The sequence below is a fragment of the Arthrobacter sp. Br18 genome (assembly GCF_000520555.1).
GTDB lineage: Bacteria > Actinomycetota > Actinomycetes > Actinomycetales > Micrococcaceae > Arthrobacter_D.
Genome location: NZ_KI914857.1, coordinates 102,432 through 146,341, shown reverse-complemented (window position 1 = coordinate 146,341; position 43,910 = coordinate 102,432). Strand labels below are relative to the sequence as shown.

37 protein-coding genes, 1 tRNA gene, 1 other RNA gene and 1 pseudogene are annotated in these 43,910 nt (G+C 66.0%); 29 read left to right on the top strand and 11 right to left on the bottom strand.

Translation table 11 applies throughout. The features are described 5' to 3' along the window. The 5 genes and pseudogenes from Y704_RS24445 to Y704_RS24830 all read left to right on the top strand — a co-directional run. Positions 1-1,359, top strand: a pseudogene (locus Y704_RS24445) (ATP-dependent helicase); the annotation flags it as partial. Then, a complete protein-coding gene (locus tag Y704_RS0108260; protein ID WP_026549780.1) occupies positions 1,352-2,161 on the top strand; it encodes an Fpg/Nei family DNA glycosylase in 810 nt (269 codons plus the stop codon). The pseudogene Y704_RS24445 and the gene Y704_RS0108260, both read left to right, overlap by 8 nt. Before the next feature lie 28 nt (positions 2,162-2,189). Continuing rightward, positions 2,190-3,110: a pseudouridine synthase gene (locus Y704_RS0108255; protein WP_026549779.1), complete on the top strand. Its 921-nt coding sequence runs from the start codon at positions 2,190-2,192 to the stop codon at positions 3,108-3,110. Positions 3,111-3,135: 25 nt separating this feature from the next. Further along, positions 3,136-3,762 carry a DedA family protein gene (locus Y704_RS19835; protein ID WP_253904262.1) on the top strand — a complete coding sequence of 209 codons (627 nt, stop codon included), beginning with the start codon at positions 3,136-3,138 and terminating at the stop codon, positions 3,760-3,762. Beyond that, positions 3,734-5,161: a tryptophan-rich sensory protein gene (locus Y704_RS24830; protein WP_051476825.1), complete on the top strand. Its 1,428-nt coding sequence runs from the start codon at positions 3,734-3,736 to the stop codon at positions 5,159-5,161. The genes Y704_RS19835 and Y704_RS24830 overlap by 29 nt, the downstream gene beginning before the upstream one ends. A 60-nt stretch (positions 5,162-5,221) precedes the next feature. Here Y704_RS24830 and Y704_RS0108240 read toward each other — a convergent pair whose 3' ends face one another. Then, positions 5,222-6,427 (bottom strand): acyl-CoA dehydrogenase family protein, encoded by a 1,206-nt coding sequence (locus tag Y704_RS0108240; protein WP_026549778.1) that lies wholly within the window; start codon positions 6,425-6,427, stop codon positions 5,222-5,224. After that, positions 6,427-7,203 carry a 3-hydroxyacyl-CoA dehydrogenase gene (locus Y704_RS0108235; RefSeq protein ID WP_026549777.1) on the bottom strand — a complete coding sequence of 259 codons (777 nt, stop codon included), beginning with the start codon at positions 7,201-7,203 and terminating at the stop codon, positions 6,427-6,429. Before Y704_RS0108235 ends, Y704_RS0108240 begins: the two co-directional genes overlap by 1 nt. A 153-nt stretch (positions 7,204-7,356) precedes the next feature. Between Y704_RS0108235 and Y704_RS0108230 the strand changes: the two genes are divergently transcribed. From Y704_RS0108230 to Y704_RS0108215, 4 genes are all read left to right on the top strand, one after another. Next, complete coding sequence (locus Y704_RS0108230) at positions 7,357-8,472, top strand: glycoside hydrolase family 76 protein (RefSeq protein ID WP_026549776.1); 1,116 nt, start codon at positions 7,357-7,359, stop codon at positions 8,470-8,472. 143 nt (positions 8,473-8,615) lie between these two features. Continuing rightward, positions 8,616-9,689, top strand: a complete 1,074-nt coding sequence (locus Y704_RS0108225; protein ID WP_026549775.1) for an iron ABC transporter substrate-binding protein — start codon at positions 8,616-8,618, stop codon at positions 9,687-9,689. 34 nt (positions 9,690-9,723) lie between these two features. Then, positions 9,724-11,289 carry an ABC transporter permease gene (locus tag Y704_RS0108220; protein ID WP_026549774.1) on the top strand — a complete coding sequence of 522 codons (1,566 nt, stop codon included), beginning with the start codon at positions 9,724-9,726 and terminating at the stop codon, positions 11,287-11,289. A 17-nt stretch (positions 11,290-11,306) separates the two neighbouring features. Beyond that, entirely contained in the window at positions 11,307-12,413 is a 1,107-nt protein-coding gene (locus Y704_RS0108215) for an ABC transporter ATP-binding protein (RefSeq protein ID WP_026549773.1), read from the top strand. Here the strand turns inward: Y704_RS0108215 and Y704_RS0108210 are convergent. Further along, complete coding sequence (locus Y704_RS0108210) at positions 12,397-13,002, bottom strand: YdeI/OmpD-associated family protein (protein WP_026549772.1); 606 nt, start codon at positions 13,000-13,002, stop codon at positions 12,397-12,399. The two genes, Y704_RS0108215 and Y704_RS0108210, sit on opposite strands and share 17 nt — an antisense overlap. Positions 13,003-13,126: 124 nt before the next feature. Between Y704_RS0108210 and Y704_RS0108205 the strand changes: the two genes are divergently transcribed. The 6 genes from Y704_RS0108205 to Y704_RS0108180 all read left to right on the top strand — a co-directional run bounded on the left by Y704_RS0108205 (position 13,127) and on the right by Y704_RS0108180 (position 19,473). Beyond that, on the top strand, positions 13,127-13,666 hold the full coding sequence (locus Y704_RS0108205; RefSeq protein ID WP_026549771.1) for an NUDIX hydrolase family protein: 540 nt from the start codon (positions 13,127-13,129) through the stop codon (positions 13,664-13,666). A gap of 74 nt (positions 13,667-13,740) precedes the next feature. Then, a complete protein-coding gene (locus Y704_RS0108200) occupies positions 13,741-14,610 on the top strand; it encodes a DUF6707 family protein (RefSeq protein ID WP_026549770.1) in 870 nt (289 codons plus the stop codon). A gap of 66 nt (positions 14,611-14,676) precedes the next feature. Continuing rightward, positions 14,677-15,939, top strand: a complete 1,263-nt coding sequence (tgt, locus tag Y704_RS0108195; RefSeq protein ID WP_155850276.1) for a tRNA guanosine(34) transglycosylase Tgt — start codon at positions 14,677-14,679, stop codon at positions 15,937-15,939. A 428-nt stretch (positions 15,940-16,367) separates the two neighbouring features. Next, positions 16,368-16,649: a hypothetical protein gene (locus tag Y704_RS0108190; RefSeq protein ID WP_216698964.1), complete on the top strand. Its 282-nt coding sequence runs from the start codon at positions 16,368-16,370 to the stop codon at positions 16,647-16,649. Continuing rightward, the gene (locus Y704_RS22700) at positions 16,646-18,886 is read left to right on the top strand and encodes a L,D-transpeptidase family protein (RefSeq protein WP_051476824.1); all 2,241 of its coding nucleotides are present in this window, start codon (positions 16,646-16,648) and stop codon (positions 18,884-18,886) included. The genes Y704_RS0108190 and Y704_RS22700 overlap by 4 nt, the downstream gene beginning before the upstream one ends. Positions 18,887-19,050: 164 nt before the next feature. Further along, a complete protein-coding gene (locus Y704_RS0108180) occupies positions 19,051-19,473 on the top strand; it encodes a hypothetical protein (protein WP_026549767.1) in 423 nt (140 codons plus the stop codon). 12 nt (positions 19,474-19,485) lie between these two features. Here Y704_RS0108180 and Y704_RS0108175 read toward each other — a convergent pair whose 3' ends face one another. Further along, the gene (locus Y704_RS0108175) at positions 19,486-21,012 is read right to left on the bottom strand and encodes a helix-turn-helix transcriptional regulator (protein ID WP_026549766.1); all 1,527 of its coding nucleotides are present in this window, start codon (positions 21,010-21,012) and stop codon (positions 19,486-19,488) included. A 98-nt stretch (positions 21,013-21,110) separates the two neighbouring features. Between Y704_RS0108175 and aceA the strand changes: the two genes are divergently transcribed. The 3 genes from aceA (at position 21,111) to Y704_RS0108160 (ending at position 24,911) form a co-directional block, all read left to right on the top strand. After that, on the top strand, positions 21,111-22,454 hold the full coding sequence (gene aceA / locus Y704_RS0108170; RefSeq protein ID WP_253904260.1) for an isocitrate lyase: 1,344 nt from the start codon (positions 21,111-21,113) through the stop codon (positions 22,452-22,454). Positions 22,455-22,509: 55 nt separating this feature from the next. Continuing rightward, a complete protein-coding gene (gene aceB / locus Y704_RS0108165; RefSeq protein ID WP_026549764.1) occupies positions 22,510-24,138 on the top strand; it encodes a malate synthase A in 1,629 nt (542 codons plus the stop codon). Between the two features lie 74 nt (positions 24,139-24,212). Beyond that, complete coding sequence (locus tag Y704_RS0108160) at positions 24,213-24,911, top strand: DsbA family oxidoreductase (RefSeq protein WP_026549763.1); 699 nt, start codon at positions 24,213-24,215, stop codon at positions 24,909-24,911. 27 nt (positions 24,912-24,938) lie between these two features. Here Y704_RS0108160 and Y704_RS0108155 read toward each other — a convergent pair whose 3' ends face one another. Both Y704_RS0108155 and Y704_RS0108150 read right to left on the bottom strand, forming a co-directional pair. Beyond that, complete coding sequence (locus tag Y704_RS0108155) at positions 24,939-25,619, bottom strand: LytR C-terminal domain-containing protein (protein ID WP_051476823.1); 681 nt, start codon at positions 25,617-25,619, stop codon at positions 24,939-24,941. Further along, positions 25,612-25,911 carry a type II toxin-antitoxin system VapB family antitoxin gene (locus Y704_RS0108150; protein WP_026549761.1) on the bottom strand — a complete coding sequence of 100 codons (300 nt, stop codon included), beginning with the start codon at positions 25,909-25,911 and terminating at the stop codon, positions 25,612-25,614. The genes Y704_RS0108155 and Y704_RS0108150 overlap by 8 nt, the downstream gene beginning before the upstream one ends. A gap of 230 nt (positions 25,912-26,141) precedes the next feature. Here Y704_RS0108150 and Y704_RS0108145 point away from each other — a divergent pair, with 230 nt between their 5' ends. Then, positions 26,142-27,029, top strand: a complete 888-nt coding sequence (locus Y704_RS0108145) for a Cof-type HAD-IIB family hydrolase (protein WP_026549760.1) — start codon at positions 26,142-26,144, stop codon at positions 27,027-27,029. 23 nt (positions 27,030-27,052) lie between these two features. Continuing rightward, the gene (locus Y704_RS0108140; protein ID WP_035772003.1) at positions 27,053-27,970 is read left to right on the top strand and encodes an oxygenase MpaB family protein; all 918 of its coding nucleotides are present in this window, start codon (positions 27,053-27,055) and stop codon (positions 27,968-27,970) included. 68 nt (positions 27,971-28,038) lie between these two features. Here Y704_RS0108140 and Y704_RS0108135 read toward each other — a convergent pair. Further along, positions 28,039-28,123, bottom strand: a tRNA-Ser gene (locus tag Y704_RS0108135). 95 nt (positions 28,124-28,218) lie between these two features. On the opposite strand from Y704_RS0108135, the gene Y704_RS22695 reads away from it, so the two are divergent. The 5 genes from Y704_RS22695 (at position 28,219) to recR (ending at position 34,582) form a co-directional block, all read left to right on the top strand. Further along, positions 28,219-29,808: an HNH endonuclease signature motif containing protein gene (locus tag Y704_RS22695; protein WP_051476822.1), complete on the top strand. Its 1,590-nt coding sequence runs from the start codon at positions 28,219-28,221 to the stop codon at positions 29,806-29,808. A gap of 102 nt (positions 29,809-29,910) precedes the next feature. Further along, positions 29,911-30,006, top strand: an RNA gene (gene ffs, locus Y704_RS23340) — signal recognition particle sRNA small type. Positions 30,007-30,133: 127 nt separating this feature from the next. Next, positions 30,134-31,066, top strand: coding sequence for a tRNA glutamyl-Q(34) synthetase GluQRS (gene gluQRS / locus Y704_RS0108125; RefSeq protein ID WP_026549758.1), 933 nt, complete (start codon positions 30,134-30,136; stop codon positions 31,064-31,066). A gap of 10 nt (positions 31,067-31,076) precedes the next feature. After that, positions 31,077-33,911: a DNA polymerase III subunit gamma and tau gene (locus Y704_RS0108120; RefSeq protein ID WP_081747482.1), complete on the top strand. Its 2,835-nt coding sequence runs from the start codon at positions 31,077-31,079 to the stop codon at positions 33,909-33,911. A 74-nt stretch (positions 33,912-33,985) separates the two neighbouring features. Further along, positions 33,986-34,582, top strand: coding sequence for a recombination mediator RecR (gene recR / locus Y704_RS0108115; protein WP_026549756.1), 597 nt, complete (start codon positions 33,986-33,988; stop codon positions 34,580-34,582). Between the two features lie 61 nt (positions 34,583-34,643). Here the strand turns inward: recR and Y704_RS0108110 are convergent, their stop codons facing one another. Together Y704_RS0108110 and Y704_RS0108105 are read right to left on the bottom strand one after the other, a co-directional pair. Then, a complete protein-coding gene (locus Y704_RS0108110; protein WP_026549755.1) occupies positions 34,644-35,759 on the bottom strand; it encodes an ABC transporter permease in 1,116 nt (371 codons plus the stop codon). Further along, the gene (locus Y704_RS0108105; protein WP_026549754.1) at positions 35,756-36,688 is read right to left on the bottom strand and encodes an ABC transporter ATP-binding protein; all 933 of its coding nucleotides are present in this window, start codon (positions 36,686-36,688) and stop codon (positions 35,756-35,758) included. The genes Y704_RS0108110 and Y704_RS0108105 overlap by 4 nt, the downstream gene beginning before the upstream one ends. A gap of 225 nt (positions 36,689-36,913) precedes the next feature. Here Y704_RS0108105 and Y704_RS0108100 point away from each other — a divergent pair, with 225 nt between their 5' ends. Beyond that, complete coding sequence (locus Y704_RS0108100) at positions 36,914-38,200, top strand: aspartate kinase (RefSeq protein WP_026549753.1); 1,287 nt, start codon at positions 36,914-36,916, stop codon at positions 38,198-38,200. 26 nt (positions 38,201-38,226) lie between these two features. Here the strand turns inward: Y704_RS0108100 and Y704_RS0108095 are convergent, their stop codons facing one another. Both Y704_RS0108095 and Y704_RS19815 read right to left on the bottom strand, forming a co-directional pair. Then, the gene (locus Y704_RS0108095) at positions 38,227-38,463 is read right to left on the bottom strand and encodes a hypothetical protein (RefSeq protein ID WP_173401129.1); all 237 of its coding nucleotides are present in this window, start codon (positions 38,461-38,463) and stop codon (positions 38,227-38,229) included. 134 nt (positions 38,464-38,597) lie between these two features. Beyond that, positions 38,598-41,711: a S8 family serine peptidase gene (locus Y704_RS19815; RefSeq protein ID WP_081747481.1), complete on the bottom strand. Its 3,114-nt coding sequence runs from the start codon at positions 41,709-41,711 to the stop codon at positions 38,598-38,600. A gap of 210 nt (positions 41,712-41,921) precedes the next feature. Here Y704_RS19815 and Y704_RS0108085 point away from each other — a divergent pair, with 210 nt between their 5' ends. The 3 genes from Y704_RS0108085 to purS all read left to right on the top strand — a co-directional run bounded on the left by Y704_RS0108085 (position 41,922) and on the right by purS (position 43,876). Then, on the top strand, positions 41,922-42,812 hold the full coding sequence (locus Y704_RS0108085; protein WP_026549751.1) for a hypothetical protein: 891 nt from the start codon (positions 41,922-41,924) through the stop codon (positions 42,810-42,812). A gap of 48 nt (positions 42,813-42,860) precedes the next feature. Then, the gene (locus Y704_RS19810; RefSeq protein WP_051476821.1) at positions 42,861-43,418 is read left to right on the top strand and encodes a subtilase-type protease inhibitor; all 558 of its coding nucleotides are present in this window, start codon (positions 42,861-42,863) and stop codon (positions 43,416-43,418) included. A gap of 197 nt (positions 43,419-43,615) precedes the next feature. Then, entirely contained in the window at positions 43,616-43,876 is a 261-nt protein-coding gene (gene purS / locus Y704_RS0108075) for a phosphoribosylformylglycinamidine synthase subunit PurS (protein WP_026549750.1), read from the top strand. Positions 43,877-43,910: the final 34 nt, after the last annotated feature.

Below are 43,910 nucleotides of genomic sequence, written 5' to 3'. Positions count from 1 at the left end.
GAGCCGGTGGATCCGGCGGCATACGGCAGGTTCCTGCCCGCCTGGCAGCACGTGGGTTCCGGGCTGCGCGGGCTCGACGGCGTGGCGACGGTGGTCGACCAGCTGTCAGGGGTGCCCATCCCCGCCTCGGCGTGGGAGCCACTGGTCCTCGGCCAGCGGGTGGCGAACTATTCGCCCGCGATGCTCGATGAACTCACCGCGACGGGTGAAGTGGTGTGGTCCGGCGCGGGATCGCTGGCGGGAAACGACGGCTGGATCGCGCTGCACCTCGCCGAGAACGCTCCACTGACGCTCCGGCCCGACACGGCCTTCGAGCCCACCGCCCTGCACACCTCACTGCTCGAGCTCCTGGGAGGCGGTGGCGGTTTCTTCCTGCGCCAGCTGGCAAACCTCCTGCCCGTCCAGGATGGGCCGTCGGACCCCGAGGTGGTGACCGCCCTCTGGGACCTGGTCTGGGCAGGGCGGATCAGCAACGACACGTTCACGCCCGTGCGCGCGCTGCTGGCCAATGGAAAGACTGCGCACAAACAGCGTCCGGCCCCGCCACGTGCCCGGTCATCGCGCGCAGGGCGCCTCGGCCGCGCTCCCGGCAAGTCCCTCACCGGTGCATCGATGCGCCTGCAGTCCGGGTCCGACGGCGGCGGCGGGTTCCAGCGCAGCACGCCCCCGCTGGCCGCGGGCAGGTGGAACCTCCTGCCGCCCCTTGAGGAGGAGACGACGCTGCACGCCCATGCAACGGCTGAGCTGCTGCTCGACCGGTACGGGGTGGTCACGCGTGGCGCGGTAGGCAATGAGGGCATCCCGGGCGGCTTCGGCCTCATGTACAAGGTGCTGGCCCGCCTCGAGGAGATGGGACGCTGCCGCCGGGGCTACTTCATCGAGCACCTCGGCGCCGCACAGTTCGCTGTTCCTTCCACTGTGGACCGGCTGCGCTCCTTCAGCGCCGACAACCAGCCGGCAACGTCGTCGGACATCCTCGGCGCAACCCGTGCCCCGTTGCAGGCCACTGCCCTGGCCGCCACCGATCCGGCCAACCCCTACGGCGCCGCACTCCCCTGGCCCTCCGCGGACGGCGGGCACCGTGCAGGGCGCAAGGCCGGCGCCCTGGTGGTTCTGGTGGACGGGGCGCTGGCGCTGTATGTTGAACGCGGCGGCAAGACCCTCCTGGCGTTCACGGAGGATACCGCGACGCTTGAGGCAGCAGCCTCCGCCCTGGTCTCGATCATCCGGCGGGGTGCTGCCGAGAAGATGGCGCTGGAGAAGGTGAACGGCGGGGAGATCCTTGGAACCACTGCCGGTACGGCGTTGGGTGCGGCCGGTTTCTATACGACTCCGAGGGGATTGAGGATCCGTGCCTGAGGGTGACACAGTATGGCGCGCGGCCCGCGAGCTCAACAAGGCCCTCGCCGGCAGAAAGCTCACCCGGTGCGATATCCGGGTACCCCGGTTCGCGACGGTCGATTTCACCGGGGATACCGTCGAGGACGCCGTGGCACGCGGCAAGCATCTTCTCATCCGCGGCGGCGGCAGCGATGGGTGGGACATCCATTCCCACCTGAAGATGGAGGGCCTCTGGCATGTCTATGCCCGCGGGGAGAAGTGGCGGCGGCCGGCCTTCAAGGCCCGCTGCATCCTCGAGACCAGCGACTCCGTGGTCGTCGGCTTCGAACTCGGTTTCCTGCGCGTGATCGCCCGCGCCGACGAGGAGGAAGCCCTCGGCTACCTGGGTCCGGACCTGCTGGGACCTGGCTGGGACCCCGGGGAAGCGCTGCGCCGCCTGTCCAGCCAGCCCGACCGGCCGATCGGGCTCGCACTGCTCGACCAGCGGAACCTCGCCGGCATCGGCAACGTGTACCGCTGCGAGCTCTGCTTCCTGGCAGGGGTTCATCCGCTGACTCCCGTATCCCGGGTCCCCAATCTTCCGCGAATGGTGGAGCTTGCCAAGAAGCTGCTCGAGGCGAACAAACTGCGCAGCACCCGGGCGACCACGGGACAGCTGAGGGGCAACAACCTGTGGGTCTATGGACGCTCCCATCGCGGTTGCCTGCGCTGCGGCACGCCCGTCACCCTGGAACAGCTCGGCGACAATGACACGGAACTGCGCGACCTCTATTACTGCCCCCATTGCCAGCCCGCCCCCCTGCAGCCCGGCGGCCCATAGGCCCGTGGGCCCGTAGGCTTGACGGGTGATGAAATCTCCGCTGCCCGTGCGAAACGGCGTCAACGCCACGCGTCTTCGCCTCCCTGCCGAGGGGCCCTGGGGCACGGCGCTCGAGTACATCCTCGACCGCTTCGATCATGTGAATCCGCAGGGAATCGGTGAGCGCTTCGACCGCGGCGAGGTGGTCGCACTCGGCGGGACCGTCCTGACGCGGGAGACTCCGCTGACGGATCACACCTTTGTCTGGTACTACCGGGAACTTCCCGTCGAGCAACGGCTCCCTGTCGACGTCACCATCCTTCACCAGGACGACAACCTGCTCGTCGTGGACAAACCACATTTCCTGCCGACCACCCCGGGCGGCATGTACGTTGCGGAGTCCGCGCTCGTGCGCCTGCGCGTCCAACTGCAGCTTCCCGACCTCATCCCGATGCACCGGCTGGATCGGATGACCGCCGGCATTCTCCTGTTCTCGGTCAACCCGGCAACCCGCGGCAACTACCAGCTGCTCTTCGAGAACCGCCGGATCAGCAAGGAATACGAGGCGATTGCCCCCGTCCGGCCGGAGCTGGACCTCGGAATCGAGCCGCTGACCGTGCGCAGCAGGATCATCAAGTCACGCACCTACCTGCTGGCCCAGGAGGTGGAGGGCGAACCGAACACGGAAACGACGATTCGCCTGACCGAGCAGCGCATCACCCCGCAAGGGGTGCTGGGGCGCTACCGCCTGCAGCCCCGCACCGGCAAGACCCACCAGTTGCGGCTGCATATGGCCGGCCTCGGCCTCGGCCTGATGAACGACCCGTTCTACCCGGTACTCCAACCCCAGCAGCCGGACGACTACGACAAGCCGCTCCAGCTTCTCGCGAAAAGCATTGCCTTCACCGATCCCCTGAGCGGCGCCGAGTCCTTCTTCGAGTCTTCCCTGGAGCTTTCCGGATTCGCCTGAAGTACCCTGGCGGTACATTGGAGCTGTGGAACTGCCCGGTGCCGACATTCCAGTCCTGCTCTACTTCCTCACCATGTTCGCCGTCATCTTCGTGGATGTAGTGTTCCCGATCGTGCCCTCGGAACTCATGGTGATCGCGGCAGGCACCATGGCTTCCCACGGTGCACTGTTCCTCCCCTGGGCCGTTCTGACAGCGGTGACGGCAAGTTGGCTGGGCGACCTCGCCCTGTTCCTGATCTTCCGCCGCCGCCTCACCCACTGGCTGGACCGCTTCCGCTGGGGGCGCTCGGTGCACCGCGGTTTGCGGAGCGCCGTGGAGAAGGCGGGGAAGTCACCCACCTACGCCGGGCTGGTTGCCGTCCGGTTCCTTCCCGGCGGCCGCACGGCGAGTGTCGCCGCCGCAGGCATTGCCGAGGTTTCACTGAAACCCTTCCTCGTCGCCACGGCCATCGGGGCAGTGCTGTGGACCGCCTGGCTGCTGGGTCTGGGGTACGTCACCGGAGCCACGACGGGCCTGCCGCTGTGGGTGAGCGCCCTCCTCGGGATGCTGGTCGGTACGCTGGTGGGGGGAATGACCGCTGCTGTCCTCGCGGTCAAACAACATCGGAAGGTCAGAAGAACCAATGAACACCCCGCAGAACCAGGGACTTAGGCTGCCGCACGCGCCGTCCTCGCCGCCCTCGGACGCAGCGGCTGCTACCGCTGCACAGGCTGCGGCCGACGTGCGGAGTACCGAAGCGGAAAAGCCGGTCGCCGGCGGCGCGCACAGCGGCAAGCCGGGAGTGCTGGAGCGGCTCAAGGCAGCCAGGCCCGGCATGGCGGCTCTTGACACGTCGTCGGTCGCCCCTCCTGCTGGGCTGGACGACGGCGGGAAAGCGGGCAACGGGGAACCGGAGCACCGCGCCGCCACCGACAGTGCCGACAGTGCCGTTCGCCTACAGGAGCCATCGACGCCTGCCGCTACCCGCGCCGCCACCGACAGTGCCGACAGTGCCGTTCGCCCACAGGAGCCAGCGACGCCTGCCGCTACCCGCGCCGCTGCCCGGGCTGCGGCAGCAGGGGCCGCAACCGCCCGGACGGCGGCACGAGGGGCCGCAACCGCCTCGCGGGCGGTCCGGGACGCGGGAAACACGTCGGGAAAATTTGTTCGACGGGGTGCATCCGCCACAACGGCGAATGTCCGCTCGTGGGACCCCGACAGAGTCCGCCAGGTTGCGGTGAGCCTGGCGGCCATCGCCTGCATCGGAGGATCGGCCGCCGGAGTCGGAGCGTTCGGTGGCGCGTCGATCAGCGATGCCGCCGGCGGCATCCTGGCGCCGGACGCAACCCTGCTGGCGCCTGCATCCAGGGCGTTCACCATCTGGAGCGTCATCTACGCCGGGCTGATTCTCTTCACCCTTTATCAGTGGCTTCCCTCCCAGCGCGCCGGCAAGCGGCAGCGTCGGCTCGGCTGGGTGGTTGCGTCGTCGATGCTGCTCAATGTCGCCTGGATCCTGAGTGTGCAGGCTTCGATGCTTTCCCTCAGCCTCGGCGTGATCCTGCTCCTGCTCGGCGTGCTCCTGTACGCGCTGCGGATCCTGAACCGCACGCGCCCGCGCTCGCGCTGGGAAGGCCTGCTCGTGGACGTACCCCTCGGCCTGTACCTGGGATGGGTCATCGTGGCGGCAGCGGCGAACATCGCCTCGGTTGCCACCGCCGGGCGGGCCGACCTCTTCGGCTGGGGCGGGCTGGTCTGGGCGCTGGTGGGCCTTGCTGCAGTGACCCTCGGCACCATGATGGTGTGCATGACGGATCGTGGACGGCTCTCCGTCGCCTTCGCTGCCTGCTGGGGACTGACGTGGATCGCCGTCGAACGGTTCTTCGGCGAACCTACGGCACCGGTGGTGGCGTTTGCCGCAGCCTTTGCCGTCTTCCTGGTCCTCGTCTCAGCAGGATCGCGCCGGCATCAGGTGGACCACAACTACCGGCGGTGGACCCGCGCTCAGCAGGACGCCACGCGCGAACCCCTCGACCTCCTCGCCACGCGCGAGCCCGACGACGCCGACCGCTAGTGGCTGATCCTTCGCCCGTACGCCTGCGGTCCCCGCGGGCGCGCCAGCGGGCTGCACACGTCAGGCGAAGGCTGAGATCCCGGTGATTGCACGGCCCACGATCAACGAGTTGATCTCGTAGGAACCCTCATAGGTATAGACGGCCTCCGCATCGGCAAAGACCTTGGCCATACCGTAGTCGGTCACAATGCCGTTGCCGCCGAGGATATTGCGGCCCAGTGCCACCGTCTCACGCATGCGCGCGGTGGTGTACGCCTTGGCGAGCGCGGCCTGCGGCATACCCGCTCCGGGGTGTTCCGCCTGGGCCTTTTCGACCCCACTTACCCTCGACTGCTGCTCGTCCTGCATCTGCGCCACCCGCACCATCATGGCCAGGCTTGCCGTGGCGTTGCCGAGCATCGTGACCAACTGGTCCTGCACCAGCTGGAAACTCCCGATCGGGCGCCCGAACTGGTGACGTTCCAGCGCATACTGACGGGCGATGTCGAACGCGGCGAGCTGCTGGCCCACCGCCTGCCAGCCCACGAGGATGCGTGAGCCGCGCAGCAGTTCCCGCGTATCGGAGAAGCTCGAGATCCCGGCGAACCTGTCGGCCTCGGAAACCCGAACGGCGTCGAGCGTGATATCAGCGTTCTGGACTGTACGCAGCGCCGTCTTGTTGTCGATGCGGGTGCGTGTCACCCCGGGAAGGGTCGCGTCGAGGATGAACCCCCGGATACCCTGCGTCTGCGCGTCCCGCGCCCACAGCAGCATGTAATCGCAGAAGGTGCCGTTGCCGATCCAGCGCTTCGCCCCGTTGATGACCCACTCGTTCCCCACCCGCGTAGCGGTGGTGGCCATGCCTCCGGCGACGTCGGACCCGTGCTGCGGCTCGGTGAGCGCGAAGGCCCCCGTGATGCGCAGGTCCATCGCGTCCTGCAGGAGACGCGTTTTCTGGTCCTCGGACCCGAACGCATGCAGGGCTTCGACGAACAGGTCATGGTGAACCATGAAGAAGGTGGCAAGCGAGGTGTCGGCCCGTGTCATTTCCGCGATCACCATTCCGCCGAAAAGGTGGCTGTAGCCCTGGTGAACCGGGGTACTGAGCTGCAGTGCAGCGAGTTTGGGAAGGATCTCGTGCGGGAACTCGGCGCGGTTCCACCATTCGACGGCCTGCGGGGCAACCTCTTTGGCAAGGAAGTCGCGAACGTCCTGCAGCTTGTCGCGCTCCGGCTTGGTGAGGAGGGATTCAAAGCCGAGGAAATCCGCGGAGGGAAGATCGTCCATCATTTCGGCGCCATCCGGATGGCGCCGTCGAGCCGGATGGTCTCGCCGTTGAGCATCTGGTTCTGGACGATGTGCGCGACGAGCGCCGCATACTCTCCGGGTTTCCCGAGCCTCGAGGGGTGCGGCACCTGGCGGCCGAGGGAGTCCTGCGCCTCCTGTGGCAGTCCCGCCATCATGGGGGTTTCGAAAATGCCCGGCGCAATGGTGACCACACGGATCAGGTACCTCGCGAGCTCCCGGGCGATCGGTAGCGTCATCGCAGCGACGGCACCCTTCGACGCCGAGTAGGCGGGCTGGCCGACCTGCCCGTCGAATGCTGCCACGGAGGCGGTGTTGATGATGACGCCGCGCTCGTCGGAGCCGCCTGCGGGACGCACGGGCTCGATGGCGGCCATCGCCTCGCTCGCGAGCCGGATGACGTTGAAGGTTCCGATGAGGTTGACGTTGATGACGCGGGCGAAGTCGGCGAGGGGCAGGACGCCGTCCCGGCCAAGAACCTTTCCCGGAGTGGCGATGCCGGCACAGTTCACGAGCACCCGCAGCGGTCCCAGTTCGCCGGCGGCCCGGATCGCCGCCTGCACCTGGGCTTCGTCGGTCACATCGGCCCCGATGAAGCGGGCACGCGCGCCCAGCCCTGCCGCCAGGTCAGCACCCGCCGAGTGCGGCAGGTCCACCAGAACCACGGAAGCACCGTCGTCGAGCAATCTTTCCGCGGTCGCCCGTCCGAGACCCGACGCACCCCCTGTCACCAGTGCCACTGAGCCTGCGATGTCCATGGAAGGCCGTCCTTTATGCGAATGATGCTGCGCTCCGGGAATTCCGGATGCCAACGCCAGAGTACTGTGACGTACGGCATAGCGCATCCAGCGGCCATGGGATTGAGCAATCTGCTCAAGACCGGCCGCACCACCCTTCGCTAGGGTGGTTTTATGCTCACTGTGCCTCCCGCCCGGCCCGATCCCGCATCGAGGGCGCGCTTTGCCGCCGCAAGCGTGGAGGCGATTTTCGGCGGGCGTTCCCTCGGGCTACCGGGAACGCGGCTCGCAGCGGTTGCCTTCCCGCACCCCGTCGGCCTGCGCGGCCATTGGCATTACTGGTGGCAGGCACACTATATGGACTGCCTGATCGACCAGTACGAACGCCTGGCGGAAAGTGACCCGGGAGAGGCCGCCGTGGCCCTGCGGCGGGCATCCCGGCTCGCGCGCGGAATCTGGGTGCGGAACGGCCTGCACTGGACGAACTCCTACTACGACGACATGGCCTGGCTCGCGCTCGCTCTCCAGCGCCTCGAGGCAGCATCCACAGCAGCCGGACGACGATGGCGCGGCACCGGTATCACACCCCTCGAAAACGCGCTTCGCTCGGCGCACACCGCCGAGCTCGGCGGTGGGGTTTTCTGGAATACGACACGGGACTACAAGAACACGGCGACGACGGCGCCCGCCGCGCTGTACTTCGCGCGTTCCGGCGAACAGGAGCGGGCTACCGACCTGATGACCTGGTTGAGGGAGAACCTCCGGGACGGCGCGACCGGACTGTATTTCGACGGCGTTCGGGCCGACCCTGATACGCCGGCTTCCGGCACGATTGTCCACGCTATCCACACCTACAACCAGGGGACGGTCCTCGGCGCGCTCGTGACCCTGGGAGGCCGGGAGCACCTGGCCGAAGCCGCCGGCCTGATCCACGCGGTCAAGGCTCACCTGGCCGACAGTGCTGGCGTACTGCGCATGACCGCCGGGGGCGACGCCGGGCTCTTCACCGGCATCCTGGCTCGGTACCTCGCGCTGGCGGCGCACACCCCGGGCCTGGCCGGTGACGCCGTCCGGGCGGCCGTCGAACTCCTCGACGCAACCTCCGATGCACTCTGGAGGCGCCGCTCCCCCGGCAGCGCGCGGAATTCCTCGGTGTTCCCGCCAGGGAGCAACGGGCAGGGCTCCAAGCCCGTCAGCCTGTCGACCCAGCTCCAGGCCTGGATGATCTTCGAGGCCGCCGCACGGGTCCAAGCGGCAGGCCCCGCGCATAATAACGACACAGGAATGTGACTAATTTCCGGAGACGTGCGACACTTTCGGTATTGCCGAGAACTTCTTAGGCAAGGCTTACCTGGCGCACCGTTCCCCGGGCACCAGCACCCGTTCCGCCGTCAGGCCCCACCCTGCCCGGTAATGTCCTTTGAAAGGCTCCAATGAAGCTCCGTTCCACGTCGGCCCGCTCAGCAGTGCTGGCAACTGCCCTCCTCCTCACCACCACCGCATGCGGTGGTGGCACCGAGCCGGCCGCCGAAACCGCTCCGTCAACCGGCCCCGCGTCAGCGGAGCCGGCCGGGATCAGCGGCGAGATCACCGTGTACAACGCACAGCATGAGTCGATGACCCAGGCGTGGGTCGATGAATTCACGGAGCAGACCGGCGTCGAGGTCACACTCCGCCAGGGCAGCGATACGGAAATGAGCAACCAGATCCTCCAGGAAGGCGAGCGCTCGCCCGCGGACGTGTTCATCACCGAGAACTCACCAGCCATGACGCAGGTGGAGAACGCGGGCCTCTTTTCCGACCTCACGGAGGAAACGGAGCAGAACGTTCCCGAGGAATACCGCCCGTCCACCAACAAGTGGGCCGGCGTTGCGGCACGGTCCACCCTCTTCGTGTACAACCCGGAGAAGGTTCCCGAGGCCGACCTTCCGGAGTCGCTGCTGGACCTGGCGGACCCGGAGTGGTCGGGCCGATGGGGCGCTGCGGCAGGGGGCGCCGACTTCCAGGCGATCGTCTCGGCGATGCTCGACGTCGAGGGCGAGGAAGCCACCGCCGACTGGCTCGGCGCCATGAAGGACAGCGCGAAGATCTACCCCAAGAACGGTGCCGCGATGAAGGCAGTGAACTCCGGTGAGGTCGATGCGGCAGTGATCTACCACTACTACTACACCGCGGACCAGGCAGGCACCGGCGAGAACAGCAGCAATGTGGCTCCCTACTACTTCAAGGGTGAGGACGCAGGAGCCTTCGTCTCGGTTTCCGGTGCGGGAGTGCTGGAGTCCTCCGACAACCCGGCTGCCGCGAACGCGTTCCTTGAATTCATCACCAGCAAGGAGGGCCAGGAAACCCTGAGCACGGGCAGCGACTACGAATACCCCATCAGTGCTGACGTGGCGCCGCGCGAAGGGCTTGTACCGCTCGAGGAACTTGAGGCACCGGCCATCGATCCAGCCGACCTCAACGGTGAGAAAGTCGTGGAGCTCATGACCTCGGCCGGACTGCTCTGAGGCAGACTGCAGCGTCGGAACTGCAGCGTCGCCCATGACCTGGGCCGGGAAGATCCGCACGACGGCGGGCAGGAACACCGGTTCCCGCCCGCCGGCCGGCGTGGTGGCGGCGGTGGTGTTGGTGACCCTTGCAACCTTGGTGCCCCTCGGCTTCGTCGTCTCGATGACACTTGCGACGGGATGGGAAGCCGCGGCAGAACTCGTGTTCCGCCCGCGGGTCGGCGAACTGCTCTTCAACACGATCGCCCTGCTGATCCTCACCATCCCCGTCTGCCTCCTCCTTGGTGTGGGTGCTGCGTGGCTGGTGGAGCGCACCGACCTTCCGTGGGCGCGGCCCCTCTCCTTCCTTCTCGCAGCCCCGCTCGCCGTGCCCGCATTCGTCAACAGCTACGCGTGGGCCGGCACCATCCCGTCCCTGTCCGGCATCAGCGGCGGAGTCCTCATTTCAGTGCTGAGCTACTACCCGCTGGTCTACATTCCCGCAGCAGCGACGCTCCGGCGCCTCGACCCCGGCCTGGAACAATCGGCTGCATCGCTGGGGCTCGGGCCCTGGCAGGCCTTCTTCCGGGTCGTGCTTCCGCAACTCCGCCTGGCCATGGGGGGAGGCTCGCTCCTGGTGGGCCTCCACCTGCTCGCCGAATTCGGCGCGTTCTCCATGATCCGCTTCGACACGTTCACGACGGCGATCCTGCAGCAGTTCCAGTCCACGTTCAACAGCGCGGCGGCGAACATGCTCGCGAGCGTTCTCGTCCTTCTCTGCCTGGTGCTCCTGCTGGCCGAAACCTCGACGCGCGGCCGCGCCCGCTACGCCCGGCTCGGCTCCGGTGTGGCGTCCTCGCCTGGGATTTACGTCCTGGGAGGCTGGAGGCCGCTGGGGGTGGCCGCCACCCTGGCGCTGGTCGGCCTCGCACTGGGGGTGCCGCTCTGGAACGTCGCCCGCTGGCTCATCGCCGGCGGGCTGGAGGTCTGGGAAGCAGCCGAACTCTCCACGGCCCTCCTCCAGACGCTGAGCTACGGCCTCATCGGCGCAGTCGTCACTGTGGTGGCCGCCTTCCCGATCGCCTGGCTTGCAGTGCGCCACAACGGGAAGTTCAGCCGGCTGCTGGAGAGCAGCAACTACATCACGAGCTCGATGCCCGGAATCGTGGTGGCGCTCGCCTTCGTGACCGTGACCATCAACATCGCGTACCCGTTCTATCAGACGGCACCCGTGGTCATCACGGCCTACGCCCTGCTCTTTCTGCCCCGCGCGCTCGTCAGCCTCCGCGCGGGGATCGCCCAGGCTCCCCGCGAACTCGAAGAGGCCTCGCGCGCGCTGGGCAAGCCGCCCCTTGCCTCCTTCCTGAGGGTGACGCTCCGCCTGTGCGCCCCGGCGGCCGCTGGTGGTGCAGCCCTGGTTTTCCTCGGCATCTCCAACGAGCTCACCGCCACCCTCGTGCTGGCGCCGTCGGGCGTGTCCACCCTCGCCACGCGCTTCTGGTCGCTGAGTTCTGAAATAGACTATGCCGGGGCCGCACCCTATGCGCTGCTGCTGATTCTGTTGTCCCTGCCCATGACATACCTCCTGTACCGGCAATCGCGAAAAGCCGTCGGCCAGTAGCTCCCGGAGGATTTTCCATGACAACCCACCCGGCAACCCCGGACGGAAATCACCTCGACCTGGTCGACGTGGCACGGTCCTTCAACGGCGTCGAAGTCCTCAAGGGGCTCACGCTTTCGGTGCAGGGCGGAATCACCACAGCCATCGTCGGACCGTCAGGGTCGGGGAAGACGACGCTGTTGCGGATCATTGCCGGATTCGATTCCCCGGACTCGGGAACCGTCTCGCTGCAGGGGAACCTCGTTGCCGGTCCTGGGGTGCTGGTTCCCGCACATCGGCGCAACATCGGCTACGTGGCCCAGGACGGCGCCCTGTTCCCCCACCTGTCCGTCGGGGAGAATGTCGCTTTCGGCCTCGACCGCCGGGCCTACCCGCGCCGATCTGCCCGGGCACGGGTCGTCAGGCTTCTGGGGATGGTGTCCCTGGACTCCAGCTACGCCGACCGCCGGCCGGATGAACTGTCCGGCGGCCAGCAGCAGCGGGTGGCCCTGGCCAGGGCGCTCGCCCGCGGTCCGTCACTCATGCTGCTTGATGAGCCCTTCTCTGCGCTGGACGCCGGTCTTCGCGTCGCAACACGCAAGGCTGTCGCGGCAACGCTCGCCGAAACGGGAGTCACCACCATCCTGGTGACCCACGACCAGTCGGAGGCACTGTCCTTCTCCGACCAGGTCGCGGTGCTGCGGGAAGGAGTCCTCGCACAGGTCGGCAATCCCTTCGTCGTCTACACGCGGCCGGTCGACCGGCAGACCGCCGAATTCCTGGGTGACGCGGTCATTCTTGAGGCCGATCTCCAGGGTTCACTGGCGTACTGCGCGCTCGGCGCGATTCCTGTCCGCCGGCCCAGCTGCCAGGGCGCCGTGCAGTTGATGCTTCGGCCGGAGCAGATCCGCATCACCGAGCATGGCACGATTGCCGGAACCGTTTTGGAGACGGACTTCTTCGGCCCCGAGGTGACGGTCACCATCCGGTTGGAGGGTCCCGGCCCGGCTGGAGCGGGCGGGGAGGTCATCACGATCCGGCACTGGAATGCGGCGATGGCCCGGATCGGCACCCGCTTGAGGCTCAGTGTCGTGGGGGAAGGGGTTGCCTTTCCCGGCGCCCCTGCCGCTACACGTTCGGTGTAGGCGGATGTGCCCGCTGCGGATACGGGGTTTCGCCGCGCCCGAGCATGCTGGTGAACGCGGCGATGTTCCGCTGCCGCGCCGCCTCGGTCTTCAGCTGGCTCAGCCGGAAGATGAGCGCATACCTGTTCTGCGCCGACAGTACGTCGAACATAGCCTGCGCCGCCGGGTTCCCGGCGATGGCGGCGAGCAGGTCCGCGGGCACCTCAGCAGTTGCGGAACCGGCGTAGGCGCGTTCCCAGCGGCCATCGTCCACTGCCGCCTGCACCGCGACGCGGCCGGCAGGCTGCATGCGGCCCGCCCCCTCCAACCGCTCCACATGCCCGCGGTTCCGGACGGACCAGATACTTCGCGCCGCGCGCCGCGTGAAGCGCTGCCCGAAGCTCATTGCGTCCCGGGGGCGGATCTGCCCGTCGATCCATCCGAAGCACAGGGCCTCGTCAAGCGCCTGCGCATACGTGAGGGTCGTCAGGGAGCCGCCTTTTTTCGAGAGGACGAGCCAGACGCCGGGCGATGCCGCGTGGTTCTCCTCGAGCCAGCGGCGCCACTCGGCGGCGTCCTGCAGCAGCAGTTCGGGAACCTCGGGCTTCATGAAGCCACGCTAGGCCACCGATGCTCGAAGGACCAGCCGGTTTCCCCCCCCGCCCGATTCAGCCGGCGGCCGAAGAAGCGCGTGCCGCTCCCCCCGCTTGGCCAGTCTGCGCTAGAACTGAGGTATGAACGTTCGCACCCCCGACCCCAATCCGGGCTGGCTCTCCGAAGACGATCTTTACGAAGCCCGCCGCCGCCTGCCCATGGTCTATGTCGAAGCGATTCCCGTGCGCTGCGACTCCCTCGGGTATGTCAACGAGGTGGGTCTGCTCCTGCAGGCCAGTGAGCAGGGGGAGATGGTGCGCACCTTCGTGTCGGGCCGGGTGATGTACCGCGAGACCATCCGTGCAGCGCTGCTGCGCCACCTGGAGAAGGATCTCGGCCCCTTCGCGCTTCCGCAGCTGCCGCCGTCGCCCGTTCCCTTCACCATTGCCGAATACTTCCCTTCGCCATCGGAAACCGGGCTGACCGACGACCGCCAGCACGCCGTCGCGCTGGCTTACCTCATTCCGGTCTCGGGGGAATGCGATCCCCGGCAGGATGCACTCGAGCTGTCCTGGCTCACGCCGTCGGAAGCCCTGAGTCCATCGATCCAGGAGGAGTTCTCCGGCGGCCGGGCGGACCTCCTGCGGCAGGCCCTCGCCCACGCCGGCTGGGGCCGATGAACGGCTTACCCTATCGTGGAGATGTGCCGGCATCCGGCGGACACAGCAGTGCAGGGGGCGAAAACGGAGTCGACGTGGAAGAGAGCGAACGGAATCGGCAGGAGCTCCGGTCTGTGACCGCTGAGTCACTCAGGGCCGGCGACTCGTTGGTCCCGCCGGGCGGCGGCGCGGCAGTCGAGGTGAAGGACGTTTCAACCCGGAACGACGACTTCGGCGCCCCGGCGTTGATCGTTGCCGAGCTCGCCACCGGGACCACCGTCACGATGGCCAGCGGCTCCAGCGTGTCCATCGAGGCAACCGGCGCAGCAGAGGTCTCAGCCGTCGCGGCCGACCACGGTTCACCCGAAGCTGTGGTGGCACGGATTGCCGGCACGTACCCGGCGAGCACCGGAGTGCAGGAGCTCTCGAGCCGGCTGCTCCGTGGGATCAACCTGAAGTCGGGCAGCAACCTGCAGGACCTGCACCACCTCGCTGTCTCGCTTCTCGTCGACCACGCTGACCCCGCCAACGCCCTCACTGTCGCGGACCTCCTGACCGTACTGCCGTTCGACGGGAACTTCGGCCGCTGGAAGTGGATCGAAGGCGCGTTGGCCATGACCGCCTACCTTTCACGGCACGACGACACACGTTCAGCTGCGTACTCGGCAGCGCTGCGTTCCGCGGACGACGCCGAGACGGACCCCCTGCGCGCGAAGCTGGCGGCAACCGTCCGGCAGCGCCAGCTCAATGATCCGAACGTGTACGATCCGGAGATCGTCCGGGCCACCGTGTCCGGAAACAAGTCGGCCGAGAAGGACTGGCGGGTGCTGCGTCTGGGGGTTCTTCTTTACCTGCGGGCCCACGGGGGGTCGGAGACGCTGACCCGGGAGGTGCTGGAGCGGCGGATCGAATCCGAGATTGTTGCCCTTTCGGCCCTGAACCGGGCGCTCGACACCCTGGCCTGAGAGGCAGCAGGCGCCGCGCGCCGGCCGGCGGGTCGCCGAGGAGCCCGGTTCTGGCAAAATGGGTTGGTGCATCCCGAGTCCCAGCAGTCCTCCTTTTCCTTCACCGTCGATTCCCGGCTGGAGGAAAGCGCCGTCGCCCCCGGCCCCACCGGTCCCCGGCATGGGCGCACCGGCACCATCTCGACACCACACGGGGACATCCGGACGCCCGCGTTCATCGCCGTCGGAACCAAGGCAACGGTCAAGGCGGTGCTGCCCGAGGCGATGTCGGACCTAGGTGCGCAGGCGCTCCTGGCCAACGCCTATCACCTGTACCTCCAGCCCGGCCCGGACGTGCTGGATGAGGCGGGTGGTCTCGGCGCGTTCATGAACTGGCGGGGGCCCACCTTCACCGACTCGGGCGGATTCCAGGTGATGAGCCTCGGGTCAGGTTTCAAGAAGGTCATCACCATGGACGTCCCGGTCGATTCGGAGGCCGTCGGCGCCGATGACCGCGTGGCGGTCGGCAAGGAGCGCCTGGCACACATCGACGATGACGGCGTGTGGTTCAAGTCCCACCTCAACGGCGACCGCCACCGCTTCACACCGGAGATATCCATGCAGGTGCAGCACCAGTTGGGTGCAGACATCATGTTCGCGTTCGACGAACTCACCACGCTGATGAATTCACGCGCCTACCAGGAGGAATCCCTCGAGCGGACCCGACTGTGGGCACTTCGGTGTCTCAGTGAGCACGAACGGCTGTCGACGGAGCGCAGCGATAAACCGTATCAGGCATTGTTCGGCGTTATTCAGGGCGCCCAGTACGAAGACCTGCGGCGAAAGGCGTCGCGTGATCTGGGCGCCCTCGACTTCGACGGCTTCGGAATCGGCGGGGCACTTGAAAAGGAGAACCTCGGAACAATTCTCGGGTGGTGCAGCGACGAACTGCCGGAGAACAAGCCACGGCACCTTCTGGGCATTTCGGAACCTGACGATCTCTTCACGGCAATCGAGAATGGCGCCGACACCTTCGACTGCGTCTCGCCTACCCGGGTGGCGCGTAATTCCGCGTTCTACACACCCGACGGACGCTGGAATCTCTCCAATGCGCGCTTCAAAAGGGACTTCACTCCCCTCGTTGAAGGCTGTGACTGCTACACCTGCGGGAACTATACGCGTGCGTATATCCACCATCTGTTCAAGGCGAAGGAAATGGTGTCCGCTACCCTAATCTCGATCCACAACGAGAGATTCGTGATCCGCATGGTCGACGACGCCCGCGCGGCCATTGACGACGGTACGTTCTACGAGCTGAAAGCCGACGTGCTGGGTCGCTACTACCGATAAACCTAGTTCCTCAGAAGATGGGTGGAATTGTTATCGGATGATCGACCGGGGCGCGGGAATTCGCTGATAATCTCCGTCTGTACAATCTTCCCGGTCAAAAAGCCCCTGGTTCCCGAACGGTAAGTTCACAGCAAAAAAATAGGGGAACAATGCGGAGTCTCAGACCGCTCTTTTTGTGGGCGGCGGTGGGCGTCGCTGCCCTTTCCGGCTGCACTTCGCCACCTACCGATGCGCCGGACGCACCGGCAGTATCAGGACCGGCGACGGTCCCCGGCGCAGAAAGCACTGGAGAAAACACGATGCCGGCGTCCCCGGACACAGGATCAGCACCATCAGGGGCTGCAGCGACCGGGACTGACCTGCCGGCAACGGTCCCCCCCGATCCGGGACCGAGCGTCGAGGCGACACTGGAAACCAGCATGGAGTCCGTGCCCGCGAATCCCACCGCCATCGCCAACGAGGCGCTGGGCAATGTGGTGTGTACGGCGGACGCAGCGGGTGTCTGGTCCTTTTCCGGGACCCTGACCAACACTGCTGACACCACCGTGACCTTCTCCGTTGTCGTCGCTGTCGGCAGCACCAGCAGCGTGGCCGGCCGCGCAAACATCCAACAGGCAGTACCAGCCGGCGGCACGGCTGAAGTTCGCGCTGACGCCTTCGCCGATGGGGCCCCAGCATCATCTACATGTCAGGCGGTTGTCTTCCGGTGAACCATCCATCCACCTTCCTTCCGGGGCGCACGCTAGCTGTTATCTCGCTGGCCGCACTCCTTCTGTCCGGGCTCGCTCCGGGCGCCGTCGCGGCACCCGCCGCACCCTCAGCTCCGGCCACGGAGCAGGCCCCGGCAACAACGCCTTCCCCCGGGCAGGCCGCGACGTATCCGGATTCAGGCACGACGACGACTCCCCCGACTGCCGGGCTGCTGGATCCCGAGCCGGGAACTTCGGGATCAGCTCCGGACGCGACGACCCCCGAGGCGCTCCCGACGGAGCTTCCCGCCCTGCCGGAGCAGGGAACAACGGCTCCAACCGATCCTGGGACTGACGTTCCAGCGGAGGAAGCCGCACCTGAACCACCCTCCCCGGAGGTGCCCGCAGCGCAGGAGCCGACGGCCTCGGCGGAAGCACCGGGCCCCGAGGCCGGCGCTGCTGCCGCCGGTCCCTTCACTCCCATCGGAGGCATTGCGGCCAAGTGGAGGGAACTCGGAGGAGCCGCGGGCCCGCTGGGCGAACCGACCTCGAATGAATCCTGCAATGCAGCAGGACACTGCGTGGAGACCTTCGTCGGTGGGGAAATCCATTTCACCCCCTCCACCGGAGCGCACGCAGTGCTGTTCACCTCCGGCAACACCGGTCCCCGGTGGGCAGCCACAGGCGCCCTGGGCGCCTTCGGTTACCCGGTCACCGATGAGCAGTGCACGCCAGGCGGATGCTCCCAGCGGTTCTCGGATGGGATCGACCTCACCTGGAGCACGACGGCGGGGCACCAGCAGGTATGGACCCGTGGCGCTATCGGCGGGGCACTGTACAACCTGTACGGCGGCTACGCTGCTGTCGGCTACCCGTCGTCCGCCGAGGTCTGCGGCAAGCGTGACAACGGATGCGTCCAGGAATTCGGCGGCTTCCGGATCGTCTGGTCCGCGTCGTCGGGCGCCTACGGCGTCTGGGGCCCGGGTGCTATGGGCGGGGCCTACTCACGCACCGGAGCAGAAGCCGGATGGCTGGGGTATCCCATTACTCGGGAGAACTGCGGGCTGCGATCGTCCGGCTGCCAGCAGACCTACCAGCGCGGAGTAATTTCCTGGTCACCGGCAACAGGTGCCCAGATTGTCCGCGGCGGCATGCGGGACGCGTGGGCAGCACGCGGCGCCGAGAACGGCGTCCTGGGCTATCCCCTCGAGAACGAGGTGTGCGGCCAGTCGGGAGGCGGGTGTTTCCAGAAGTTCCAGGGAGGCACAACCTACTGGTCTCCCACAACAGGCGGACAGTCAGTGAATGGCGACATCAAGGGCCGCTACGAAAGCCTGGGCGCGCACAACGGTTACCTGGGATACCCGCTGACGGCTGAAATCTGTGGTCAACGCAACGGCGGCTGCTACCAGTGGTTCCAGGGCGGCCTGATTTTCTGGTCCCCTGCCACCGGCTCCCAACCCGTCCGCGGTGGAGTGAAGGCGAAGTACGAGTCGATGGCCATGCACCAGAGCTACCTCGGCTACCCCCAGACGCCGGAGCGCTGTGAGGGAGGCGAGTGTGTCCAGCCGTTCCAGGGCGGTTTCATCACCTGGAACGCGGCCGGCAACAGGGACCACCGGCACACCGAGTGCACCACGCTGAATGACGGCCGCTCCAAATACTCGACAGGCGGGGCGCAGCGGGTCCTCCTCACCATCGCCGGCGGGTATGGCCAGAGTTACGCCAGCGCGGTGTACTGCCAGAAGGTGGCGGGAACCTACGTCACCGACTGGAAGACCGACGCGACGGTGGGAGCCAGCGGCTTCAAGAGGCCGGGAGTCCCGTCCGGGCCGACACGCTTCAACTTCTCTCCCACCGGCTCCTACTCGGTGACCGAGGCCTTCGGCCTGGGTAACCCCGGCACCGCACTGCCCTACCGGACGCTCAACCCCCGTTCACGCTGGGGCGGCAACCCCTACACGGACACCTACAACAAGTACTTCGAGTCCTCCACCTGGGTGGGCTATGACGAGGACATGTGGTACTTCGCTACACGTGCTACCCACGATTACCGGCAGGGCGCTGTGATCAACTACAACCGCCCACCGGATTCGCCCATCGTGCAGGATGCGGGCTTCGCGATCTTCCTGCACCAGAACAAGGTTCCGACAGCCGGTTGCATTGCACTCGACGACTGGGCCGTGGAGGACTACCTGAGGAAGTCCACTCCCGGAGACCGCATCATCATGGGCGTGGCCGCTGACCTGTTCCACTAGCGGCTGTTCCATCTGCACTGAGCCCGAAGAACCCCCGGCGGGGAACCGCCGGGGGTTCTCCCGTCCCATCGGCGTTCCTGTTCCGGACAGGCGGGAGCACCACGCACTACGATGAGCGGACCACGTTCGAAGGAGCATCATGGGCGCAATTCCGTTGTGCGGCAGTGGATGAGCTGGACACGCGGGAGCCGGACGGGCCCGAACCCCGTGTGACGCTCGGCTTCGGCGCCCTGCTTGTCGGACTCGTGGTCGCCGTGGCAATCCTCGCTGCGGCGATGGGATTGAGCTGGGCCCTCTCCGGAAACGACTTCCTCGGAACGTTCACCCTGGCGCTGGTCTACGGGTTGCCCATCGGAATCGTCACCGGCTTTCCGCTCGGTGCAGGCCTCAGCCTCACCCTCCGCCGGGTACGGAACCAGTGGCTCCACGTTCTGGCCTTCTTCGTCGTGTTCACTGCAGCCGGGTTCGTCGGAATCGCCCTCGTCAGTGTTTCCGGAACAGCCCAGAACCTGCCCCTCGCCGTAGTCGTCGGAGGAGCCGCTGCCATCGCTCGGTGGAGCGTGTGGAGAATGGCGAGGATTCAGTAGCCGTTCCCTGCCCTAGTGGGAATGCGCAGCGAGGAACGAATACACCTCTGTCTCGTCCACCCCGGGAAACACGCCGGGCGGCATGGCCGCGAGAAGGTGCGAGTGCGCCCGGGCACTGGGCCACGCGTTGCCCGCCCATTCCGCTGCCAACGACGACGGCGGACGCCTGCAGCACGCTTCATCGGGGCAGAAGGACTTTTCCCGGATGTCGGTGTCCCTGCCGCGGAACCATTTCACCTGCGCGTAGGGTACGCCGACACTGAGGGAGAACTCGCCGTTCGGTCCGCGTTCGGTTCGCGCCGTGCACCAGTACGTCCCGCTGGGGGTGTCGGTGTACTGGTTGTAGGCGCGGAACTTGTCCTGGACGTCGAACACTACCCGCGAGGTCCACCGCCGGCACGAGGGCTGGCCCTCGATCGCCCCGGTGTGATCCTGGGGGAACGTCACGCCGTCGTTCTCATAGGCCTTGTAGATGATGCCGCTCTTGTGGGTCTTCTGGAAGTGCGTGAGGATGTCGAGGTGCTCGGTCGCAAGGTTGGTGAACCGGTGCGCCGCCGTCTCGTAGGACACGGCGAAGGTGTCGCGGATGTCCTCGACGGCTATCTCCTTCGCGGCCTTCGCCCGGCGCAGGTACTCGACCGCCGGCTTCTCGGGCAGCAGCAGGGCTGCCGCAAAGTAGTTGGTGGCCACGCGCTGGCGGAGGAACTCGCCGTAGTTCTCCGGTGGACGGTGCTCGAGCACGTAGTGCCCGAGTGCCTGGAGGAGCACCGACCGCGGATCGTGGTCCGAGTGCCGGGACTGCGTGAGGTAGATCCGGGAGTTCTTGAGGTCCGTCACGGACCGCGTCGAGTGCGGCAGGTCGCTGACATGGTGCAGGGTGAAGCCGAGGTGCACGGCGATGTCGGCGATCAGGTGCTCCGACATCGGGCCGCCCGAATACCCCACGGCATCGAGCACCTGCTGTGCCTCGGCCTCGATCTCCGGGAAGTAGTTGTTCTTCCGGCGCATGATGGCGCGCAATTCAGCATTGGCACGCCGCGCCTCCTCCGGCGTCGCCACCTGTTCGTTGAGGCGCCGTTCCAGCTCAGCCTGCAGGCCGACGAGGGATTCCAGCACCTCCATGGGCAGACGGGAGGAGATGCGGACCCGGGGAAGACCGAGGGACCCGTACAGGGGCCCGCGCTGCGCCCGCTCGAGTTCGATCTCAAGGGCGGCCCTGCGGGTCGGCGGCTCCGCACCGAGCAGTTCATCGATACTGACCCCCAGGGCGGCAGCGAGTCCCTGCAGCATCCCCAACTTCGGCTCGCGTTTGCCGTTCTCGATCAATGACAGCTGCGAGCCGACAGTGCCCACCTTTCGGCCGAGGTCATCGAGGGTCATCCCCCTGCCCTTGCGCAGGTGCCGGACGCGCCTGCCGAGGCTGATGAGGTCGAGGGTGTCCGCGGTGCCGGGGAGACCAGAGGTACCGGGCAGGGGAGGCATACTGTCGCGGGACCACGGGGAAGTCGTCATTTCTTGACGATACGCGAAGAAATGCATTTCTTGCCAGAGCTGAAGCCTAGGCGCAACGGGAAAAATACCGAATCGTTGGTCCTACAGCAATCGAGAAACCCTCGATCCATCCGAAGGAGATCACCATGACGCAGGATTCGACCCAGCCGGACAGCACCAGCCCCGCCGCTGGCCGCCAGCATGCCCTGGACGCCGCTGCGCACGAACTCGAGCACGAGTGGTCCGCTGATCCCCGCTGGGAAGGGGTCAGCCGCGATTACACAGCCGCCGACGTCGTGCGCCTCCGCGGCAGCGTGCAGGAGGAGCACACGCTGGCGCGCCGCGGGTCGGAGAAGCTGTGGGAGCAGCTGGCCACCGAGGCGAAAACCGGCGGCTACACCAACGCCCTCGGCGCCCTGACCGGCAATCAGGCCGTCCAGCAGGTCAAGGCGGGCCTGCGGGCCATCTACCTGTCGGGCTGGCAGGTCGCGGCCGACGCCAACAACTCGGGCCACACCTACCCTGACCAGTCGCTGTACCCGGCAAACTCGGTTCCCACCGTGGTGCGACGCATCAACAACGCCCTGCTGCGGGCGGACCAGATCGAATGGGCCGAGGGCATCTCCAGCGTCGAGGACTGGATGGTACCCATCATCGCCGACGCCGAGGCCGGCTTCGGCGGCCCGCTCAACGCCTATGAGCTGATGAAGTCCATGATCCAGGCGGGAGCCGCGGGCGTTCACTGGGAGGACCAGCTCGCATCGGAAAAGAAGTGCGGCCACCTCGGCGGCAAGGTCCTGATCCCCACGCAGCAGCACGTGCGCACCCTGAACGCCGCGCGCCTGGCAGCCGACGTGGCCGGCACCCCGTCCGTGGTGATCGCCCGCACCGACGCCGAGGCAGCAACGCTCATCACCTCCGACGTCGATCCCCGCGACCAGGAATTCGTCACCGGCGAGCGCACCCCGGAAGGTTTCTACAAGGTCCGCAACGGCATCGAACCCTGCATCGCCCGCGCCAAGGCCTACGCCCCGTACTCAGACCTCATCTGGATGGAGACCGGAACCCCCGACCTGGAGCTCGCCCGCACGTTCGCAGAAGCCGTCAAGTCCGAGTTCCCCGACCAGATGCTGTCCTACAACTGCTCGCCGTCGTTCAACTGGCGCAAACACCTCGACGACGCCACGATCGCGAAGTTCCAGCGTGAACTCGGCGCCATGGGCTTCACCTTCCAGTTCATCACCCTGGCCGGCTTCCATGCGCTGAACTACTCGATGTTCGACCTTGCCCACGGCTACGCCCGCGACGGTATGAGCGCCTACGTCGAACTTCAGGAGAAGGAATTTGCCTCTGAGGCCCGCGGCTACACCGCCACTCGGCACCAGCGCGAAGTGGGAACGGGCTACTTCGACCAGGTGGCCACCGCGCTGAATCCGACCGGGAGCACCCTCGCGCTGGCCGGCTCCACCGAGACCCAGCAGTTCCACTGAGGCATCCTTCCTTTTCCTCAGCCGCATCTTCGTTCCGCCGGACCCAGGAGCCACCATGAACCACACGTATACCCTCAACGGCATCACCCTGACCGCTCCGAGTGTGAAGCGCCAGGGCGAGATCCTCACGCGGGAGGCCCTGGACTTCGTCAAGGAACTCCACAAGGCCACCTCTGCGCGGCAGGCGGAGCTGATTCGGTTCCGCAGCCTGCAGCGCCAGCGCATTGCCGACGGGGCTGATCCCCGGTTCCTGCCGGAGACGCGCCACGTCCGTGAGGACGCCTCCTGGCAGGTGGCACCGGTGTCCCCGGGCCTTGAGGACCGCCGCGTGGAAATCACCGGACCGGCGGAGCGGAAGATGACCATCAACGCGCTGAATTCGGGGGCGAAGGTGTGGCTCGCCGATCTGGAGGATTCCTCGACGCCGTCGTGGGCCAACGTGATCAACGGACAACTGAACCTGAAGGATGCGCTCCGGAACCGGATCGACTTCACCTCGCCCGAGGGAAAGGAATACAGGCTCACGGACCCGCCGGGGAGTCGTCCCACGATCGTGGTGCGCCCTCGCGGCTGGCACCTGCCGGAAAAGCACGTGCTGATCCATAACGTGCCGGTAGCGGGAGGGCTCCTGGATTTCGGCCTGTACTTCTTCCACAATGCCCGGACACTCATCGAGCAGGGGCGCGGCCCCTACTTCTACCTGCCGAAGCTCGAGAACCACCTCGAAGCACGGCTGTGGAACGACATTTTCATCCAGGCCCAGCAGCTGCTCGGGATTCCGCAGGGCACCATCCGGGCGACGGTGCTGATCGAGACGATTACTGCGGCCTTCGAGATGGAGGAGATTCTTTACGAATTGCGGGACCACTCCTCCGGCCTCAACGCGGGCCGCTGGGACTACATCTTCTCCGTCATCAAGAACTTCCGGACCCGCGGCCCGCGCTTCGTCCTCCCGGACCGCAGTTCGGTGACCATGACGGCACCCTTCATGCGCTCCTACACCGAGCAGCTCGTCCGGGCCTGCCACCGCCGGGGCGCCCACGCGATCGGTGGGATGGCGGCCTTCATCCCCAACCGACGGGACGGGGAAGCCAATGCGGCGGCCTTCGACAGGGTCCGCGTCGACAAGACGCGGGAGGCCGAGGACTGCTTCGACGGATCGTGGGTGGCCCATCCGGACCTTGTGCCGGTGGCGATGGAGGTCTTCGATGCCCGGCTCGGCACGCGGCCGAACCAGCTGGACCGACTGCGGGACGACGTCGTGCCCGATGACAGGGCACTCCTGGATATCGCCGCCACTCCCGGCTCCATCACCGAGCAGGGAATCCGCGACAATCTCGAGGTAGGCGTCCGCTACATCGAGTCCTGGCTGCGGGGCAGCGGAGCGGCGGCCATCAACAACCTGATGGAGGATGCCGCTACTGCCGAGATTTCGCGATCCCAGATCTGGCAGTGGATCTACACGAACGCAGTGACGAACGACGGCGAGATCATCACCCGCGGATGGGTCGAAACCCTCCTCGACGAGGAGTTCTCGGCCCTGGAGCGCTTCGACGGCGACCGGTTCGACGACGCGCGGGAACTCTTCGAGGAGGTTGCACTCGGCGAGGAGTTCCCCGCGTTCCTGACCACTCCGGCCTACGACCGCTACCTCCAGGAAAGCCGCGAGTTCTCCGCGGCCTGACAGTCCCGGTCCGCTGACGAAGCACGTAGGCGCACTGGGGAATAGGAGCCGCAGCCGGACACGTTGCGCGAAGTATGGACATCGAAATTTTCTCCGACGTGAAATGCCCCTGGTGCTTTGTCGGCAAGCGACGCTTCGAGAAGGCCCTCGCCGCATTTCCTCACCGCGACCAGGTGAACGTGACCTGGCGGAGCTTCCAGCTCGATCCTTCCCTCCCCGACCACTACGAGGGCACCGAGCAGCAGTACCTCGCCGAGCGCAAGGGCATCCCCGCCGAGCAGGTCCGCAGGATGTGGGACAACCTCGTCGAGCAGGCCGCGGGCGAGGGACTCGACTTCCGCTTCGACGACGTCGTCGTGGGCAACTCGTTCACAGCTCACCGCTTCCTGCACCTCGCGAAGTCGCACGGGCTCGGCGCCGAGGCGAAGGAGGCGGTCCTGTCCGCTCATTTCGAGCAGGGGGAAGACACCAGCGACGTCGATTTCCTGGTGACGCTGGGCGCATCGATCGGTCTGGACGAGGACGAAATCCGCAGCACGATCGGCAGCGACCGGTTCGCAGAGGAGGTTCGCCGTGACATGGACGAGGCCGGCAGCCTCGGGGTCAGCGGCGTCCCGTTCTTCGTGATCGACCGGAAGTATGGAATCTCGGGAGCGCAACCGACCGCGGTTTTCGCCGATGCCCTGGCGAGCTACTGGCGGGAAAGCAATCCGCTCGTCATAGCGGCGCCGGTGGACGGCGCCGAGGTTTGCGGCCCTGACAGGTGCAGTTGAAGGCCGGCGTGGATCGTTGCGGTACCGTCACGGCCCTGCGGGAGCAGGTTCACCGGCTGCCTCCTCGAGACAGTTCAATCCGGCAGGGGTGATGTCCACCGCTTCAGGCGGCACGATCCCGCCGTACTCCGGGCCCAGCACGACGTCGACCGTGCGGTCCGTGCGCTCGTCGCTGAGATACAGCGATCCCGGGATGGTCCGCTGCACGGTGAAGGCGTTGGCGGCGCCGTCCGGACCTGACACGATGACGGCGGTCGTACCCGCCCCGCCTGCATCCCGGTTGCCGATAGCGGCTACCGCAAAGGCGCGTCCACGCAGTTGGGCTGCCGCAGTATCCGCAAGACCGTTGATGGTGGTGCTGTTGTAGACGTTGACCGTGATCGCACTGGGGTCCTGGTAGTCGAACGGACCGGCAGGGCACGACGGCGCCGTCGGTCCGGACGTCGGTTCAGAAGCCCCGACGTTGATCTCCCCGCGCTGGATGGCGAGCGCCAGGAAAACCGCAATGATCAGCAGGCCGATAAGCACCACGAGAACCAGTCCATGGAGAACCTTCTTCAGGTTCGGGCGCGGCGAGTGGACGGTCTCGACGTCGTCGTCGGCGAAGACGGCGCCGAGGTCCGCCTCGGTGACGATCCGGTGGCCGTGCCACTCCGTGGGGTCCCGCCTCGCCTCCGCCCGCTCATTGCGCGGTGGCAACTCAGGCATCGACGACCAAAACACGAGCGTGCAGGATGGTTCTCTGGTGGAGTGCCGTGCGGACAGCGCGGTGCAGGCCGTCCTCAAGGTACAGAATGCCCTTCCACTGCACGACGTGCGGGAAGAGATCGCCGAAAAAAGTCGAGTCTTCCGCGAGGAGCGCCCCGAGGTCGAGGGTAGTTTTCGTGGTCACCAATTCGTCGAGCCGGACCTGCCGGGGAGGCACTTCCGCCCAGTCCTTGGGAGTTACGTGTCCATGGTCCGGATACGGTCGGCCGTCACTCACTGCTTTGAAGATCACTGCTACAGCCTAGGGAAAACTCGCGCGCAATGGAAAGCGGATCCTTGCGGGGCCGGTCCCGGGTTGCTCCGGGCACCACCACCCTCGACCGCGCAGGACCGTCTCACCCACGGGGGAAGTACCCCACCGAGGTGCTTCGGGCATACTGCCGGCACCGGATGCAGACGGGCCCTGTGGTCCCCAACCGCGTCGCTGAGCGATGTCCGCCAGGCTCCGGAACATAATGGGGGATGCCTTCTTCGCGCACCGGCCTCCTTCTGGACGTGGATGGCCCCATCGCCAGTCCCACAACCCGCACGGTTCCACCGCAGATCATCAATGATCTCCTGACATTGGCGGCCGCTGGCTGGCCTGTCGTGTTCAACACCGGCCGGTCGGACCAGTTCATCCAGGAGCAGGTCCTCGCGCCCATGCTTGCCGCGGGCATACCCGAGGGTGTGCGCTTCTTCGCCATCTGCGAGAAGGGCGCGGCATGGTTCAGCTTCGATGGAACAGGAGCCGGCGAGGTGCTGGTGGATCTGGATCTGGCCCTTTCGCTGAGTTTCGGTGACGACATCCGGGATCTGGTGGAGGAGAAGTACGCCCACATGATGTTCTTCGACGAGACCAAGCGCGCGATGGTATCGGTCGAGCAGTCCCTCAGTGCTTCGAGCGCGGACTACCTCAGGGCGCAGAAGTTGTTCGACGCTGACGCGTTCGACATCCTGCACAGCCACGACATGGGAGCGTGCCGGCTTGCACGCGAGGAGCCGGACAGCAGCGGCAACATCGACTACCGGATTGATCCGACGATCATCTCGAGCGACATCGAGTCAGTGCGGGTCGGCAAGGATCTGGGGGCCGAGCGCGCCCTGAAGCTCCTCGCACCGTTCACCGAGATTCCCCTGCGGTGGAGGACCGTCGGAGATTCGCGCACCGACTATGCGATGGCCGACTACCTTCATGAGCATGGGTACGGTGTTGCGCACGTGGACGTCCGGCCCTCCGACGGTGTGCCGGCAACTCCCTACCCGGTCCTCACCGAAGGGAACCTCATCAACGAGGCCGCGGGCGCCGCTTTCCTTGCGCGCTGCGTGGCGTCGCTCGAGGGTCCGCCGGTCGAACGTCCAGCTCCATAGGCAATAATGACCGGGTGGCAGGCATGGTTTCACGATGGCGCACCCAGCTTCGCAAGACGTTCACCGCGAACAGCGACGAACCTCCGACATGGGCGGAGGAGCTCGACTCCGGCGACGACGTCGGCTACTTCCCGCCGGAATCGGCCGCATGGGTGGTCCACAGCTCGATGACACCGCTTGTCGCGGGAATCCGTGCGCTGTTGCTGCAGACTCTCCATCCCGGAGCGATGGCGGGAGTCCACGACCATTCCTCGTTCCGCGAGGACCCCCTGGGCCGGCTGGCCAATACCATTCGCTGGATCTTCACTGTCACCTACGGGTCCACAGCTGCTGCGAAGGAAGGATCGGCCTTCGTCCAGAAGCTCCATACCCGGGTGACCGGTACGTACCTCGACAGCAAGGGTGTCAGTCGGCCGTACACCGCCGCGGACCCTGATCTCGTCCGCTGGGTACACCTCGCCTTCACCGATGCATTCCTCTCGGCGCATAAAGCATACGGCGGGCCGATCCCCGGCGGGCCCGACCAGTATGTCGCCGAATGGGCACAGGCAGGCGAATTGATGGGAGCCGACAGTCCGCCGCGGTCCGAGACCGATCTCGCCGCGCAGCTGGCTTCCTTCGACGCCGAGCTGACCAACAGCGCCCAGGTCCAGGAGGCCCTCCGACACATCAGGAAGCCCCCGTTGCCGCTCTCGCAACGGGCCGGGTACCGTGTGCTGTTCGCCGCAGCAGTTGCCACGCTCGAGCCACGCCACCGGGACATGCTGGGACTCCGATCCCCGGCCGTCGGTCCGTTTCCGCTGCCGATCAGGAGCGCTACGCGGCTTGTGATGGGTCTGGTCCGGCTCGGCCTCGGGCCCGAGGGCCCGAGTGAGGCAGCGGCGAAGCGGCGGATTGCTCGGGTCACGAAAGTTTCCGGGACCGACGAGCCACCCGCGTAGCAATTCAGAATCAGGAAAGCCCCCGCCATAATGACGGGGGCTTTCCTGATATCCGGTTTCAACAATCGCGGAGGATGGGGGATTTGAACCCCCGAGGGCGTGAACCCAACACGCGTTCCAGGCGTGCGCCATAGGCCGCTAGGCGAATCCTCCTGATTCGGAGCAGATACCAGACTACCCGCACATGGTTGATGTGCCGAATCGGGGCGGCTCCTAGTTTTGTCAGTGGCGGATGATGGAATGTTTTTATGGTTCAAGGGTCAGCAGGCACGACGGCGCAGGATGCGCGCCGCGTCCCCGTCCGCCCCTTTCCCGGCGCCGTCGAGGACGGACCGTTCTTGCCGTATACCTTCGTCTTCGACGATGCCTCAATCATGGACCAGCCGTTCTTCAGGGATCAGGTTTTCGACGATCAGGTCTTCGACGATCAGGTCTTCGACGAGCAATCCTTTGATGAGCAGGCTTTCCACGGACAGGCTTTCGACGACGCGTTCTCTGAGGAGTCGCTCCATGACTTCCTCGAGAAGGATCCGCTAACCATTGCCCGGGCTCTCACGGAGCTGAACCCGACCGCTATCGGTGCACTCTCACCGGAAGGGGCAGTCAGGACACTCGGGGCCGCTGCCCGTCTGGAGAGCTGGCTGGCTGCGCTCAAGGCACGCATCATCCACCGCGTCGATGAATCGCTGGTAACAGGGGGCGGGACTGCGCGTCAACGAGAGCTTGCCGCCATGAACGCGGTAAGTGAAACCGCCTGCATACTGCGTGTGCCGGAAGGAGTAGCCGGTCACCTCGTCAACGAGTCCATCGCTCTCGTCCGGGACTTTCCGGCTACCCTTCAGTCCCTGGAAAACGGCCACATCCATTATCAGCATGCACAGGCCATCATTCGTGAGGGAGGAAGCCTTCCGGCAGGAGCCCGGTCGGGGTTCGAGGACAAACTGCTCCAGGTGGCGCCGGATCTCACCAGGGTCCAACTGGCGGCTCGCGCCCGGCGGCTTCGCGAATGCGAGCACCCTGAGGCACAAGCGGATCGCCGGAGGAAGGCCGAACTGGAGCGACGCGTATATGTGGAACCGGCGGAGGACGGCATGGCGTACCTCGGGGCCTTCCTTCCGGCCGAAAGCGCCCTTGCACTGTTCAACCGCGTGAGCGAGATGGCACGGTCGCTTCAGGATGCCGATGAATCACGAACACTTGGACAGTTGAGGGCGGACGTCCTCACCGACCTCGTCGTCGGCGGTGGAGGGTCGGGGCGAAACGGGAACTCCCATGCCCGAGGCGTCAAGGCCCAGGTGCTCGTGACCATTCCGATGCTGTCCCTGCTCGGACGCAGCGACGCCCCTGCCGATCTTGAGGGCTACGGGCCCATTCCGGCGGATGTCGCCCGGCAACTTGCGGCAGGTGCACCCAGCCTGATCCGTTTGCTGACCGACCCTGTGGACGGCGTTGTGCTCAATGTCGGCCGACGCCGCTATCGGGTGCCCAAAGGGCTTCGAACCTACATCCGCGTACGTGATAGAACCTGCAGATTCCCCGGCTGCAATTCTTCTGCAGCCCGGGCCGACCTTGACCACACCGTCAGTTGGGAAGACGGCGGACCAACCAACCACGACAATCTCGCTTCCCTGTGCCGCAAGCACCACCGGATGAAGCACGAGGCAGGGTGGTCTGTCCGCCAGCACCCCGGGAGCACTCTGGAGTGGTTCTCGCCCACCGGCCGGCGCTACAGCACCACGCCGGAAGCTCCGCCGTCGAACCCGGCGGAGGCATCCGTGGGGATGGACGCAGGGATGGACGCGGAGGCATCCGTGAGGGTCGACCTACCACCGTTCTGAGGTCACCGCAGAACGGCCGGGGCGACGGCGGTCAGCGGTGACATCGCGCCCAACCTTCCTCCAAGCCAGAAATGGCGGCAGGCGTTTTTGTGTAGACTATTTCCCGGCCCCTCATGTGGTGTCACCCTGTGAACTCCCCCAGGACCGGAAGGTAGCAAGGGTAAGCGGGCTCTGGCAGGTGCATGAGGGGTCTTCACTTTAAGCTGGCACCTGAGACTGCAAGTCGGTACTTTGGATCGGCAATGACTGCAAACCTGGCCGAAGGACTCGATGTCGCGTCATTGGGGCGAGGATTCTGTCTTCGGAAAGGGCGAGGGTCGGGCGAGTGCGGGAAAGTACTGGAGCAGGGCGCTTTGCTCCAAGTCCGACGGGTGAGCTGCACGTTGGGAATCTCCGTACGGCCATTCTGGCCTGGCTCTTCGCGCGCAGTACTGATCGCCGGTTCCTGCTTCGGATCGAGGACCTCGACCGTGTCCGGGCGGGGGCTGAACAGGCCCAGCTCCGCGAACTCATGGCGTTGGGCCTGACCTGGGATTCACCCCTGACCCGGCAAAGCGACGACGGCCACCGCTACGTCAGGGCCCTGGAGAATCTGCGCCACGCCGGCATGCTCTACGAGTGCTTCTGCACCCGCCGTGACATCGCAGATGCCTCCTCCGCGCCGCACGCCGTTCCCGGGATCTACCCCGGCACCTGCCGCGACCTTGGAGAGGCAGAACGCGCGCGCCTGCGCCTCGCCAAACCGCCGGCACTCCGGCTGCGGTCCGGCGTCGACACCTGGACCATCATCGATGAGCTGAATGGGAATTACGCCGGTTCCGTGGATGACTTCGTGGTGCGGCGAAATGACGGCGTTCCCTCCTACAACCTCGCGGTGGTCGTCGACGACGCAGCGGCGGGCATCGACCAGGTAGTGCGGGGATATGATCTCTTGAGCTCCTCGCCACGTCAGGCCTATCTCGGCGAGCTGTTGGGCCTTCCCACTCCGCGCTATGTGCACGTACCACTGGCCCTCAACCCGGACGGCCGACGGCTCGCGAAACGCGACGGCGCAGTGACGCTCGAGGACCTTGCTTCCCAGGGCCTTGACGCCTCGCAGGTACGGGATGTCATCCTCGGTTCGCTCGGCCTGCCCACCGCGTCCCTCGCCGATGCGCTGGTGGCCTTCGATCCCTCGAACCTCCCCCGAGCGCCCTGGATAGTCTCTCCCAGTCGCCTTTCCTCCACCGGCATGCCTTCTGTCACCCCCAACCGATAAGGTTCATTCTGTGAGTACAGCCCTCTACCGCCGATACCGCCCGGAAAGCTTCGCGGATGTCATCGGTCAGGAGCACGTCACCGATCCGCTCATGGCCGCGATCGACAAGAACCGCGTCAACCACGCGTATCTTTTCTCCGGACCGCGCGGCTGCGGCAAGACGACGTCGGCGCGGATCCTCGCCCGGTGCCTCAACTGTGCAGATGGTCCTACCTCAACGCCCTGCGGGGTCTGTGACAGCTGTGTGGAACTGGCGCGCAACGGCTCGGGCAGCCTCGACGTCATCGAGATCGACGCAGCGAGCCACGGAGGCGTCGACGACGCGCGGGACCTTCGGGAACGCGCCACTTTTGCTCCGGTGCGGGACCGGTACAAGATCTTCATCATCGACGAAGCCCACATGGTCACCTCGGCGGGCTTCAACGCGTTGCTCAAAATCGTCGAAGAACCGCCCGAACACATTCTCTTCATTTTCGCGACCACCGAGCCCGACAAGGTCATCGGCACCATCCGTTCGCGCACCCATCATTACCCGTTCCGGCTGGTTCCGCCGGAACCGCTCATGGCCTATCTGGAACTTCTGTGCCGCCAGGAAAACGTCCCTATCGCACCGGGCGTTCTTTCACTCGTGGTGCGGGCCGGCGGCGGATCGGTTCGCGATTCGCTGTCCGTGCTCGATCAGCTCATGGCGGGCGCGAGTGAGACAGGACTGGACTACGAACTGGCGGTCTCACTGCTGGGATATACGCACGCGACGCTCCTGGACGACGTCGTCGACGCCGTCGCTGCGGGCGACGCCGGAACTGTTTTCAACGCAGTCGACCGTGTCATCCAGACGGGCCACGATCCACGGCGGTTCGTCGAGGACCTGCTGGAACGTTTCCGCGACCTCATCGTCATCAACGCTGTTCCGGAAGGTGCCGCATCGATCCTCCGCGGCATTCCGGACGACCAGCTGAACCGGATGCGGACCCAGGCGAACCAACTGGGAAGCGGCGAGCTGTCGCGGTCCGCGGATGTGACGAATACAGCGCTCACCGAGATGACGGGTGCCACGTCTCCCCGCCTGCACCTCGAGCTCCTGTGCGCGCGCCTGCTCCTTCCCGCAGCGGATCAGTCGATCCGGGGAACGCTTGCGCGGGTTGACCGCATTGAACGCCGGCTCGAGTACGCAAACGGCGGCGTGGCCGTGCAGGACACCGGCCAATCCGCTCCGGAGGGCCGACGGGAAGCCGTCCCTGACACCGCCGCTCCGCGGCGGAATGGCCCGCCCTCCGACGCGGGAACCGCTATGGGTGAACCTTCGACCCAGACAGAAGCACCCCCTGAAGACCGATCCTGGGACAACGAGCAGTCGGCCCAGGCGCCCGCCGTTTCAGGTGACGGCCCTGCCGGTGGCGGTTCCGATCCTGCCCAGGTACCCGCAGAGACGCTTCCTTCCACCCCGACTTCCGCCGCCATTCCCGCTCCAGCCGCCGCTCCAACTCCTGCTCCTGCTCCTGCTCCCGCTCCTGCTCCCGCTCCCGCTCCAGCCGCCGCTCCAACTTCTGCTCCGGCTGCCAGTTCGGCTCCAGCACCGGGTGCGGGTGCGGGCGGCTCCGGGCAGATCGAGATGGTTCGGCGTGCCTGGCCGGAAATCATGGACGAACTGGCCAAAATCAAGCGCATCACCTGGTTGAACGTCAATGTGGCCGCCAGGCCCCGTTCGCTTGAGGGGAATGTCCTGGTGCTTGCCTTCGCCACGCCGGGCAATGCCATCGCGTTCCAGCGGGGGCCCCACTCCGACAATGTGAAGCAGGCCATCAAAACGGTCCTCGGACTCGCCTGCGAAATCGAGGCACTGCACGACGGCGCGGCGGCAGGTGGGGCGAGCCCAAAAGTACCGGCCGTCCGGCCGGCTCCGAGTAGGGACGACGCGCGGGCCGCGCCCGAAGCCATCACCAGAACCGAGAACCCTATCGGCGCTGTCGCACCGGCAGGGACCCAATCCCACACCGGGAACAGAACCGAAGCTCCGCCCCACCCCGGGGACAAAACCGGGACCTTATCCGGTGCTGGTGCTGGTGCCAATGCCGACGCCGACGCCGACGCCGACGCCAGGAAAACATCCGGATCGAACGGGGACAGGCCTCTGCAATCCGTTTCCGGTTCCGGCAGCGGATCCGGCGGGGGAAGCGATCCGGCTTCGGATTCTGGCCCTGCTGTCACGTCGAACGCGACGGAGGCCACCACCGGTAGAAGCTCAACAACCGGCACCGGAGGTGCCCCGCACGAGGTCGCCGGCCGTCCGAGCCCCAGCGACTCGGACGATTCCTGGGCCATGGTGGAGCCCCCAGAAGATCCCTACGATCCTGAACCGGGGTGGAACAACAACGCCCCGGATGCGGGTTCCCCTCCGGGGGCAACCGAGCCAACAGGATCGACGCCGGTTCGTCCCGCGGCTCCGGCCGGGACCCCGGTCCAGCCGACGGCACAGGCTTCAGCTCCGCAGACTGCACCGGTGAAGGCGACGACACCGGTGAAGGCGCCGGCACCGACTCCAGTGGCGGCAGGTCCCCAGTCGACGAACAGCGCCGGTCGCACGAACGACACCCGTGCAGCTGATGCTGTTCCGGAGGAGAGGAACAGGACAGCCAGCCGGTACCAGCGGTTGCTGGATGAGGCTGAGCGCAAGCGGGTGGAGTCGGCTGCGGCAAACAACAGCGCCGTAGACTTCCGGTATGTCGAAGACGTTCCCAGCGCCGACGATGAAACGCTCGAGGAGTCCGGCCTCGTAGGCCGAACCGCAATTGAACGCATACTCAATGGGCGCCTGGTGGAAGAGCGAAGCGTCGAACCGCAGTAGGGTGCGTGCTGCGCCCTGTCGGAACGCCGGCTGGAACAGCGGCCCCTGATCATCAGCTAGACGAAGAAGGTTACGTGTACGAAGGTGCAGTCCAGGAGCTGATCGACGAGCTGGGACGCCTCCCGGGAGTGGGCCCGAAATCCGCGCAGCGACTCGCGTTCCACATCCTTGAAGCGGACAGTGACGACATGCAGCGGCTTGTCACCGCGATCACCACGGTGAAGGAACGCGTGAAGTTCTGCACGGTCTGCGGGAATATCACGGAACAGGAGACGTGCGGAATCTGCCGCGACCCACGTCGGGACCCCACCATGATCTGCGTCGTGGAAGAATCGAAGGACGTCATCGCTGTGGAGCGGACACGCTCATTCCGCGGCCGGTATCACGTGCTGGGTGGCGCCATCAATCCCATCGCAGGCATCGGGCCCGAACAGTTACGCATCCGCGAGCTTCTCAGCAGGCTGTCCGATGAAAAGATCCAGGAAATCATCATTGCCACCGACCCCAATCTGGAGGGCGAGGCGACTGCCACCTACCTTGTACGGATGCTCAAGACCATCGGCATTCCGGTCACCCGCCTGGCATCGGGGCTGCCGGTTGGCGGCGACCTCGAATACGCCGACGAAGTCACCCTCGGCCGGGCTTTCGAGGGGCGCCGCGCAATGTCATGAATACCTGAGTGGCAAGTACCAGGTCGTAGGAATCCGGTTGTAGCTGTCCAGCCCGTAGCCGCTACGCGATTCTGGTCCCCGGCGCCAGACGGGACGCCGGCGTCGTCAGCTTTTTTCGTCCCAGCAACAGAAGCCCACCCGCCAGGAGGCCCTGCAGGGCGATTCCCAGGGGCCAGATGGGCGGCTGTCCTTCAACGTCGCGGGCCGCGCCGATCTCGTCACAGGTCACGTTGTTGTCTGGACCCGCCTGCAGGCCCCTGACGCCCTGGCTGATCGCCTCCAGAACGCCGGGCTGTTCGAAACTCCCACCGACCGGCACATAGTCCGGCTGGTCACGCGCATAAGGGACAGCGTCAGCGACAACAACGAACGGATTCGCCGCGAGAAGCCACGCGGTCCGCTCGGTGCGGGGGACATCCTGGACGAACGTTTCGGTGACGCACTCGAAGTCAGCAGGATCGGGGAGCGTCGTCGAGTCCAGCAGTTCGCCACCGCTGTAGGACTGATAGGACGTGGTGACTCTGGTCCTTTCGGAAACCAGCGGCATGGTCAGGGCGAACACGATGAGCGTCCCGAAGGTCAGCATCGCAACGAGCATGTAGGTGATGACGATGGAGAAGAGGGGGCGGTTCGCGAGGGCGGACACACCCACTCCGATCGCGGCGATCAGGCCCAACTCCACCGCGAGCATACCGAGGGATACGAACGCTTCTCCGACCTGCACTCCCCCCAGCGCCAGGGCCCAGAAGATGAACGGGCAGCTCACCACGAGGAAGGCGAGTGAGCCTGCCCAGGATGCCAGCCATTTACCCACGAGCAGCTGGCCCGGCGTGAGCAGGGTGACCTGGAGTATTGCCAGCGTTCCCGCTGCACGATCGCCGTTCACGGCATTTGCCGAGAGCCCGGGCGCCACGAGCAGACCGAAGAACAGCACGAACCCGACGACCATGTCGAAGAGGATCGGTCCTACATTGTCGCTCGCACCCAGGAAGGCATGGGCCAGAACGAAGATCAGCCCGATGACGACGAACCAGATGGCCAGCATGATGTACCACCCCCGGGCCCGAAGTCGCTGGCGCATTTCGAGCCAGAACACCGTTCCGATGGCTGACCGTCTGGACACCTTGCCGGCCGCTGTTCTCCCGGGCAGGGGGCGGGGGTCGATTTCGGTGCTCATCGTCTGTCCGTCTCCAGGCTCATGTAGGTCTCTTCCAGTGCGCCGCCGGCCGGCGCGAAGGCTGTCACGACGACGTCGGCCAGCACGAGGGTGCGCAGCAGCCACGCTGCTTCCTTCGTACCTGTCAGTTCCACCTGATACTCGATGCGCCGTGAATCGCCGCGTTCCACGAAGCGGACGCCGTGGCGCGCGAATACTGCAGCAAGAGCTGACATCGGTTCCGCCTGGACACAGTAGCGGCGGGTCTGGGAGCCTGCTTCGTCGATGGTTTGGCTTCGAACGGATTTTCCGCCGCTGACGAAGACGGCGCGGTCGGCAATCTCGTCCAGTTCGGACAGGACGTGACTCGACACGACGACCGTCTTGCCCCCGGCAACGAGTTTCCGCAGCAGTGTCCGCAAGTCCACCCGCGAGCCCGGATCGAGGCCCGACGCCGGCTCGTCGAGCAACAGGATCTGCGGATCGTGGATGAGGGCCCGCGCCAGGGACAGCCTTTGCTGCTGCCCCCTGGACAGCACTCTCGCGGGTTGCGTCGAATAACTCGCAAGGCTTACCGTCTCCAGCAGTTCGTGTGCCCGCTCCGTGCGGTGCTCGCGCTGCATGCCATACAGTGCCCCGAGCGTCGTCAGGACCTCAAGAGCCGTCAGGGATTCCCAGAAACCAAGAGTGTCAGGCATCCAGCCGACTGCGCCACGCACGGCAGCAGTCTGCGTCACCGGGTCGAAACCACCCACCCGCACCGTTCCATGGTCAGGCGCGAGAAGCGACGCCAGAATGAGCATGAGCGTGGTCTTCCCCGAACCGTTGGGGCCGATCAGGGCCGTCACTTCACCGGGCGGGGCCACGAAGTCGATATGTCGGATGGCCTGCACCGAACCGAAGTTCCGTGCGACACCCTCGACAACGATTCCCCCATGTTCGTTGGTCATAGCTTGACCATAACGGAAAGGCACCTTCCCGTCCCTGCAATCCGACCCAGGATTTAGGGGCTTCCGGTCCCACCGTTAGACTTGCACGGTGTCCCGTCCGCATCCGGCATGACCCCCGGACGGCCGCATCGGTCGCCAGGGGAGCCGTGCTGGTCGGATCGCAGATTTGAAAACTATCCGGGTTGGGCACCGTCAACTCAATGTCAATGATCGGTGAGTGAGCGCATGGGCTTCATAGTTCAAAAGTTCGGCGGATCCTCGGTCGCGGATGCCGAGGGCATCAAGCGCGTGGCCCGCCGGGTCGTCGACACGCAGGCCCGAGGCAACCAGGTCGTCGTGGTCGTCTCCGCAATGGGTGACAGCACGGACGAACTCCTCGATCTGGCCGCCCAGGTGTCGAATGCCCCGCATGCCCGTGAAATGGACATGCTGCTCAGCGCCGGGGAGCGGATCTCCATGGCCCTCCTTGCGATGGCCATCAACGCCCTCGGAGCTTCAGCGCAGTCCTTCACCGGAAGCCAGGCCGGGATGATCACGGATGCCATCCACGGCAAGGCCCGAATCATCGATGTTTCACCCCACCGGATCCGCACAGCGATTGAGAAGGGCGACGTCGCCATCGTGGCCGGCTTCCAGGGAATGAGCCGTGACAGCAATGACATCACGACGCTCGGACGCGGAGGATCGGACACCACCGCCGTCGCCCTGGCTGCCGCCCTCAAAGCGGACGTCTGCGAAATCTATACCGACGTCGACGGCGTCTATACGGCCGACCCGCGCGTCGTGCCGTCCGCCCGGAAAATCGATACCATCTCCAGCCAGGAGATGCTTGAGATGGCAGCATCCGGCGCAAAGATCCTGCATCTGCGCTGCGTCGAATACGCCCGCCGGTTCGGGGTGCCTCTTCACGTGCGGTCCTCCTTCAGCCACCATGAGGGAACCTGGGTACTGCCCAGCCCCGACGACCAGACCACGATTCAAGAGGGAGAACCCTTGGAACAGCCAATCATTTCGGGAGTGGCGCACGATCGCTCGGAGGCCAAAGTCACAGTCGTCGGGGTGCCGGACATTCCCGGCAAGGCCGCCGAAATCTTCGGGATCGTGGCGGGCGCTCACACGAACATCGACATGATCGTCCAGAACGTCTCCACGCATGGATCGGGCCGCACCGACATTTCCTTCACCCTCCCCATCGTGGACGGAGCCGCCGCACTCGCGGCACTCGGAGAGGCGCAGGCCCGGGTGGGGTACGAAGCCGTCGACTACAACGAGAAGATCGGCAAGCTTTCCTTGATCGGAGCAGGAATGCGGTCCAATCCCGGGGTGTCGTACCGGTTCTTCCGGGCCCTGTCCGATGCGGGCGTCAATATCGACATGATCTCGACGTCGGAGATACGTATCTCAGTGGTGACGAGCGCCGATCTGCTGGACACTGCGGTTCGCGCAGTCCACGCGGCTTTCGAGCTCGACGGGGACGCTGCCGCCACGGTGTACGCAGGCTCGGGCCGCTAGCTTTCCGGCCGGGCGCACGGCGGGGCCTATCGGATTCGGCGCGGAACGATGTACGTGCTGCCGTCGGCACGCGTCACCGTTTCCCACTGCCCTGCCTCGGAATGCTGTTGTTTGAGCAACGCTTCGTTCTCCGCCGTCATGGGATGGTCCAGAGCGCTCGACTGCGCCGGTCCGAAAAATACCCGCGCCTTGCCGGTGACCTTCATGAAGCGCTCGACCATGCCCGGCTTTGCCTGATCGTCATTCCTGTTGACCGGATTCATGTCCATTCTGGCTGCGCCTTTCCACGGAGAGCACTTCCAGCTTAGTGCACCGGCGGCCACGGGAAGGCGGGAGGGACCGGCAGCCGTGGCTGCCGGTCCCTCCTTTGCCGGAAAATCCTGTTCGTCAGGTTCCCCTAGCGGAGCAGTGAACCTTCGACGGCGGGAGCTCCACCGTCCACCACGACCGTGGCTTCGGTGGAAGCGGCGGTTGCGCTTCCATCGGCACCAACGGTGAGGCTGACGGCGGTCGCGGACCCGGTACCGAATTCGATACGTCCCACGTAGTTGCCCGGTTCAAGGCCGCTCCAGGAGACGGTGACCTGGGACTCCTTGCCGTTCTTGACCTTCAGCGGGTTGGGGCTGACGGTCATGTTCCCCTCGTCCCCGGCCAGGACCGTGGACTCGACGGTGCCTGTTCCGGCACCGTTGTCGGTTGTGCTGTACAGGCTGGCGACGATCCGGTAAGTGCCCGGAATCGGGTTGTTCAGCACGAGCGCCTCGCTGGCGGAAGCTGTTGCTGCCGACAGGAGCTCGTTCCGTGGCGTGACGATGAACAGGTCGAAGTCGTCAGCGGTGTCGGCTGCGTTCACTGCGAACTTCGCGAGTGACGTTCCCGCGGGGACAACCACTTCACTGACGTTGTTGCTGGCATCCGTCTCGAAGTAGTTGGGGTCGCCCGGCACCAGTTCGATGTCGCTGCGGTTCGCCCCGGCGAGGCCCTTCACGGTCATGGGAACTGTGCCGTCGGTTCCCGACACCACGTTGAAGGTCCCGGATCCGGTGCCCTCGGCGGAGGTCAGTGCAACGGAGGCGGGGGCCACGGCAGTGACCGGACGCACCGTGACCGGCGAGGTGACCGTGGTCCCCTTGCTCTCGGTCCAGGTGAGGTGGCCCATGGCGAATGCGTCAAGTGCCGCCGTCCGATTCTCGAAAGTGACCTTGAATTCCTTCGATTCCCCTGCTGCCCGGAAGTTCAGCTTCGCGGGGGAAACGCGTGCGTCGATCCCGGGAACGTCAACACTGGCGGTGTAGCTGCCGGGTGCGGTGGCGGTGACGGTGCGGGTAACGGTGACCTTGCCGGTGAGGTTACCCACCGCGAAGGACGGCACGTTGACATCCCGTGCCTCCACAACCTGCTTCTTGTTCAGTCCGAGCTCCGCTCCGAGGCTTTGGAGGAAGCCGTTCCAGTGATCGGCATCCGCGTCGTACACGAGACCCGGGTTGAGCAGGCCTGCCGTGTTCACATGTCCTGCTCCGGTGGCGAAAAGGTCCTCGTTGGTGCTGCCGTCCTCATTGACGAGGTCGCCGGCGGTGGTCATGAGGGCGGATTTCACGGCCGCCGGTGACCAGGCCGGGTTCTTCGCCAGGACGAGGGCTCCGAGCCCGGCAACCTGGGGAGCGGCCATGGAGGTTCCGGAGAGGAATCCGTAGTTCTCGCCCGTGCCTACCGGGGAGATGCCAGCCAGCACATTGACGCCGGGTGCTGCCACATCGGGCTTCAGCAGGTCGGAGTTCACGGCGAGTGACGGCCCGCGCGAGGAGAACGCCGCGACCTGGGGATCAGGCGAAGTGGGAAGGCCGGTAGTGTCCTCATCGATCAGCGCAGCGGTGAGCGCGGGGTTCGCCGCGAGCTTTTCCTTGATGGCACCGCCGTCGATGTGGACGGTGGGCACTGAATGCAGGTCGAGATCGAGCGATCCCGGAGTCAGGTTCACCAGGACCATGCCCACGCCGTCGGCTTCCAGCACGGCGGCGCTCTTGAATGTACGGTCGATGACTCCGCGGTCACAGACCACGATCTTGCCGGAGACCTTCGCCGGATCGAGGGTGCCCGGCGTGCACAGGGCGACCTGCGAGGCAGACGCGCCCTCACGGCCCGCGTTGGCGGCGAGCACGACGGCGGTCTGGGGAACCTCACGGTTCATGACTGAAGCGCCCCGGTACTTGGTGCCGTCCGAGAGCTCGACCGTGCCCTGGAGCTCGTGGGAGAAGGTGCTGGCGGCCACCGTGGTCAGCCAGGGAGAACTGTGGTTCACCGTGCTCGCGGTCGGGCCGGAGTTACCGGCCGACGCTGACACGAAGATTCCCGCGGATGCCGCCGACAGGAATGCCATGGCCACGGGATCGGTGGTGGAATTGGTGTTTCCCGAGATGGAATAGTTCAGGACGTCCACGCCGTCGATGATCGACTGCTCGATCGCCGCCACCGAGGCGGAGGTGTAGCAACCGCCCGTTGCCGCTGCGTTTTCCCAGCAGACCTTGTAGACCGACACTGCCGCCGCGGGGGCGACGCCGGCGCCGTTGCCGAAGTCGCGTCCGTCGACGGACACCGGGACGTCAGCGTTGCCTGCGGCCGTCGAGGCGGTGTGTGTGCCGTGGGAATCAATATCCAGCGGCGAGATGACCTCGGCCGCCGAGGGGGTGGCGAAGTTGAGGAAATCGTCCGCGTAGTAGCGGGCACTGAGGACCTTCGAGTTACACGCGGTGCCGTCGAAGTCCTCGCCGACTTCGCACTCGCCCAGGAATGTGGTGCCGTCCGCCTTGAGCATGGCGATCCCGCCATCCGGAGTCCGATATGGTTCTCCGACCACCGGGGTGCCCTCAAGGGGCTGGACCGGTTCTCCCGTCAGGAATGCATTCTCCGGCCGGTAGCCGGTGTCGATGACACCGACAACAGTGCCCTTGCCCGCGTTTTCAGCACCGCCGAACTGGTTGGCCCACACGCCGTCCTCACCCGGAAGGCCAAGGAACTCGGTGCTTGAGTAGTCGGGGCTGTTCTGCACGTTGGGCGCCACGGCGTAGACGTCGGGGTTCTTGGCCAACTGCGCTGCCTGGCCCGCCGTCAGTTCTGCGGAAAAGCCATTCAGGGCGACGGTGTAGGAGGAGTTAGCCTCGATCCCGACGGCCGCCGCGACGTCCTGCTGCTTCTGCTTCAGCCGCGCTTCGTAGGCCCGCGCGTTCGGGGAAGCCAGGTTCAGCTTCTCGCCCTTGCCGGGCTTCGTAGCCGCGATTCCCTCGGTTCCCCCGTCGTAGGAAGCCAGCGGATGCTCCTGCAGCATCACAATGTAGGACCCGTCCTCAAAACTTTCGGCGCCCTGGAGCTCTGGCGCGGTCTGCAGGGGCGCCGGTGCCGCGATCGCGGCCGGGGCCAGCGAGGCCGATGCCATCAGTAACGGCAACCCCAAAGCAATGGCCGTGGCTGCGCGGAGCCTGGAGCTCCGCAGCACGGCTTGACCTTGTCGTGTCATAGGAAAAATGCCTTTCGTCAGTGCGGGCGCGGCATCGCCGATCCCCTCATGCTGGAACTCCTGGATAGGACACACCGTGTGACTACGGTCACAAGCGTCACAGCGGTCACAAACTTACCCTAGGCAACACCGTCCGCCTAGGGAAAAGCGGAAGTCTCGAGCAAATTGTTGCCGACCGGTGCGGAAATCCGGGAGGGTGATAATGGAGGAATGCCCCTGCACCACGCCACGCTCTCTTCCGAAACGGAGTGGGTCCCACTCCAGGAGGCCCATCAGGCACGTGTCCGCAGGTTCACCGAGCCGTATCTGCTCCGCCGCTCCACCGGCGCGAAGCATCCCGTCGAGGACTTCCTCTTCACCTACTACAACCTGAAACCGGGGCAGCTGCTGCGGTGGCACCCCGGGGCCGGCGTGAGGTTGGCGGGGAACGCGGCACTGGAGCGCGCGGGGTGGAAGTACTACACCCACGACGGCGGCGGAGCGGGCGTCGATGTCGCAGCCTTCCTTCGCGACCGCCAGTCGACGGTCGATTTCACCCGCACCATCCTGTCCGGGACAGCAGCGCGTCCGGCGCAGTACGGCTGCTTCGGCCTCCATGAGTGGGCAATGGCCTATCGTTCCGAACTCAACGGAGTGCGCCATGAGTACCTTGAGCTGAGGCTGGGCGCGAAAGGGACGGACGGCGTCGTCGAAGGTGAGAAAATCCGCTGCACCCACTTCGATGCCTTCCGCTTCTACGCACCCGAGGCGGCCCCGCTCAATGAGCTCACGCCGACACGTGAGAACCAGCGGCACCTCGAACAACCCGGGTGCCTGCACGCGAACATGGACCTTTACAAGTGGGCGTACAAGCTGACACCCCTGCTGTCGAGCGGGATCGTCCTGAACTGCTTCGAACTCTCCTGGCGCATCCGGGCCATGGACATGCGCGCATCTCCCTACGACCTCACCCGGTGGGGACTTGCGCCGATCCGGATCGAACTTCCGGAGGGCAAGGCCGAGTATGTCCGTGAGCAGCGCGCCTTCGCCATGGAGTCTCAGGAACTCCGGCGCCGGCTCCTCGCTGAACTCGAGCAGGCGGTTGACCTTGCAGGAGGTTGAGCTTGCAGGCCAGAAGCTAGGCTGAACGAAAGTGCAACGAGGAGGCCCATGGATCGCGTCCACACGCAGCCCGCACGGATTCTGCGGCGCGGGATTGCGCTCACCGTCCTCACTCTGACGCTCGGCCTCGCGGCCTGCGGCGCTCCCGCCGGTGCTCCCGCAGAGCCGGATGCACCCCGGAGTCCCACACACAGCCCAACCCCTCAGGAGTCGTCCGCCATGCCGTCTACGCCGTCGCCGGCAGATCCTTCCGCCCCTGGTGCCCAGGCAAGCACTCTCCTCACCGTCGAGATCCGGCAGTCCGACACCGCAGAGCCGGTTCGGTATGTCCTTGAATGCTCCAGTGCCACACCGGGTCCGAACACCACCCTGCCCAACGCCGAGGAGGCCTGCGCCACGGTGGCAAGCCTCGGGGCGTCCTTCTTCAACGCCCTGCCGGACAGGAACGTCGCCTGTACGCAGCAGTACGGAGGACCGCAGACCGCCTCGATTACCGGCACGGTCGACGGCACGCAGATCCTTGCGTCATTCGCACTGACGGACGGCTGCGAGATCTCGCGATGGAACGCCGTCCGGAGCATCCTCGGCACCGGCGGCGCAACATAGGCAGGTCCGGATAGGCAGGTTCAGGCTCCGTACGCGCGCTGCCGCCTGGAATCCTCACGTCGATGCCCGGGAACGATGTGCAATAGACTTGTATGGCAAGCTCGCGGAGCGCTGTCCACCAGCGTAAGACGGCACTTCCGGGCTACCGCATTTAATGCTGGTAATCCCAGCACTCGCCGCCCCACAGGAGTTGCCGGATGCCCCGGATTGTCGTCGACGTCATGCCCAAGCCCGAGATCCTTGACCCACAGGGCAAAGCCATTGCCGGGGCACTCCCGCGGCTCGGCCTCACCGGTTTCGCCGGTGTCCGCCAGGGAAAGCGCTTCGAGCTCACGGTCGAGGGCGAGGTGACCGCCGAGGTACTCGAGCAGGCACGCCAGGCTGCGACGACACTCCTGTCGAACCCGGTGATCGAAGACGTCACCCGCGTGGAGGTCATCGACGAGGACGCGCAGTGAGCGTTGAGAATCCGCTGATCGGCGGCTCCCGGCC

What these genes read in the sequence shown, in the direction of transcription:
- Y704_RS0108255 (WP_026549779.1), top strand. Translation starts at nt 2,190, where the DNA reads ATGAAATCTCCGCTGCCCGTGCGAAACGGCGTCAACGCCACGCGTCTT.
- Y704_RS24830 (WP_051476825.1), top strand. Translation starts at nt 3,734, where the DNA reads ATGAACACCCCGCAGAACCAGGGACTTAGGCTGCCGCACGCGCCGTCC.
- Y704_RS0108240 (WP_026549778.1), bottom strand. Translation starts at nt 6,427, where the DNA reads ATGGACGATCTTCCCTCCGCGGATTTCCTCGGCTTTGAATCCCTCCTC.
- Y704_RS0108235 (WP_026549777.1), bottom strand. Translation starts at nt 7,203, where the DNA reads ATGGACATCGCAGGCTCAGTGGCACTGGTGACAGGGGGTGCGTCGGGT.
- Y704_RS0108230 (WP_026549776.1), top strand. Translation starts at nt 7,357, where the DNA reads ATGCTCACTGTGCCTCCCGCCCGGCCCGATCCCGCATCGAGGGCGCGC.
- Y704_RS0108225 (WP_026549775.1), top strand. Translation starts at nt 8,616, where the DNA reads ATGAAGCTCCGTTCCACGTCGGCCCGCTCAGCAGTGCTGGCAACTGCC.
- Y704_RS0108220 (WP_026549774.1), top strand. Translation starts at nt 9,724, where the DNA reads ATGACCTGGGCCGGGAAGATCCGCACGACGGCGGGCAGGAACACCGGT.
- Y704_RS0108215 (WP_026549773.1), top strand. Translation starts at nt 11,307, where the DNA reads ATGACAACCCACCCGGCAACCCCGGACGGAAATCACCTCGACCTGGTC.
- Y704_RS0108210 (WP_026549772.1), bottom strand. Translation starts at nt 13,002, where the DNA reads ATGAAGCCCGAGGTTCCCGAACTGCTGCTGCAGGACGCCGCCGAGTGG.
- Y704_RS0108205 (WP_026549771.1), top strand. Translation starts at nt 13,127, where the DNA reads ATGAACGTTCGCACCCCCGACCCCAATCCGGGCTGGCTCTCCGAAGAC.
- Y704_RS0108175 (WP_026549766.1), bottom strand. Translation starts at nt 21,012, where the DNA reads ATGCATTTCTTCGCGTATCGTCAAGAAATGACGACTTCCCCGTGGTCC.
- aceA (WP_253904260.1), top strand. Translation starts at nt 21,111, where the DNA reads ATGACGCAGGATTCGACCCAGCCGGACAGCACCAGCCCCGCCGCTGGC.
- aceB (WP_026549764.1), top strand. Translation starts at nt 22,510, where the DNA reads ATGAACCACACGTATACCCTCAACGGCATCACCCTGACCGCTCCGAGT.
- Y704_RS0108160 (WP_026549763.1), top strand. Translation starts at nt 24,213, where the DNA reads ATGGACATCGAAATTTTCTCCGACGTGAAATGCCCCTGGTGCTTTGTC.
- Y704_RS0108155 (WP_051476823.1), bottom strand. Translation starts at nt 25,619, where the DNA reads ATGCCTGAGTTGCCACCGCGCAATGAGCGGGCGGAGGCGAGGCGGGAC.
- Y704_RS0108145 (WP_026549760.1), top strand. Translation starts at nt 26,142, where the DNA reads ATGCCTTCTTCGCGCACCGGCCTCCTTCTGGACGTGGATGGCCCCATC.
- Y704_RS0108140 (WP_035772003.1), top strand. Translation starts at nt 27,053, where the DNA reads ATGGTTTCACGATGGCGCACCCAGCTTCGCAAGACGTTCACCGCGAAC.
- Y704_RS22695 (WP_051476822.1), top strand. Translation starts at nt 28,219, where the DNA reads ATGGTTCAAGGGTCAGCAGGCACGACGGCGCAGGATGCGCGCCGCGTC.
- Y704_RS0108110 (WP_026549755.1), bottom strand. Translation starts at nt 35,759, where the DNA reads ATGAGCACCGAAATCGACCCCCGCCCCCTGCCCGGGAGAACAGCGGCC.
- Y704_RS0108105 (WP_026549754.1), bottom strand. Translation starts at nt 36,688, where the DNA reads ATGACCAACGAACATGGGGGAATCGTTGTCGAGGGTGTCGCACGGAAC.
- Y704_RS0108100 (WP_026549753.1), top strand. Translation starts at nt 36,914, where the DNA reads ATGGGCTTCATAGTTCAAAAGTTCGGCGGATCCTCGGTCGCGGATGCC.
- Y704_RS0108095 (WP_173401129.1), bottom strand. Translation starts at nt 38,463, where the DNA reads ATGAATCCGGTCAACAGGAATGACGATCAGGCAAAGCCGGGCATGGTC.
- Y704_RS19815 (WP_081747481.1), bottom strand. Translation starts at nt 41,711, where the DNA reads ATGACACGACAAGGTCAAGCCGTGCTGCGGAGCTCCAGGCTCCGCGCA.
- Y704_RS0108085 (WP_026549751.1), top strand. Translation starts at nt 41,922, where the DNA reads ATGCCCCTGCACCACGCCACGCTCTCTTCCGAAACGGAGTGGGTCCCA.
- Y704_RS19810 (WP_051476821.1), top strand. Translation starts at nt 42,861, where the DNA reads ATGGATCGCGTCCACACGCAGCCCGCACGGATTCTGCGGCGCGGGATT.
- purS (WP_026549750.1), top strand. Translation starts at nt 43,616, where the DNA reads ATGCCCCGGATTGTCGTCGACGTCATGCCCAAGCCCGAGATCCTTGAC.